26 protein-coding genes are annotated in these 42,616 nt (G+C 32.9%); 14 read left to right on the plus strand and 12 right to left on the minus strand.

Annotation, left to right across the window (positions count from 1 at the left end; all coding sequences use genetic code 11):
* The 4 genes from AWE51_RS27020 to AWE51_RS14595 all read right to left on the minus strand — a co-directional run.
* The coding region (locus tag AWE51_RS27020) for a heparin lyase I family protein (protein WP_066314682.1) at nucleotides 1-1,130 on the minus strand (1,130 nt) is incomplete at its 3' end.
* Nucleotides 1,131-1,210: 80 nt separating this feature from the next.
* A complete protein-coding gene (locus AWE51_RS14585; RefSeq protein ID WP_066314685.1) occupies nucleotides 1,211-5,731 on the minus strand; it encodes a polysaccharide lyase in 4,521 nt (1,506 codons plus the stop codon).
* A 162-nt stretch (nucleotides 5,732-5,893) separates the two neighbouring features.
* Nucleotides 5,894-7,726 carry a polysaccharide lyase gene (locus AWE51_RS14590; protein WP_082832452.1) on the minus strand — a complete coding sequence of 611 codons (1,833 nt, stop codon included), beginning with the start codon at nucleotides 7,724-7,726 and terminating at the stop codon, nucleotides 5,894-5,896.
* A gap of 68 nt (nucleotides 7,727-7,794) precedes the next feature.
* Nucleotides 7,795-11,214: a cellulase family glycosylhydrolase gene (locus AWE51_RS14595; RefSeq protein ID WP_066314690.1), complete on the minus strand. Its 3,420-nt coding sequence runs from the start codon at nucleotides 11,212-11,214 to the stop codon at nucleotides 7,795-7,797.
* A gap of 547 nt (nucleotides 11,215-11,761) precedes the next feature.
* Between AWE51_RS14595 and AWE51_RS14600 the strand changes: the two genes are divergently transcribed.
* Together AWE51_RS14600 and AWE51_RS14605 are read left to right on the plus strand one after the other, a co-directional pair.
* Nucleotides 11,762-15,826 (plus strand): hybrid sensor histidine kinase/response regulator transcription factor, encoded by a 4,065-nt coding sequence (locus AWE51_RS14600; protein ID WP_066314694.1) that lies wholly within the window; start codon nucleotides 11,762-11,764, stop codon nucleotides 15,824-15,826.
* A 197-nt stretch (nucleotides 15,827-16,023) separates the two neighbouring features.
* Nucleotides 16,024-16,644 (plus strand): hypothetical protein, encoded by a 621-nt coding sequence (locus AWE51_RS14605; protein WP_066314697.1) that lies wholly within the window; start codon nucleotides 16,024-16,026, stop codon nucleotides 16,642-16,644.
* Between the two features lie 77 nt (nucleotides 16,645-16,721).
* Here the strand turns inward: AWE51_RS14605 and AWE51_RS14610 are convergent, their stop codons facing one another.
* From AWE51_RS14610 to AWE51_RS14645, 8 genes are read right to left on the minus strand one after another with little or no spacing between them, the layout of a single operon-like run.
* Complete coding sequence (locus AWE51_RS14610) at nucleotides 16,722-18,266, minus strand: alpha-L-fucosidase (RefSeq protein ID WP_066314700.1); 1,545 nt, start codon at nucleotides 18,264-18,266, stop codon at nucleotides 16,722-16,724.
* 26 nt (nucleotides 18,267-18,292) lie between these two features.
* Nucleotides 18,293-19,789 (minus strand): alpha-L-fucosidase, encoded by a 1,497-nt coding sequence (locus AWE51_RS14615; RefSeq protein WP_066314702.1) that lies wholly within the window; start codon nucleotides 19,787-19,789, stop codon nucleotides 18,293-18,295.
* Between the two features lie 20 nt (nucleotides 19,790-19,809).
* Nucleotides 19,810-20,511 (minus strand): L-rhamnose mutarotase, encoded by a 702-nt coding sequence (locus tag AWE51_RS26160; protein ID WP_082832453.1) that lies wholly within the window; start codon nucleotides 20,509-20,511, stop codon nucleotides 19,810-19,812.
* Between the two features lie 15 nt (nucleotides 20,512-20,526).
* Complete coding sequence (locus AWE51_RS14625; RefSeq protein ID WP_066314704.1) at nucleotides 20,527-22,155, minus strand: sodium:solute symporter family transporter; 1,629 nt, start codon at nucleotides 22,153-22,155, stop codon at nucleotides 20,527-20,529.
* A 14-nt stretch (nucleotides 22,156-22,169) separates the two neighbouring features.
* A complete protein-coding gene (locus AWE51_RS14630) occupies nucleotides 22,170-23,189 on the minus strand; it encodes a zinc-binding alcohol dehydrogenase family protein (protein ID WP_066314705.1) in 1,020 nt (339 codons plus the stop codon).
* Nucleotide 23,190: 1 nt separating this feature from the next.
* A complete protein-coding gene (locus tag AWE51_RS14635) occupies nucleotides 23,191-24,129 on the minus strand; it encodes an aldo/keto reductase (RefSeq protein WP_066314706.1) in 939 nt (312 codons plus the stop codon).
* A 3-nt stretch (nucleotides 24,130-24,132) separates the two neighbouring features.
* Nucleotides 24,133-24,894: an SDR family NAD(P)-dependent oxidoreductase gene (locus tag AWE51_RS14640; RefSeq protein WP_066314712.1), complete on the minus strand. Its 762-nt coding sequence runs from the start codon at nucleotides 24,892-24,894 to the stop codon at nucleotides 24,133-24,135.
* A gap of 1 nt (nucleotide 24,895) precedes the next feature.
* Entirely contained in the window at nucleotides 24,896-25,978 is a 1,083-nt protein-coding gene (locus AWE51_RS14645; RefSeq protein ID WP_066314714.1) for a mandelate racemase/muconate lactonizing enzyme family protein, read from the minus strand.
* A 159-nt stretch (nucleotides 25,979-26,137) separates the two neighbouring features.
* Between AWE51_RS14645 and AWE51_RS14650 the strand changes: the two genes are divergently transcribed.
* From AWE51_RS14650 to AWE51_RS14700, 12 genes are all read left to right on the plus strand, one after another.
* On the plus strand, nucleotides 26,138-26,989 hold the full coding sequence (locus tag AWE51_RS14650; protein WP_066314715.1) for an AraC family transcriptional regulator: 852 nt from the start codon (nucleotides 26,138-26,140) through the stop codon (nucleotides 26,987-26,989).
* A gap of 131 nt (nucleotides 26,990-27,120) precedes the next feature.
* Nucleotides 27,121-28,689 carry a protein adenylyltransferase SelO gene (locus AWE51_RS14655; RefSeq protein ID WP_082832454.1) on the plus strand — a complete coding sequence of 523 codons (1,569 nt, stop codon included), beginning with the start codon at nucleotides 27,121-27,123 and terminating at the stop codon, nucleotides 28,687-28,689.
* A 60-nt stretch (nucleotides 28,690-28,749) separates the two neighbouring features.
* Complete coding sequence (locus AWE51_RS14660; RefSeq protein WP_066314719.1) at nucleotides 28,750-29,028, plus strand: peptide methionine sulfoxide reductase; 279 nt, start codon at nucleotides 28,750-28,752, stop codon at nucleotides 29,026-29,028.
* Between the two features lie 23 nt (nucleotides 29,029-29,051).
* Complete coding sequence (gene msrA / locus AWE51_RS14665; protein ID WP_066314721.1) at nucleotides 29,052-29,543, plus strand: peptide-methionine (S)-S-oxide reductase MsrA; 492 nt, start codon at nucleotides 29,052-29,054, stop codon at nucleotides 29,541-29,543.
* Nucleotides 29,544-30,360: 817 nt separating this feature from the next.
* Nucleotides 30,361-30,900: a tetratricopeptide repeat protein gene (locus AWE51_RS14670; protein ID WP_066314723.1), complete on the plus strand. Its 540-nt coding sequence runs from the start codon at nucleotides 30,361-30,363 to the stop codon at nucleotides 30,898-30,900.
* A 592-nt stretch (nucleotides 30,901-31,492) separates the two neighbouring features.
* Nucleotides 31,493-31,732 carry a hypothetical protein gene (locus tag AWE51_RS14675; protein WP_066314725.1) on the plus strand — a complete coding sequence of 80 codons (240 nt, stop codon included), beginning with the start codon at nucleotides 31,493-31,495 and terminating at the stop codon, nucleotides 31,730-31,732.
* Nucleotides 31,733-32,176: 444 nt separating this feature from the next.
* The gene (locus tag AWE51_RS26520) at nucleotides 32,177-32,344 is read left to right on the plus strand and encodes a hypothetical protein (protein WP_157766107.1); all 168 of its coding nucleotides are present in this window, start codon (nucleotides 32,177-32,179) and stop codon (nucleotides 32,342-32,344) included.
* Between the two features lie 106 nt (nucleotides 32,345-32,450).
* The gene (locus AWE51_RS14680) at nucleotides 32,451-34,391 is read left to right on the plus strand and encodes a tetratricopeptide repeat-containing sensor histidine kinase (protein ID WP_157766108.1); all 1,941 of its coding nucleotides are present in this window, start codon (nucleotides 32,451-32,453) and stop codon (nucleotides 34,389-34,391) included.
* Between the two features lie 12 nt (nucleotides 34,392-34,403).
* Entirely contained in the window at nucleotides 34,404-35,072 is a 669-nt protein-coding gene (locus tag AWE51_RS14685) for a response regulator (RefSeq protein WP_066314735.1), read from the plus strand.
* 244 nt (nucleotides 35,073-35,316) lie between these two features.
* A complete protein-coding gene (locus AWE51_RS14690; protein ID WP_066314737.1) occupies nucleotides 35,317-35,904 on the plus strand; it encodes an RNA polymerase sigma factor in 588 nt (195 codons plus the stop codon).
* Between the two features lie 646 nt (nucleotides 35,905-36,550).
* On the plus strand, nucleotides 36,551-39,985 hold the full coding sequence (locus AWE51_RS14695) for a PKD domain-containing protein (protein WP_066314739.1): 3,435 nt from the start codon (nucleotides 36,551-36,553) through the stop codon (nucleotides 39,983-39,985).
* Nucleotides 39,945-42,616, plus strand: a 2,672-nt coding sequence (locus AWE51_RS14700; RefSeq protein WP_157766109.1) for a PKD domain-containing protein, incomplete at its 3' end; no start/stop codon positions are given. The genes AWE51_RS14695 and AWE51_RS14700, both read left to right, overlap by 41 nt.

The raw sequence follows: 42,616 nt of genomic DNA on the forward strand, positions 1-42,616 counted from the left end.
CCCCAAGTGAAGGGAGCATTTACCTCCTGACGAATAAAATCTCCGTCTACATATAATTTTACATTACTAATAGAACCATCATTATCAGATGCATTTACAGTAACTTCGAGTTCATCATAACCTTCGGGTAAACTAATATCTCCTGATGGTGAGGCAAAAGAAATGCTTGGTTTTTGATTGGATCCTCCAGTACCAATTGAAGAAGGACATTGACTCTCAGAAGACTCGGAAACACACCAATCGGCAAATCTAACCTGCTCATCATTTAATCCACTCGTTTTTCCTCTATAAATACCCCATTTAGGTCTATTATAATCTGCCCCGCTTCTCCATAAATCTATATTAGAATTAGAATATGAAAAAACTGTTTGTCCATTAGATATTTTTTTAAGCACTACATTGAGCGCGCCATTATCCCCATGTTTTATCTTTACATAGCCTTCGATCCATTCTCCTTTAAATCTAGATAGTGGCTCTTGTTTTAGATCAACATAAACAGAATTCGGGTTTTTTCTATTATGTACCAACTTAAATTTATCTTTTTGTGCTGATAAAGTTAGTATTGGTGGCTTATCATTACTTCCTCCTTTAGCCTTTAATTGAAAGAAGTGACAAAATCTATTACTAGCTTTATAATTACTTGCTAAGCGAAACTTCCATCTATAGTAGCTCGTAGAATTTCTGGGGTGACGTAAAGTATTGGAACTAGCTCCTGGTCCTCCTTTTATTTCAATGCGCACACGATCATCATTTTTACATCGATCATCATCGTCATCGATATGACTATGAAAAACAAATACATTCTTGTCTAGTTCATTATCAAACCTTTGGGTAATATGAGGTCCAAAACTCTTGTGTTTACAATCTGGATCCTCTATACCAAACCCATCATTTTTTATAACAGAATACCCACTGCCTGAACTGGAAGTAGCAGAACACCTTACTTGTGCATGAAGCATTTGGAAATTTAATGATAAGATTACCAAAGCTAATACACCAAATCTACTGAAAGGCATATTAGAAAATAATTTTTGCCTTCTAATATTTACATTTAATTGCTTCTTATTAGTAGCGAGATATTCTCGCAACCAAAATAACTTTTGATTAAGTCTTGTTTTAAAATTTTTCATTGTGATTAGTTGTTGTTATATGTATCAATTAGTATTAACACATTATGTCTAACAAAACATCCTATTACTAATAGTAAATTCTATTTTTTTACAAATAGGAGTGATTCTTTAAATCGTACAGCCTTTATCAATAAAAAATAAGACCCAGATGGTAATTCTGAAATCTCTAGGATCTCGGTTGTATTTTCTGTATTGACTTCCTTTAAAACTCGTCCATCTAGACTTACTATTTGTAGCTTTTTTAGGCCGGGTAACATTCCAGTAATTGTATATAAAGATGCAAGAACAGGGTTAGGATATCCTTTAATTTGTAATATGTCTTCTACGAGTTTTGAACTATTACAATTAGGCTCAGATGAAGAATTACTAAAGTAGATTGTGAAATTTCGGTTTTTCGAAACCAGTACGAAATTGTTTCCATCTCTTGCAACCCAATAGGCCCCATCTAAACCATTAAAACCGGTATTATTTAATGTAACTTCTGGTTTTGTGTTTTTTAATTGAAAAGACATCGTATTTTTAAAATCCACATACCAATCTGGTGATCCATTATTAGTATTAATTGCGAATTGATACAACCCATTATTTTGTGGTACCCAATTGATTGTGAATTTTCTGAAATTAGAAAGATCGGGCCCATTATCTCCAAGAATATGAACATTAGAGTATGCTACTTTATCCATAGCGGGTATTCCATTATTTGATGGAGTATCAAAATTACAATCAGTCCCATCACCATCTGTGGCTTTTCTTACGGTTAAAATAAAAGACGCTTCTGCAGTACTGGCATCATTATCTGTTGCAACTACTTTAAATATATGATCTCCTGCAGAAAGGTTAGTTACTTCTCCTGGATTTGGAGACCCATCATGTCCCCATTCATAAGGGGCTATATTCTCTTGTCGTATAAAATTGTTATCGATATATAATTTGACATTACTAATAGAACCATCGCTATCTGACGCATTCGCGACTACTTTAAAATCAGAATAGCCTTCTTGAACCGAAATATTTCCTGTAGGAGAAGAAAAGGATACAGCAGGAGGGATGTTTTCATTTGGATTAGTATTGTTTTTAGTGATTAGTATTACCCAATCTTTAGTACCATTATTTGGAGCATTCCCTAAAGATCTGTTACCTCCTCCGCTAATATTTGTTATGGAACCATTTTTCAAACTACCACCATTTCTAGGATCATACCATTGTACTGTAAATTGACCATTTTGTCCATTTAGATTTAAATTGGTAGAACCTCCATTTTTTAGATATACCACATAGGCTTGACCTTGTTTTGCGTAGCAGTAATCACTGGTATTTGAAGACAACGAATTATTATTTCGCATTTGAGTTAATGGAAGATTGGCGATCTCAAAAAACCGAATTGCGTGTCGGCCATAATCCCACCATTTATCTCTACTTCTAAAATCCTGAAGTGACAAGTCTGAATGTGCATTTTGATATCCAAAATACCATTCGTTACCCCATCCACCAGCGAGTAAGGTTGCCCACATGGCATTTTTTCGGCCATCTGTATGAGAATTTGCGGCGTTATTATCTGGTCGAATTGCATATTGTGCATCTCCAGGTTCGTCGCATGCAATAGCCCATTTTTTTCCGGCATTTCTAGAATCATCGATACCTTCTTTTACTTTACTAAAGACATTACTAAAATCAGATTTATTAGTTTGTAATGAAAAACCGGTTAGTTTTGATTGATTGCCTGTGAGGTAATCAGGAAAATCATTTGGGTGTTTATGAATAACAACATGATGACGATAAGGATCATTTTTGAAAAAATATTCTGCCATTGAACGTTCTTGTGTTGGTGATTGGTCTACCGGTTGAGGGCCACCTCCATTCTCTTCTCCTAAGTTCCAGTTAAGTGCTAAATTATGACCAAATCTTGCAATTAGTTCGCGATAATATAATTTACGCTGTGTTCCCGTATTTCCATTGTCAAGTAATATTTCATTTTCGGTCTCCTGAGTTTTAAAATGTGCAAAGATTCCGTTTTGTTGCATATGTTCAATAACAATAGCCCATTGCGCCAGTTTAGAAACATCTATACGCGTGCGTTGATTATTGTTAACGTATGGGTATACATTTTCATCATCTCCATTAATATTCATTGTTAAAAAAGACATTGAATTTAATCCTTCACTAGCGATATAATTTACAGCTCCTATTAACCCTTTTCCCTTACCATTTTTCCAAGTAGGATCGCCATTATTCCAATCCCCGACATGTGGCGCATAATTCTTCCTTCTATTTCCTGCATTGGGGGTATTGTCAAAATCGGTATACGCCAATAAATTCTCAGGAGAATCTGGCCCTTGCTTAATCATATATTCTCCTGTTTCAGCAAATTTCAGGTAATGTTCTCCTACATATTGTAAACGTCCTTTTGCTCTAAAATCTCTACCTGTTTTGTCTGAAGTACTAATCGTAAAAGATCCTGTTTCTCCTTCCATATAGCCTGCAACAGTTCCTCCAGTATTGCTATCGTTTACTGCCACGTTATTTCCTTTTCTAAAGGAGACTTTGTAGTTCCATTTACCAGTTTTATCTGGTGCAAAATGTACTCTCCATTTATTACCATTGGTAGCTGAAGTTTGTGCTGCTTTGCCATCGGTAGCATAATAACCTGGAACTATGTATGAAGGAGAACCACTTTGGTGGGTAAAAGTTACATTTAATCTATAATTTAAAAACGGATTGTTACTAGCAGTTTCAGAGGTATTAGGACCATTAAACGTTAAAGTTACTTTATGCCATTTTTTTAACTCACCTGTTATAGAGGCATTGGTGTTATTTCCACCATTGTCACATTTAGTTTCTTTGGCAGCGGCAAAAGCAGTTGTATTGTTAACAGAGCTATGTCTTAGCAATATTCTATCAACATTCCATTTTATAGATCGTCCAGATAAAGTTAAAGTATAGGTTTTTCCTGCTTTAAATTTGTAAACAGCATTACGTTTATTAGTTTCTCCACCGGCATCTAATTGTTCTGCCCATCCCCAACCTGTTGCAGGACCACCAAAAAATTTGGTGTCTTTTCTTAATAAAGATTCTGGTGCGTCATCATTATGATTATTACCAGAGTTGGGACCTGGATCAAAATCTCCACTCATTTTTACATATCCATCATTATTTTTATCTTGAGGTTGTCCGTCTAAACGTTTTCTAGCTCTAATATATAAACGATAAAATCCTGCCTTATAAATTTTAAAAGTATATGTTAAAGGAGAGCTTGGAGGTCCACCGTTAGAACCATTTCCTGTGAATTCCAGGTGACCAGATCCAGAAAACCCTGGGTTATTCGTTTTTTTCTTCCATAGGCCTAAAGTAGAATTGGTATTTTCGGCTTCCATTACAACAAGACCATCTTTTTCTTCGTAGGTATCACAACTATTATTATCTCCTCCATCAGAAGAATCTGAAACAGAAAAACTTTTTGTAGCTTCGTTTTTGGCTCCGTCATTATCGGTAACGATAACTTTTAGGGTATAATTACCCTCTTGAACATTTGATATAGTATAAGGTGTAAAGTTTTCTCCATCAGTATCGACTAGTGTACCGTTTACAAAAACTTCGTGTTTTACAATAGTTCCATCTGGATCATTAGCATTGATATCCACAGAAATATTAGCGCCTTTAGGGTAGTTGTTATTACTTGGACTTGTAATAGCGATTGAAGGAGGTTGGTTATTTGTATTACCTGTGTCAGAACAGTTTCTCCATACTTTAATATTATCAAAATATACATAATCGGTAGTAGGGGACCACCAAACTTGATCATTTGCTGCCCCTCCTCGATACGTATTCATAATCAACGCATTAATTTTGACGTCTTTTTTTCCAGGAAGTCTATATGTAATATTGGTTTCATTTAATAATAATTTACCGTCAACATACATTTTTAATACTCCATTTTTCTTTCCTAATGTATTAAGTTTAACATATTGTTTTATGGTATACCATTTATCTTTTTTGATATTTCTAATAATGTCGTAATCAACACCACAACGCGTATTTTTTTCTGGAAAATAGGTGTATACTACAAGTTTTGGAGCAGCAGTACCTGCTCTATTTGTTCGCCACATTAAACGACAAGAAAAGCCATTATCAATATTACCTTGATTTGTAGTACATCCTGACGGAATTGCACCAGGGTTATTTTTAGAAGATCCTCCTAGACCAGGAAGTTTACCGCCAGCAGCCCATTTGAAATTTTTATCAAACTTGACTCTGTATTCTAAAATTGCTTCATCTGCATTATCAAAAGAACTATCAAAAAGAAAACCGCCTTTTCTACCACTTGCTGCATTCTTGATATATTCTGCACGTAATTCTCCATTAATTACACGAGTTTTTTGTGGCCAATTGCCACCTATACCTCTAATTTCACTAGAGGTTCTACCAGAAACCCTAGGAAAGTCACTTTTGAGCATTGATAAAGTATATTCTTTATTTTGATTTGCGTATTTGCTAAAGTTTTGATTAATAACCAGTTCATTACTATTACAATTTTGTGCACGGACACTCGAAACTATAATTAATAAAATGATTAAAATCTTTATTTGATTTGAGTTTGTTTTCATGATGAGTTTGTGTTTATACTATTTAGTTTGTGGAGTAGCTATAAATTTTAAAAGCCTATTGTTTAAGTATATTGCATTATTTTACTCACTATACAAATGATTCAAAGTGTTGCTCTTTGCGTTTAAAGTTTATTCTGAATCAATATTTTAAGTTTAAACAGTTTAGTCTTTGATAAACTTTACCTGCTTTACTTCTTGATGAAGAGACCATATTTTTATGAAGTAAATACCCTTATGTAGTGTATTGACAATCATTTTAAGGTTTTCTTGTTTTGATGAAATTGGATTGGAGATAACTCTTTGGCCATGTAATGTATAGATATCTAAACGGTATGCCGAAGAAGGCAAATCTTGAATAAACAATTGATTTTTAACTGGATTGGGATATAATCTAAGATTTTTAGCATTGTTAATCGAGGTTATGCTTTGATGCTTAGCTATCATGCATAAAGGAGGTTGCGATGAATTACTGAAACAAACTAAAGTTTCTTTATTTTGTGATTTCATGATTAGTTCATCGTTTTTCAATGTAACCCAATAAGTATCATCAAGACCATCAAAACCTGTATTGTTGAGAGTTATTTCTGGTTGAGGATTTCTAAGTTGATAATGGGCTGTTTTAGAAAAATCAACATACCAATCGGGATAACCGTTATCTGTAATTAAGGCAAACTTGTATAGAGTATTGTATTTTGCACTCCATTTGATAGATAGATTCACAAAATTACTAAGAAAACTTGCATCTTGAACTCCCATAATGTGAACATAATTATAGTATACATTATCCAATCCTTGTACCCCCTTTGTATCAGGTAAAATGAGTGAGCACGTAGTATTACTTTGTACTGTTAAGGTTAAATACGTTTGATTAGTTTGGCCTTTGTCATTTGTAGCTACAGCTTTAATGCTATATACGCCTGGTATGAGATTGTTTAGTTCATTTGGATTTGGAGATCCAGAATGACCCCATGTATATGGAAATTTTCTTTCTTTTCGTATAAAATTATCATTAACATATAATTTTACATCAGAAATTTTACCTGTAATTGATTTGGCTATAACTTCTAAATCTAATTCATATCCTTCTTGAACAATTATATTATTTTCGGGGTTTTTAAAAGAAACTGAAATAGGATCGTTGTTATCGTCTCCATTGTCATTAATTCTTGTTTTTGAAACAATAAAATCATCAAAATAAGCATATTGATCTTTGGTAGGTTTATAATCATTACTACTTCCTCCAAAAAAAGTAGATAAGTAAATAGTATTAAGTCGAATATCTTCTTCGTTATTTTGACGATAATCTCCATTGTCTGTGATATCTATCGCTAATTCTCCATTAAGCCATCCTCTCATGATTCCGTTGTTTTCACCAGCCGTATTGAGTTTATGATACACTTCAATATGATTCCATTGACCTTTTTTTAATTTCACTTGATCTGGTTGTGGACCTCCGGGTTCGTTATAGGGATCGATTAAACTCCAATTTACAGATGCTTTCCATTCACTCCAGGTTGGTCTTGTTTGGAAGTGATTATAAAACTCTAAAAGTCCATCCCGCCTCCACATTAATCGTAAAGACATATTTCTATCTCGTGTTTGATATGCCAATCCTGGTAATTTGGCACCTGCTCTAAATTCGAAATCCGCAGGAATATAAACACGATAACTAAAATAAAGTTCATCAAACGATTCATAATTCTCCCAATAAACTTTGGTATGCATGCCACTATCATTAGTCTTGACTTTTCCTTTGGGGTATTTAATCTTAAGAACATTCCCTTTATCTTGAAATGAAGAGATTGATACTCGCCCCTCATCTGCACCTTTACAAAAGTTTACTTCAAAGGCTTCTTTAAACTCTTCAGCATTATATAAACCGGTTCTTAAGTGGTCAAAATTATTTTTGTATATCTCGTTTTGTTGGCTAAGCAACGTAGTCGTATATAAAAACCAAACCATCAGGATAAGGTTTCTTTTAGTAAAGAAAATCATTGATTTTATATTTTGATTAAATTTCCAGGAGAAAATATTTTCTCCTGGATTTTAAAATTAAAAGAGTGTTATTTTTTAGAAAAAAGCATGGATGTAAAGTATCCCGAACCTCTTATGATAACCATATATAGACCGGTTTCAAGAGAAGATACATCTACTAATACTTTATTGTCGTTTAAAGGCTTTTTTATAATAGTTTTACCTTGTATATCTGTTATTTGGATTAAAGTTCCGTTTGGGGAGATATTTGATATGGTTAGCATTTCATTCTCAATTGGATTTGGATATAATACCATTCGTGCACTTTTACCATCTAGTATAGACGGAGTATCACGGTTACCTTCACAAGTGGGTACTATGTTAGAATTATTGAAGTAAATACTGAAACTTTTAGTTTTAGAAACCATTACAAAGTTATCTTTGTTTTTTGTAACCCAGTAGTCGCCATCTAAACCTGCAAATCCTGAATTGTTGATCGATATGCTGGGATTGCTAGAGTTAAAATTATGAGTCATAAAATCTCTTAGGTCGGTATAATAATTTGGTATACCATTGCTCGTATTAATCGAAAATTGATATAGTCCGTTTTGGCTAGGGTTCCAGTTAATTCTAAATCTCCTAAAATTGCTTAGATCTGGGCCGTTAGTACCTAGAATATGAACATTAGAATAAGAAGCCTTGTCGAATGCCGGTAAGGAAGAAGAAGTAGGAGTTCCAAAATTACAGCTATTAGGGTTTGGGTTATCCGGATTACCAGAATCGTCAATCTTAGTGATTTTAAACCAATTTATGTTCCAACTCTTACCTGTTGCAACTAACTTTAAAATTTGATTTCCTGCAGATAAATCAACTTTTGTAGTTATAGTTGTCCAATTTTGCCAACCTCCTGTATTTGGGATTGATGTCTTGTCTTTAGAATCATTATTGATCCTAAAATCCACTTCACCACTATCAAATTTACTGGCTACGCGATATTCTATTTTATATTCAGCTGATTCAGGGATTATTATTTTATATTCTAAATAATCACCAACATCTAGCCATCCTACATTTAGACCACCTCCTATATCAGTTGTGGATTGGGTTTGTATACCTTGCATATTGCAATACTCTTCAGCTTCAATTTTTGCAGATATAGCAAGATCAGGTCCATTACATCCTTGAGGTTGTTCATCTTCAACTTTAAAAGTAACAACATTAGAAGTTTTTGTTGCCCCATCATTATCTGTTGCTTTTGCTGTTAAAGAATAATTGCCTTGGACTGCATTGTTAATGGTATATTCAAAAGGGAATGAGGTATCTTGACCAATCTTTTGATCGCCGTTAAAGAATTCGACTTTTTCTACAGATCCATCAGGATCAGAAGTTGAAGTATTAATTTTGATTGTACTTCCGGTTTCAAAAGAAGCTCCTGTACTTGGTGTGGTGATTTTTATGTTTGGAGATTGATTACCTCCTCCTTGACACGGTATGATGTTCCAAGTTGGACATGATTGTATCACAAAATTTGTTGTGCCATCACTAATTGGAAAATCAATGCTATTTGGATTCCTGGTATTATTCCAGATATGAATTTCTGATGGACTACCACCTTTCTTTCGAGCAGTAGGTATTTGATCGGCTTTGGTACCTAGATTAAATGTATTGTCAAAAACGGCATTTCTAAAACCTGTATTATATCCCGTTTTTCGATCTTGAAAATCAATACCACTGGCAAGAACGTTAGAATTATCTCTATTAAATGTATTATTGAAGACAAATGTATACGCTCCTTTAAGGTCTATAAATGCATCTGCACTATTTTCTCCTGAAATTCCCTTAGCAGAAAATGTACAATTTTTAATAATAGTATTTTTTGTACCTTCTTTTACATCTACACCTTCAGCAGTTACATTTGGACCAACTATACAATTATCAATAGTATTATTATTACAATCAGGATTATAAGGATTGTTGTGTTGTTTTCTATCGGATCCGATATAAAGTCCTTCACCAATTCCTGGTTTCTTAATTCCTGTGTTGTATACAGAACATCCTTGGACCAAATTATTACTAGACCCATCTCTTAAATGTATACCTTCTTCACCTATATCATGTACAGATACGTTTACTATTTGACTATTACTAGACCTATCTAGGACGAGACCTTTGGACCCTTCTTTGAGTTCTAGATCTTTAATAATCCAATGATCCCCAAGAATTCTCATAATATAACTATCGTATTTGTTATCGGGACCTTTCAAGACTGGTCTATTTGAAGCATTTTTACCTCTTATTATTATTGGTTTGGAGGCAGTACCATCAGCACTAGAATAAAAACGAGATGCTTTGCCATCATTATCAGGAAGATCTGTTTTTTCTAATGCAGTATAGGTTCCCGGAGCTATTATGATTTCATTTCCTGGTTTTGCATTTTTCATAGCATTAATGATACAATCCACAGTATTACAATTAATAATACCTCCAGAATTAGGTGGATTTCCGTTATCATCAGACCAGTTCTTAATAATATCTTTAATGAAAACTCCAGTGTCTGTTAACTCATTGTTTTTTAATCCATTAATTCCTTTTCCATTTTTAACAATAGAGGCTCCTTCGGGCTTATCACTTACTGCCCAGTTTACGTGACTAATGTTATTTTGTTTAAAAAAAGCCATCCATTTTTGTGTTTCGGCTTTGTCTGTAGCTCCATTTCCATCTGCATTAACAGATCCCCATTCTGTTGCAAATAATGCAATCCCATTATTCATTGCTCTTATGGCTTTATCTCTAAGCCCTTGACTATGAGTTCCTGCGTAAAAATGTAATGTATATGCAGTATTTACATCATTAATAGGATCGTTTGATGCAATATCAACGTCTTGAGACCAAGTTGGTGAACCTACTATGATTAGATTATCGGGGTCTTTTGATCGAATAGCCTTAATTATAGCAGTTGCATAAGATTTAACTTCGGACCAAGATTGGCGTATTGGTTCATTATAGATTTCATAGATGATATTATCTTTATCGCCATACGTTTCTGCCATTTCTTTGAAAAAATCAATAGCTTCATTTTCATAGTTTTCGGCTTCGTGTGTATGCCAATCAATAATAACATAGATTCCCTTTGCAATGGCGGCATCTATAACCTTTTTTATTTTTGTTTTTTGAGCAGAGGGGCTGTCGATATATCCGTTTCCATTATCCCAGCTTTCTTTTACGCCCATCGCAACTCTAATGATAGAACTGTTCCAGTTATCAGATAAGTGAGTTACAGTTTCGGCTGCGTAAAAGTCGGAAGTATCCCCGGCATTACTCCAAAATAAACTATTACCCGCAAGACTAGTTGGAGTATTAGTTTTGTCAACTATGGTATTTCCTTTTACTTGCAATCTTCCATGTTTTTCTACAATAGATTGAGCAGAAATTTGTAATGTTAATAGGAGAAAGATATAAAGCAAATGTTTAGAAAGATTCTTGATTAAAAAAGAATAATTTGTTTTCATTGTCATGATTTAGTGAGTTTGTGTGTTAATTTTTAAATTAATGCATACCAATACAGTATACATCATCATATAATAGATGTTGTTCTTTAAAAAATGATATTACTTTTAAATAATTACACGATAGATCATGAAAGAGGAAACTGGATCTAATCGGTGTTTTACACAATAGTTTGTGTTATAAACGAAATTTTACATACTTTGGGACTCTAACAATTTTCATAAAATGTGTTTTACGTTATTACTTAATTTCTCCCAACTTGACTTAATTTAATACAATCAATTTTTGACTATTAATTACAGGGGTAGTCGTAATCAATTTTCAAGAACAATTTTAGGTATTAAATAAATTCTAAAAGTCCGATTCTAGGGGGGGATAAGTACAAATATTTGGTAATCAGCTGATTAAATTTGTTGATCTTGCGATTTTTGATCTGCTGTTAAGAACTTTTCTTTACATAAAGTACTAGTGCAACTCATAATATTAATATAATAATTTGATAAAATAACGTTATATTTATAGATAACTAATCATGGTCATACCCCAAATATGAAAAGAGCAATTACATCAATTGTATTTCTTATACATTTCTGTGTTTTTTCTCAAGAACATGATTTTAATAACTTTATTCATTTATCTGTATCCGAAGGTTTATCGCAAAGTACAGTAGTCGCTGTTGAACAAGACCAATTTGATCAAATGTGGATTGGTACGCGTGATGGGCTTAATAAATATGATGGAGAAGAAATTACTATTTATCGAAATAACCCTAAGGATAGTACTTCATTAAGTAATAATGATATCCTATCGATAAAGGAAGATAAAGAAGGTTTTATTTGGATAGGGACCTATAACGGACTTAATAAGTTTGATCCTAGAACTGAAAAATTTACTAGGTTTTTATACTCTTCTAAAAAAAACACAATTTCTCATAGGTCTATTAGAGCTATTAAGGAAATGAAAAATAACACCTTATGGTTTGCGACTTCTGATGGTTTGTTTATTTACAATCGTAAAAATGATGAACTAATACATTATGATAAAGATGAAAATACGCCATCTCAACTTAGAAGCGACTTCATAATTGATATCTACCAAGATAAAACTGGTGATATCTGGATTGCTACTTCTTTAGGGCTCCATAAAGTTGTTAATTCAGAAATAGATCATTTAAAGTTTGAAAGATTTGATAGAGAGCAAGGCACTGATTCAAATATCTTCATACAGACTATCAATGAAGATGCAAACGGTAATTTATGGATAGGCACTAAATTTAATGGACTACTTGTTTTTAATACAACAAATAAGCGTTTTGTGTCTTATAATGAATTAAATGATAAGAAAATAAAAAGCACCGATATTCGAAGTCTTAAATATGATAAGGATTCTAACCTTTGGATAGGCACTTATGATGGGGTATTTATAAAAAAAGCCAATAATGAACTGATCAAAATTATTAATCAACCAGGAAATCCAGATAGTTTAAGTAAAAATAGTATTAAAGAAATTTTCATTGATAAAAACGGATCGGTTTGGATCGGAACTTATTATGGCGGTATCAATTTATGGGATATTCATAACAATAATTTTCATGAACTTTATCTCACAAAAGGAGAACAATCTTATCACTTGGGTGTTGTGAGTTCAATTGTTGAAGACAAAAATGGTTCTTTTTTTATAGGTACAGAAGGCAATGGTGTAACCGTTATTCAAAAAAATGGAAAAACGAATAGTGTGCTGACTAATGCTTTGAATAAAAAAGTAAAAAACTCTAACATTAAATCCCTTCTCTTAGACGATCAAACATTATGGATCGGTACTCTAAAAGGAGGAATAAAAGAATTTAATATTGTGACTCAGGAATTTAATGAATCTAGTCATTTAGAGCTTAAAGATATACTATCGAATCAGGGAGTATATGCGATCCAAAAAATTAAAAACCTACTCGTTTTTGGCACCTTCGGAAGAGGGGCAGTCATATATGACCGCATCACAAAAAAAATTAGTTTTATCCAGCCTCGTGTATCTGATATCAATTCTTTGACAAATAGAAGGATTCGTAGCATGTTTTCTGACCAATCAAATAATCTTTGGATAGGAACTGATAAAGGGCTTAATAAAGTGTCCTATAAAGAACTTACCGCTAACACCCCAGTATTAAATCGGTTTCTTTTTGAAGATGATATCGTATATGGTCATAATATTTTATGTATTTACCAAGACCATCAAGGAAGTATTTTTGTAGGGACTAAAGAAAAAGGAATTCAAAAACTTGTTAAAGATAAATTTGAACCATTTAAAATAGGGCTAGTAAATGCAGATATTACAACAGTATACAGTATTGTTGAAGATGATCAAAAATACCTTTGGATAAGTTCTAACCTTGGATTAGTACGTTATGATCCAGTAACAAAAAAGACGATTCTTTACGATCAGGCTCAAGGATTTTGGGGTAACGAGTTCATAAATAATTCATATCTTAAAGGAAGCAATGGTCATTTGTATTTTGGTGGGGTAAAAGGGGTAGCTTTTTTTAATCCCAAAACACTTGGTAAAAGTAATTACAAGTCTAAAGTTGTACTAACTGGTATCACTGTTAACGGAAAAGACCCCAATAAGAACATAGCCTTTATAAATCAAATTACTCTTGAACATGATGAAAACTCATTTTCATTAAATTTTGCGTTACCAAGTTACATAAATACTACAGATAAAAGGTATGCTTATAGACTTAAGGGGTTAAATGATGAATGGAAATTTACAACCAATAACGAGGCAAGTTATACCATTCAAAAACCTGGAGATTATATTTTTGAAGTAAAAAAAGTAAACAACGAAAATGTATTGAAAGAAGCATTTACTAGTATTAATATTAGGGTAAAGGCCGCATTTTGGAAAACAAAATGGGCGTTTTTGATTTATATGATACTAACTATTCTGATTCTACACCAAATATATATTAATATCACAGCCAGAATAACCCTTGCTCATAAGTTAAAGTCAGAACGATTAGAGAACACAAGACAAGAAGAAATTAATACCTCTAAATTAGAATTTTTTACAAATATCTCTCATGATTTTAGAACACCTTTAACTCTTATACTAGCACCGCTACAACAACTTATAGAGCGATACAACGGAAGCAGTGATATGTATACCAAATTGCTTTTAATAGAGCGCAATGCAAAGCAGCTGTTAAAGTTAACAAATCAATTACTTGATTTTAGAGCATTTGAGAATAAGCACTCTAAATTAGAAGCAAGAGAAGATAATTTAGTGCGTTTTCTTGATGGAATTTATAGATCATTTCAAGAATATGCGAAAATTGGTAATTACAAGTATTCATTTGATTCTAGTTCTGAAAGTATTTTAGTTTTTTATGATGAAATTAAATTGGAGAAAGCCTTTTACAATGTACTTTCGAATGCTTTTAAATATACACCTAAAGGGGGAGAAATTGGTGTAAAAATATACGAAACGGACAAAGAAGTGTTTATTGAGATTTCGGATAATGGAGCAGGAGTTGATAATGAGTTTATGAATAAGATTTTTGATAGATATTATGAAATGGCTAGTAAAGTCGAATATCAAAAACATTTTAATCAAGGAAATGGGATAGGTTTACATATCGCCAAAAAAACTTTGGATTTGCATAAAGGTAAAATAGCAGTAAAAAGTGAAAAGAAGAAAGGAACGACATTTATTATTACTCTTAAAAAAGGACGTGATCATTTAACAGAATCCGAAATAATTACTGGAAAGCAGAATAACAAAGATAGTATAGAGTATAAAGATTACAGTAATTTTGTCGAAAACATCGAAAATATTAACCTAAATACATTATCGTTATCTACCAAGAAAACCAAAATTCTTGTTGTAGAAGATAATCATGAATTCAGAAAATTTATAGTAAATCTTTTGGGAGAATTATATAGCGTAGAACAAGCAGAAAATGGATATGCAGGTTTTAAAATGGCATTAAAAGTTTTTCCCGACTTGATAATTAGTGATGTTATAATGCCAAAAATGGAAGGAACAGAGTTTTGTTCCAAAATTAAAAACGACAAAAGAACAAGTCATATTCCTTTTATATTACTCACCTCACGGTCATCTATTGAGCATAAGTTTATTGGCTTAGAATCGGGAGCCGATCGTTATATCGATAAGCCATTTAATATCAAGGAATTTCTTTTAGTCATCAAAAATTTATTAAAGACGACTGAGCACCTAAAAAGTAAATTTATTGAAAATAATGCCAATTTTGAGGATAACAGAATAGATTCTGAAGAAGAGAATATGCAAAGAAAAGCAATAAGAATTGTTGAGAATCATATTGATGATCCATCTTTTGATATACAATATTTTAGTTCAGAATTGGGGCTTAGTAGAACGATGCTGTTCGTTAAAATAAAAGCATGGACTAATCTAACACCAAAAGAATTTATTAATTCTATACGAATGAAAAAAGCTGCCGAATTTTTAGAAATAGGAGGCTTTAGTATTTCTGAGATTGGTTATAAAGTAGGTTTCAAAGACCCAAAATACTTTTCGAAAAGCTTTAAAAAGTATTATAAGAAGACACCATCAGAATATGCAGAGACGTTTTACTCTTAATATCTTTAGTTCTTTCAAGAGAAAAATAGACTTTTATAGATTAGTTTAATGTTGTTTAAATACAAATGTTAATGAAGAGTTGTCTGTGAAAATTGGACTCTTAATTAAACTATTTTGATTGCCATAAAAAATCTCTATGATCTTAGCTTTGAAAACATCTATCGATGTTATAATTTTGTGGTATAAAACCCTAAAATATGAACAAAGTAAACCTACAAAAAAGAATGAAGCTATTCGGCACACTACTAATTTTGATCTTTTGCATACAAATACAAGCGCAAAACGATCAAGTTACTATTGAACCTATGGGAAAAGAGGAGTTTTCAGTTAGAAGCCTTAATGGAATCCCGTATACATTAGTTGTAGAAGAAAGTAACACCGACGGACAGTATCATCTTGGCAGTACGGGCTATCTTACATTTAAACTAGACGATATGATCCAAAAACGAAGTACAGTTAGGATTGTATTAGAAGAAGAAATTCATGCATCTCTAGAAGAAAAACTTGTTAAACAATATAGATCAGATGTAGATTGGATTAAGTCTTTACTCGATATTAAAGAAGATAGTGAATTTAAAGTCTTTCCTTCTCGTCCTATATTTTCTGATGCAGATTTAGAAAAATTAAAAGGACAAGTATTTGAATATGCCGATACAGATAATAAAGAAAAACGCTTTTATGAGTGGATTGAAAAAATAAATTATTCTGTTGGTGCGGTTCGTTATTTTAGAGAGCTGTATGCAGCCTCTAATGGAAAAAATAATGAACAAAGACGTAATTTTTTACCCATAAATATATACGAAGCACTTAATAGATAAAGATAAAATTTACAACAGGTCATACTCAGAACTGTGAGTATGACCTGTTGAATTTAGGTAATTTGTTGAAAATCAAATTATAGTTTTTCTTGTGGTTTGATTTTAAAAACCCAAGTGTGTTCTAAATTAGTTCCTTTAGGAAATTGAATTTCTAAGTGTTTACTAGTTTGTGTAAATGCTATTTTTCCCTTATACCCTAAAAGTTGTATTGATTCAATATTAATGTTAGAAGTATTTAACGTTCTGATTTTAATGTTTTCAGTAGGAGGGATTAGTATAAAGGCATAAAGATTTCCTTTATTGGTCGTAAAACGAATATCTTCCTGAGTAAAATTTTTATTCTTACTTTCAGAAAGGTGCCCCAATTCTGTTTTAGTAGGACCTTCTCCGTAAGTCTTCCAATGTTTAGAACTATAGATTGCTTCACCATTTAGATCTAACCATTTCCCAATTTCTAATAATGTTTTTTGTTGATCGTCAGGAATAATACCGTCTTTTCGTGGACCTATATTTAGTAGTAAACATCCATTTTTACTTACAATATCTACTAAGTCTGCGATTAGCTCTCCGGATGATTTTGGAATCCAGTTTTTGGCGTAGTACCAAGAATTTTTTCCTATAGAAGTATCTGTTTGCCAATATTCTGGACGAATAGAATCTAACTTGCTACGTTCCAGATCTAGCATATGAGTACCGATAGGGTAAGATTCATATTTATAATTTTTAGTTTGAAGTACTACCTTTTTTCCTCTTTTTAAACCAGAGTTGTAATAGTATGCTGCTAGTTTTTTATGATATGGGGCAAATTCTGGTCGATCTAAGAAAAAATCAAACCAAAGAATATCGGGTTGATATTTATCAATAATTTCTTTAGTTCGAGGCCACCAAAAGTTTGCTAGCCACTCTGCACTAGCCGGCTCATCAGGTTTATGAGGAGGGGCATAAATATCTGAAAATTCAGGATTACCTGTGTCAAAATATTCTTGTTGATTGTAAAAGTTCCAATTAAAAGCCAAATGAGAACTTGCTCCATAAATCAAACCTTGCCTTTTAATCTCATCTGTTAATTCTTTAAAAACATCTTTTTTAGGCCCCATATTAACTGAGTTGTATTTGGTTATACTGGACTCATATAAAGCATAACCGTCGTGATGTTCTGCTACGGGAACTACATATTGAGCCCCTGATTTTTTAAATAAATTAACCCAATCTTCTGCATTAAAATTTTCCATGGTCCACATTGGAATAATGTCTTTATATCCAAATGTTTTTTGATCTCCGAACTTTTCTTTGTGATAGGCTACTGCAGGGTGTGGTTTGTTTTTTGTGATTTCACCAGTTTGTGGATTCATAATCCCATTATCCAAATACATCCAACGCGGATACCAATCTGTATGTAATTCGGCAACCGAATTTGGTCCCCAATGAATGAAAATTCCAAATTTAATATCTTTCATCCATTGCGGGATTTCATAATTACTTAAACTTTCCCAATTTTCTTTAAATTCAAATTTTTCCTCTTTAGCAGTTTGATCTTCTGTTTTTGTTTCGATTTTAGCATTATTTTTTGATTGACAAGCTACTAAACCAATAATAAATAATATGTAAATTAATTTTTTCATTTTTTGAACTTTTATCAAAACCGTGATTATGATTTTCTTTGAATTTTGAAGACACAAGCATGCTTACCTTTAAAGTTAGCGGGCATTTCAATTTTTAAGTTATGTTTGTTTTGTTGGTATTTTAACTTTGCATCACTACCCAATAATTCTATAGAAAGTATATCATTTGCATATAATCTACCGTAAGATCCTAATGAATTAATAGTAACCTCTCCTTTAGGTATCCCTAGGCAAATAGCATATAGTGTATTGTCTTTTTGGGTGAACCGAAAGTCTTTGGATGTATAAGATGCATTAGTTTTCTTTTCTGAATAATGACCTGTATTGGGTAAAAATGAAGGCCCTTCTCCGTATACAGACCAAGGCATGGTTTCATAAATCGCTTCACCATTGATTTGTAACCAATCTCCAATTTCATATAGTTCTTTTTTTATAAAATCTGCAAAAGCACCATCAGGTTTCGGAGGAACGTTTAATAAAAGAATTCCATTTTTTGATGTAACATCTACTAATATGTCAATTATCAGATTAGCATCTTTAATTCCCATTCCTTCCTGATACCACCAACTAACGGGTTGACAGATATCAATATCGGTCATCCAGGTATCATATGTCAATTCATCAATGAGTCCATTTTCAAAATTTCGCATTCCAATACCGGGGGGAACATCATGTTCTTTATAAACAAATGCTACTTCTTGATTGTTTTTAAGTGCTGTGTTAAAATAATGACTGATATATTCTCTTTGTCTACTTTCATTAACACCATTAAAATAGATCTCTTTAGAGACAACTTTTCCGTTTTTAAAGGAGTTTATATTATGTGCTCGAACAGTACCTCCAAAAGAAACATCAACCCAAGAAATATCTGGACTGTATTTTGTAACCGCTTCTTTCATTTTCGATAACCAAAGATCTAAATGTTCTTCTGTATATCTGGATTGTTTTTCAATATGATTTTTCCAGGGTATGGCGTCTGTTACATCCTCATCATGAGGTGGTCCGTACAATTCATAAAAGTTTGGATCTTTTCTACCAGGATTATCTCTGTCGATAGCAGCACGATACCAATATCCGGAATGAAAAGACATGATGAATTTCATATTGCGTTTTATGATTTCTTTTTTTAATAATGCAGATATGTCCTTTTTAGGTCCCATATCCACGACATCTAATTTAGTTAGGTCGCTATCCCAATGTACCATCCCGCTTCCGTGCCATGAAACTGGCCCTGCAAATTTGGCTCCTGATTTCTTAAAAAGTTCGGCCCATTCAACAGCATCAAAATTTTCAAACTTAAAATCGCTGATCATCTCATGCTGATATTTGTTTTCATTGCCTTTGATGTATCTCATACTTTCTAAAGAAAAATGAGTGTATATTCCAAATTTGGCATCTTTTAACCATTGTGGTATTTCATGTCGTTGCAATGAAGTCCAAGTTGGTTCATAGGTATCCTGTTTTTTTTGACTATATCCAATAAGTGATATGCAAACCAAGGTTATGCTAAATATTTGTTTCATAATATCTTAAAAAAAGCTTTTTATTTTTGCAAAATCATAGTTTGCCACTTTTCGGTAGCTTTGCTTTGTGGGTCTACTTTTTGAAATTTAGCTACGTATTCTTGCCATTCTGATTCTCGAGGTAGTTTGCTCCATTTTTCTCCATCTTTAGCCATGTCAAAATCTTTTCTTGTATCCATAATCAAGTACGCTTGATACCCATCTAAATAAAGCTCCATATCCTTAATCCCCATTTGTTTCATGTTATTCGTGATTTCTGGCCAGGCTTTTCCAATTCCGTGTACTTGGATATATTCGTCTCTTAATTTCTTATCATTAACTATTTCAAGAGTAAGTACATATCTTTTAGTATCTGTTTGAGTATTTATTAGTTGTCCTTCAGAGGAAGTATACTCTTTTTGTTGGTCCATTTTATAGATTCGCTTTAAAGGCGAGGTACTCGTTAGTATATTATCAATGCCTTTACTTTTTAAAAGCGCTAAAGTTTTAGAGTAATCATAATCAGAAGGAGCATCTATAACTAAGAAGGCTTTTTCTTTAATTTTAAAAACTTGTATAGATAACTCGGTGTCTTTTATATTGCTATTATCTGGTACTGTTTCTGATGGGACAGCAAATGCAAATCTTCTTATCTGATTCTCATCTTTTTTATTATTCGAGCATCCAGTTAGTGTTATCAAAAGAAAGGGGGTGAACAGAATTATTTTTATTATATATTTCATAGACTTTTAATTTTATTACGCTAAAAATTCGATGATACTCCATAGTACAACTAAAACAACCATAATTATAATCCCAATGATTCTATAGTCTGTGGCTGATTTGATTTTGTCTAGGTACGCACTAGCAGAAAAAGTTAGTGCCTTTTGTTGTGTGGTAGGTTCTGGAGTTAATAAGCTTACTGAAACAAATAGGATGCAACAGATTACGAAAGCCCACCATGCTTGCATCATAAAAATAACTCCCCAAGTATCGGTAATTAATTTAGTGCCATTTTCATCTGGAAAATCTAATGTAAACATTAATATACCTATAACAAGGCCTATGGCAAAAGTAATTTTAGCAGCTTCTTTTGTTCCTCTTTTCCAAAAATAACCAAGAATAAATACTGCTGAAATAGATGGAGCAATACTAGAACCAATTGAATTTACAATTGTAATTATGGATCCTCCTTTTGATCCCGCAATAAGAGAAAACAAAATTGCAATAATCATGACTACAAAAGCAGTAATTTTACCTATAGTTACTAATTTTTCATCTGATGTTTCTGGTTTAAGTCTTTTTATAATATCTATAGAAACTAAAGTTGAAGAACTATTAAGTGCTGCTGCAACCGAACTCATTAACGCGGCTAACAATGATGCAATCACTAAACCAACTAATCCTACAGGTAGTAATTTAGATACTAAAATTGAAAATGTTTGTCCTGTACCGGCAGTATTTATTTCGTCTTTAAAAAGCACAAAAGCTAATAGACCAGGTAATAACATGAAGAATACAGGAGCAAGCTTAAGTATTGCAGTAAACATTGGACCAATGCGTGAATCATTTTCTGACTTTGATCCAAGAGCTCTTTGTACGATAGTCTGATCGGTAAACCAATACCAGATTCCTAAAACCGGGTATCCCAAAAAGACCGCGTACCAAGGGATTCCTCCAGTTTGTGCCACTGTTGCATCTGATCTTAACATAGATAAACTACCGGGATTAATTTTTGATTTAAATATTTCAAAATCTGTAATACCAACCTCTGGTAACATCATTAATCCAAATACAGTAATTAAAATACTACCTCCCAATAGCATTACGGACTGAATAGACTCTGTAACCGCTACGGCTTTTAACCCTCCTAAAATTGTATATAATGCAGTTAAAAATGAGATTAATAATACACCCCAAAGTTGATCTAAACCAAAAAACTCTTTCATAATAGTTGCTCCGGCATATAAACTTATCCCTATATGAATTAGTAATGCGGTAAGAATAGCAAAAACCACCATAAAAGTTCTCGAAACTCCATCAAATCTCCTTTCAAAATACTCTGGAATGGTAGCAATTTTATTTCGAAAATAGAAAGGGGCAATAAATGCTCCAAGAAAAACTAAACAAGGAATCGCCATCCATTCAAAAATCCCATCTGATAACCCGGATGTAAACCCAGACTCTGCAAAACCAACGATGTGAACAGTTGATATGTTTGAGGCAAAAAGAGAGGCCCCTACAACACCCCATCCAAGGGATCTACCAGCCAAAAAATAATTATTAGAAGACTGTTTTTTAAAACCTCCTCCAGCCCATATACCTACGATCACGATTCCTATAAGGTAAATCGCAATAATGGATAGATCTATGATAGTAATATTCATGATTATATTGATTTTTAAAACTCTATTATAGCTTTTACTAAATCTCCACCGTATTCATAAAGCTTTTCGAAGGTTTCGGGAACCTCTTCAAATTTGATTCTATGTGTTATGTATGTTTCGGGATTGATTTTTCCGGCTTCAATTAATCGAATGATTCTGCTAAAATCAGAACTTAGAGCCGCTCTGCTGGCCATAAGTGTTAGTTCTTTTTTATGAAAATAAGGATCATTAAAAACAACATCTCCTTGAAAAAGCCCAATAAATACAATAGTTCCTCCTGCTGCCACATACTTAAATGTATTCAACATTGATGTAGGATTTCCCGTTGCATCTAGTACTACTGTAGGCAGGTCACCGTTCAGTATTTGCATGATATCTTTTTCGATATGATCAGATACTAAAATTGTATCATGGATACCAGTAATTTCTTTAGCTTTATTCAGTTTATGGGTATCAATATCCATAACGAGTACTCTTGCTCCTGTAAGCTGCGCAAATTGAATAGTGCCTAATCCAATAGGTCCTGCACCAATTACTAATACTATATCATCGTGTTGTATTCTAGCTCTATCTATTGCATGACATCCAATAGCTAAAGGCTCAATTAGGGCTAATTGGTCATTCGATAACGTATCAGAGGGATGAAGGAATTTGGCAGGTATTTTTAGGTACTCTTGCATACCACCATCAACATGCACACCCAGTACACGCAGATGTTCTCCGCAATTAGTTTTCCCTCTTCTTACGGCCTGACCAATTTCTTCATTATAATAAGGCTCTAAAGAACAATTGTCATTAACTTTTACGTTGCTTACATGTTCTCCTGTAGCTATTACTTTTACAGCTAATTCATGTCCCAGAACTCTTGGATATTCAAAAAAAGGTTGCTTTCCTTTAAACGCATGTAAATCTGTACCACATACACCAATCTTGTTAACCTTAACCAAAACCTCATGTGGCTCTAAAGTCTCAGTTGGCTTTTGTGTTTTATATTTTTCCCAAACACCAGGCGCTTTTAAACGAATTACTTCCATATTATTTTTCTGAAATAGTATTAGTAACTTCCTTGAATATATCTATTGGTAATTTACCTAACTTCCAATCTGATATAGTAGATTGAATTTGTTTTAAAGTTCTTGCTCCCATTACCACTCTATCTGCTTCTTTAATAGAAAATAAATAGCGTTGTGCCATTGTTGCCAGTGGCATATCGTATTTATCTGCAATGGCTTTCACTTTTTTTGCATTCTCCATATCTTTATGAGTAATCCAAACATCATCAACCCCTTCTTTTAAATATTTGTTATACCGATTTCCAAGAAGTGAAAAATGTAGGGCAGAAGCTGCATAATATGCGATTCCTTCATTTTGATAATGTTGAATTTCTTCGTTAAATACAGATAAATTGCAAGCATCCATTTTTAAAAAGCCAGAAACTACATCAAAATATTCTTTCTTAACATACGGCATAAATGTAGCATTAGGGTTTCCTCCAACTCCCAACATTTTAACCAATCCTTGAGATTTAAAACTTAATAAAGCTTGGATTGTTGATTCGATCTCATGTTCAGGAACTAACTGAGGTTCATGAAGAAATAATAAATCTATGGTCTCCAATCCTAATGTTTTAAGACTATTCTCCAGACTTCTTCTCATCCCTTCTTGAGAATAATCCAACTTTACTTCGAATGCATCAGCTCCTTTTAATCTTCCGATTTTTGTACTTACAAATGGCTTCTTCCCTTTCCATTGTCTTAAAGCTTCACCAACATACAATTCTGAATTAGCATATGATGGTGCCGTATCTAATACAGAAATTCCATTTTCAAAGGCATATAAAAGGGCTTCTACAGATTCTGTAGCATCTACTTTCCCCCATACACCTCCTAATCCAGAAGTACCGTATACTAATCTGCTTTCATTATTAAAAGCTTCGCTTAGTTCATGATTATCGATATAGGATGGTTTCTTCATAGATTAAAAATTTACAGTAGCTCCACCATCAACTGGCAGTACGACTCCTGTGATATATCGTGCAGCTTCAGAACTTAAAAAAACAGCAGCATTACCAATATCACTAGTTTGACCAAAGTCATCCATAGCAATACGGTTTACAATTTGCTCTTTTCTCTTTTCGTCTTTATTAATTGCATTTAAGAACATATTAGACTCAATCCAACCTGGTGCAATAGCATTTACACGAACATTATCTTTAGAATATTCTGTAACTAATGCATTTACCATTCCGGTAAGTGCCGTTTTAGAAGTTCCGTATGCGATTACTTTATCTATTCCAAATAAACCAGCCATAGAACCTATCATAATGATAGCTCCTTGTTTTCGAGCTAACATATATTTAGCACATTCACGTGTTAAGGCAAAAACAGACATTACATTTGTTTGTAAAATTCTTTCAAAATCTTCGTCTGTAGTATCTTGTGCCATTGCTTTATGATGTATACCAGCATTGTTTACCAAAATATCTATGGGACCAATTGTAGATTCAATATCAAGTACTAATTCAGGAAGAGCAGCTTTATTCGTGATATCATTTACTCTATAAAAATTACCTTTTCCTAATTCATCAATTGCTTGTTTAAGAATTTGTTCTCTTCGGCCAGTGATAACAACCTTACCTCCGGCTTCTACAATTGCTTTTGCAATACCAAATCCAATGCCTGTGCCACCACCTGTAATAAGTGCTAGTTTGCCTTGTAGCGAAAAAACAGATAATCCCATATTATTTTATTTCCGTTAGTCTATCATCGATAAAGTTAAAACCCCAACCTGGTAAATTATGAGGTTGCGCATACCCGTTTTGTACCTTCATTGGATTGTCTATAAGAGGATCTACCCAATCAAAAGATTCTGCACCAACTCCGTTTGGAATAGTACAAAGCAAGGGTACATCATAATCTTTATAATAGTGAGGTAATACAGGAAGATGAAAACTATCTGCTAATGCAGCACTTTCTCTCCAAGCCTCGACACCTCCGATGCGTAAAATATCTGGCTGCCAAATATCCAACGCATTTCTGGTTACTAATTCTCGAAGTGGTAGGGTATCAAACTCTCTTTCTCCCATAGCTAGTGAAATTCCTGTTTGATTTTTTAAGATTTGATAGGATTGAAAATCCTGATGATTTACAGGTTCTTCAAACCAATTTATATTTAAATCTTTAGCACTATTAGAAAGTTTAATAGCTGAAGGTAAATCCATTCCTTGATTGGCATCCATCATTATATCTACTTTATCGCCAACTGCCTCTCTTACTTTTTTAAGTCTTTCTAAATCTGTTGCTACTTTTGGAGAACCTACTTTAATCTTAACAGCTTTGAAGCCTCGATTAGCATAACCTGTAACCTCTTCAATGAGTTCATCAATAGAGTAGGAGATCCAACCACCACTTCCGTAGATACTTACTTTGTTTTTAGTAACGCCTAATATTTTATGAATAGGCTCACCAAGTGTTTTTCCCCAAGCATCCCACATTGCTATGTTTACAGCTGCTTGAGACCATCTTAGCAATCCTTGATTACCGAAATACTCGAATAAATTCTCTAACTTTTGATGAACTACTCCGGTTTCGTTCGCTTTATAACCTTTTATTACAGAAATTACATCTTTTAACGCTCCAATAATAGCATTAGGAGAATATTGAAATGATAACAAATAGGATTCTCCGATAACTCCATTTTCTAACTGAATTCTCATTACTATAAATGAGATTTCTGTTAATGTATGTGTAGCGTCCGAAATAGGTTTTTTAAGTTCAGAAGATGCTTTAAAAAGTTTTACATCTCTTATTGCCAAATCATCCATATATAGTATTACAAATTTTATTTTATCAAAGATCATTTAATTATTAAGCAAAATGATACAGCATATTGTACTTTTTGTGTACTATATTGACTTTTTATGGTTTTTTAAGTAGGATTATTTAGTATTTAATATATTTATAGGGTAAAAGTAGTAGTATTTATGAAGGCCCAATTAAAAGAAATTACAACCTCGCCGAATAGTTCTTTAAAGATAAAGGTTTTTGAAGACAAAGAATTTAAAGCACAGTGGCATTTTCATCCACAGTACGAACTTACCTATATGATTCAAAGTACAGGTATACGTTATGTTGGAGATTCTATGCATTCTTTTGAAAGGGGAGATTTAGTTTTAGTAGGAAAAAATGTTCCACATTCTTGGAAAACAATAGATTCTAAAAATGAATATGTTAAGTGTGTTATTATACAATGGGATGAAAAACTTCTTCAGGGCTGGCTGGATAAACCTGAATTTACGGAAATAAAATCTATGTTAGAGAAATCCTCTCAAGGACTTTATTTTGACTATCAAACTGCGATTTCTATAGAAAATTTATTCATTTCTATTATCGATGAGCCTCCTTTTAAGCAGTTAGTTAGTTTTTTAAATATTCTTCACGTTTTAGCTACGAAATCAACTACTCAATTACTAGCTGGTCCTGGTTTTGGTAAGGATCTTTCTACTAAAGAAAGTTATCGTGTTAACGTAATTAATAATTATATCAAGGATAATATTCATAATAAACATTCTTTAGAAGAACTTTCGAATAAACTGGCATTAAGTAAAGAAGGCATTTGCAGATTCTTTAAAAAAACATTTGATAAGACTTTTTCTAATTATGTAAATGAATACAAAATAACCTTGGCTAGTAAATTATTGATTGAAACGGACCTATCTGTATCGGAGATAGGCTACAATTCTGGATTTAATAACCTTTCTTTTTTTCATCGACAATTCAATAAATTTAAAAAAATGTCTCCTAAAAACTATCGAGAACAGTTTAAAGGACTCTAAATTAAGTAGTTACTTCTTTGCTTTAAGAAAAAATAAAGATTGTTGCTGCTATGGATAGGATTAAAAATGTAAACACATGATATGTCAAGGAGACTTTTATAAAGCTTAAATTTGTATTATTAAAAAAGTAGATTTTGACATTAAAACTTAATATAAATAATCGTTTTACAAAAGAATTACCTGCAGACCCTGTTTTAACAAATACACGCAGACAGGTTAGAGAGGCATGCTTTTCTTATGTAACACCAAGAACACCATCTCAACCGTCTTTAGTTCATACTTCTCCAGAAATGTTAGAGGCTATCGGATTAAAAGGAAATGAGCAATCAGATTATTTTTTAGAAGTATTTTCTGGTGCTAAAATATTACCAAATACAAAACCATATTCTATGTGTTATGCTGGTCATCAATTTGGTAATTGGGCCGGACAACTGGGAGATGGTAGAGCAATAAATCTCACAGAGATAGCACATAATAATAAATACTGGACATTACAGTTAAAAGGTGCGGGAGAAACCCCGTATTCTCGAACGGCAGACGGATTAGCTGTATTAAGATCTTCTATTAGAGAATATTTATGTAGTGAAGCAATGTATCATCTGGGAGTACCTACCACAAGAGCTTTATCTTTAGTACTTACAGGTGATATGGTATTAAGAGATGTCTTATATGATGGAAATCCTGAATATGAAAAGGGAGCAATCGTTTGCCGCTTAGCAGCATCTTTTTTACGTTTTGGTAATTACGAAATGTTTGCAGCACATCAAGATATACCTACGCTTAAGACTTTAGTGGATTATACGATTACTCATCATTATAGTTATCTGGGCTCACCCTCTAGAGATGTATATATTGCTTTTTTTAAAGAAGTGGTTGCAAAAAGTATGGATATGGTAATTCATTGGCAACGTGTAGGATTTGTTCATGGGGTGATGAATACAGATAATATGTCAATTTTGGGATTAACAATAGATTATGGTCCATATGGCTGGTTAGAAGGATATGATCATAACTGGACTCCTAATACTACAGATAATGCACATAAACGATATAGATATGGCACACAACCACAAGTTGTACTATGGAACTTAATAAAACTTGCTAATGCGATATATCCATTAATCGAATCTGTTGAAATTCTCGAAACTATTTTGAATGCATATCAAAATGATGTTGAAATAGCCTATTTTGAAATGATGAAGTCAAAACTTGGGCTTATAGAAAATGATGAAAACGATAAACTCTTAATCGAAGCACTAGAAAATGTACTACAACTTTCTGAAACTGATATGACTATTTTCTTTAGGTTACTCTCACAATTTAAGTCCAATCAATCACTAGAAGGTATTGATTGTATAAAAGAAGCCTTTTATAATCCTGATGAAATAAAAGAGAGCATTAAAAAAGAGTGGACCGAATGGTTTTTAAAGTATCAAACTCGTCTTAAAAAGGAAAATTTAAATGATAAAGAACGAGCTAATCAAATGAATACCGTGAATCCTAAATATGTGCTTCGCAACTATATGTCTCAATTGGCAATCGATGCGGCAGAAAAAGGAGACTACACAGTGATTAATGAATTATTCGATCTCCTTAAAAAACCTTACGATGAGCAGATATCACATCAAAAATGGTTTGCAAAAAGACCCGAATGGGCAAGACATAAAGTTGGGTGTTCTATGCTGTCTTGTAGTTCCTGATATTTTAAAGTTAGATTATAAAAGTTTCTACGACTATATGAAAGTATAAAAGGGTCTAGAATGGCAAGAAAACTTGTTTATAAAATAATTCATTTATTACCAGAAGGGTATTCTGAAGCAATGTTTGATGGTAAAAGATACGGAATTACCAAATCGAGTTTTAACAATAGTAATTCCTTAAAAATATATGGTGAAGAGTTAGGAGGGAACAATTTTATTAGCCTTAACTATTACCGAACAATTTCAAAAGAAATGCTAAAACCCTGTGAGATGCCAGAAGAAAAAGTCATTCATTTTTTAGAAAATATGGAGGTCATTTCACAATTCAATAAGAAGTAAATAACAATATAAATATTTGAAATATGAGCACTAAAAAAGCATATATAGCAGGTGGATGTTTTTGGGGAATGGAAGACCTTTTTAGAGTACGTCCAGGTATAGTAGATACCGAGGTTGGGTATATTGGAGGTGAAAACGAATTTCCTACGTATCGAAATCATCCAGGACATGCTGAAGGTATAGAGTTAACATATAATCCTGATGAAACTTCTTTTAAACAAATATTAGATTACTTTTTTAGGATTCATAATCCGACTACGATCGATCAACAAGGAAATGATAGAGGGTCAAGTTATCGTTCAGCTATTTTTATTCAAAATGAAGAAGAAAAAGAAATAGCAGAAGCAGTAATCAAGATTGTTGATGATTCTAACAAATGGGAAGGAACTATCGTCACTACTTTAGAACCATTTACAGTTTTTTGGCCTGCAGAACCAGAGCACCAAGATTACCTTGTTAGAATCCCTAATGGGTATACATGTCATTTTGAACGATTTAAAGAAAGTTTCGTTTAATATCTCATTGTAATATTCTAAATAAGAAAGAAAATTTAGTTCTTTAAGTCATACAAAATGAAAAGGAATCAATTTTCAAAAATAAATTTGGTACAAATAGGATAATTGTGTCATATTTGCATCTTAATTAAGGATAAAAAACAAGTTTTAAACCTATGATATTATTTTTAACACATAAAAAGGACGCTGAAGAGCTGTTTTTAAATCACGATTATAGGTAGCAGAACTAGAACAAGATATAAAATCAGAAGCGTCCAAGAAATTGGGCGCTTTTTTTATGATCTTTTTTTAGAAAACTACTTGTATCTAATCAAATACCATTTGAGAGATAAGTTTAAGAGTAACAGTTGATTATAGATTTAGAATATATTCGTAAAAATACGGATAGGGATTGTAGTGACTTTTTTTTAATATAAGTGTTTGATTATCAGTAAAATAATTTTGTTTTTTATTTGTGTAATTCAAAAACTAGATTCATATTTGCACCGCAGTTCGAGAGTTGCCAAAAAATAAACCTTTAATAACCGAAGTATTATGACTTTTATAAAATTATATACGATTACTCCAAAAGGACAAGGTCTTTTTTTGGGTATGCTTCGGGACTTCACTTGTAAATAAGTTTCATTATATATGAAAAGAAGTCCGAAGCCTAACTAAAGTTTCGGATTTTTTTATTTATGCTTAAAAATTTCTGAAACCTAATATCAAACTTGATAAATGATATATTACATATAATCGTAATATATGGGTAAGAATAAAATTAAGTTTTTAAAAGAATAGTATACATGTGACTTTAAGTCATAAAAAGAATAAGAAGATGAACAATTTATTAGATAAGTATTTATTTCAGGCATTAGATGCATATCCATATAGTTTAGAAGAAGCTGTAGAGTGTTTAAATTATGCATTGTCTTATGATGACAAGAATCCGATTGCGTTATGCTTAATGGGGCAGATATATGCAGAAAGCTTAAAAAACTATGAAACAGCAAAAGAGTATTATCAACAAGCATTAAGTGTGGATTTGTATGCTTTAGAGGTTTATCCAAAATATATAGATGTATTATTATGGAATGAAGATTATGAGGAAGCAGATAAATTAATTGATTTTGCATTAACAGTAAAAGGTACAGATAAAGCCGTTTTATATTTAAAAAAAGCAATTCTTTTTGAACAGAAGAAGAAGTATAAAAGCGCACTTGAGTTCCTGAAAATGGCAAAACAAAATGCCTACAACAATCAATTTATTAACGATTTAAAAGAAGAAAAGACAAGAATAAAAGAAAAGATGCCCAATAAAAAGAAGCATAAAACTTCTAAGACATCTTCTAAAAAATCAAAGAAAAAAGTATCATAGGATATTTGTAATTATGGACTGGTGAATTAATTTGGAAATTAATAAAAAATTCCTTACATTATATAGATATATATGAAACAAAATAAAACACATATCGAACCGAGATTCCTGTTAAATCAGTGTGATACTCGATGGGTAATAAAAATATCCATTCGAAGAGGGACGTATATTAGTTATCATCAATTTTTTAAATGATTATATTTAAAAGAACAAGATATACCTAAAAGGCGTCCAAGAAATTGGACGCCTTTTTTAATGATTTTAATTAGACTGAATACAAATGAGTAAATACATAAAAAGTAGTATAATTTTTGGGGAGTAAATATCTGAGACATAAATGATTACAAAATGTCCAGAATTCGTGAAAAAACGAACAGGAATTCTTTTGTTTTATTTGTTTTTAACTACTTGATTTTCAGTAAAATAAATTCAAAATTATTTGTTAATTTCAAGAAAAATATTCATCTTTATATCATAATAATAAAACAATTTATCATCTCTTTTTTTCAACTGCGTAAAAAGAATGCGTAGAACCCTAAGAGATTTGTATAACATTTAATTAATAAGTAACAAACAACTAACAAAATTAACAATGAAGTATCATCAATTTTATAACAAGGATCAGGAAGCTAAAAAGCACCTGTTGGCCGATGCATTCGGAAGCATCCTTGGAGTTGGGTTGCATACTTCGGTTGTTAACCCTCTTCCAAAAATGATATCCATAATACATGGTGTCAAAAAAAAGAAAAGAGCACTTTTATCCCTGTGTGAATACTCTCATGAAACTATACGTAAAAGTTATAGTACTTGTAATAAAGCTTTTATTTCATAAGCCTTTATTAAAGAGATTTACATAAAATTTTAAGTACTCTAACAAAGATGGCACTTTTTGAGTCATCGTAGTTATCAACTAACCAATATTTTCAACATTGATTTGCCTTTATAGGTTACTTTCATGATTTAAGAGCCCATTCTCTTGAAAAATGATACAGCTATAAATGCGTATAGTCCTCAAACATTTATTCTAGATGAATGCTTGAGTATAGACTAGAATTCCAATAGAAAATATTAAAAGCTGATCCACCAAAAAAATCCAATAACAGTGCGCTATTATCCGAAAAGGGGAAAGTAGGGTAGGGCGACTGTACAGGATTTACTTTCCCAAAACGATCAATTATTTCCCATAGGAGTAGGATGTGTATCGCATATCTAACTGGGGTTTAATCCTATGGGCGTACCCCAAATTTAGGAAAACAAAAAAAACAAACAATCAATTATGAAAACTCTAAAATATGTATTACTAGCCGTTCTATTAGGAATCAACCTTATCTCTTGTGAAGCTCCTCCTCTAAATGAAGAGGTTGGCATCGAAGAAGTTGAAGTAGAGGCTTTTTTGACTGAGGATGGTCAAACAAGTGATGAAACCAATCCAGGAGAAAATTAATAAACAATATTTTTTTTATAAAGAGGTTAGCTATCTATTTTTTTTATGGCAACCTCTTTTTTACTTAATTTGATTATTTTAGAGCAAAAAAATGTTGATTGATTTTTTGAAAATCTTTATCTTATTAATTATCCTCTCAACTTTAGGTTGTAATTCAGAAAATGGACTTATAAAAACTGAAGAATTAAAGTTAAATTCAATTCAAAGTAATATTAATATAGCTAAAAGTAAAAAAAAATCAAATAAAGAAATTAAACAACATCTACAAGAAGCATTATCAATATGTAACGAATTATCAAGTAGTAAAAAGAAAATAGAAAAAATATTTCAGATTTCGTATGTCTATTATTCTTTGAAGGATTTTATTAGTTATAGAGAAATGAATGAAAAAGCTTTGAAAGAAGCGATCTATTTTAAGGATTCTATAAATATAGCAAAGTCTTATCAGAACTTAGGGATTTATTACAGATCATCAAAATTAGATATAGCATATCAAAAATTTTATGAAGCTGAAAAAATTTATTCTACTTTAAATAAAGAAGAGTATGATACCGAGAACCTTACTTTTAATCATGGAAAAGTTTTATTAGATATAGCAAGAATTCTACAAAGAACAAGGCATTATATAGAAAGTGAAGCAACAACTATAAAGGCAATAGAACATTTTCATAAGGCAGGAAACCTAAAATATTTACCTATATCTTACACTAATTTAGGTTTCATAGCTAGATACTTTGAACAGTACGATCAAGCCATTAATTATCATAGAGAAGCTATCAAGTTTGCCAAAAATACAGATAAGGAAATATCTCAAACTATTCATTCTTATAACAACATTGGTGTCATATATATAACAATAAAAGAGTATGATAAAGCTAAAGATTATTTTAATAAGGCTTTAGAATTTAAAGAATTTTTAAGTTTGAACCCAGCACGTTATGCAGGATTATTGGATAATTTAGGATACGCAAATTTTTTATCTAACAAAATGGAAAATATTCCAGAGGTTTTTATTAAAACGTTAAATATTAGAGATAGTATTGGAGATAAGAAAGGTATAATTACCAATACATTACGTCTAGCGGAGTATTATGAATCTATTAATGAAGATAGCATAGCCAGAAAATATGCAAAAAGATCGGAAACGGTATCTTTAGAATTAAATAATAATCAAGAACTCTTAAAGTCATATTTAATATTATCAAATATAAATTATAATAATGAAGGCTTAGGTTATACTGATAAATATATTACACTGAATGATAGTTTAATAAGGGAAGAACGTGTTTTTAGAGATAAATTCGCTAGAATACGTTTCGAAACGGATCAAAAAGAACAACAAATTATAGAGGTTCAAAATCAAAACACAATCTATCTTTTAGGGATGTTGCTTTTATTATCTGGGATAGGCTTTGCTATTTACTTTTTTAGACAGCGTACACAACATTTGGCACAACAAAATAAAATGGTGCAGTTTCAGGCCAGTTATGAGACAGAAACACGCATTTCTAAACGTTTACATGACGAACTAGGAAATGATATTTTTCAAGTAATGCTGCAATACCAAAATGATCCTCACGATCCCCAAATTAAAGAAAAACTGAATACCTCATATCTTAAAGCAAGAGACATTTCCAGAGAAAACAATGAGTTTGAAACAGATGAGACATTCTCTGAAGAATTAAACAATATGCTTCATAATTATACTCAAAATGGGATACAATTAATGGCCAGAGGTTTGGATAGAATAGATTGGGATCACATAAGTAAACCCATCAAAATAACAGTGTATAGAGTACTTCAAGAATTGATGACCAATATGCAAAAACACAGTAAAGCCAAGTTGGTGGTTTTAATTTTTTCTAATATCGATAACATATTACGTATCAAGTATTCTGATAATGGAGTCGGAGTTACCAAAGAACATCTTCAATCTAAAAATGGACTCCGAAATACAGAAAAGCGTATTCAAGCTATACAAGGAACACTTATCTTTGAATCCGAAAAAGATAAAGGTTTCAAAGCTGAAATTAAAATCCCTAATTAAAACGCTAGAAAAATGTTTACTAAAGTATTGGTTGCAGAAGACTATGAAATTGCCAATCAAGGAATTATAAGGATACTAAACGATCAAATTGGAATTCATAATATTCAAGAAGCCAAGTATTGTGATGATGCCTACCTTAAATTTCGAAAAGCTTATAATGATAACGATGCTTTCGAATTGTTAATTACAGATCTTTCCTTTAAACAAGACCATAAAGTACAAACAAGAACTTCGGGTATTGAACTTATACAAGATATTAGGAGTATACAACCTGATATTAAAGTGATTGTTTATTCTCAAGAAAACCGACCTGATAAAATTAATATGCTCTTCGAAAAATATCATATTAATGGGTATGTCTGCAAAGGTCAAAATGCTATTAAAGAGCTAATATCCTGTGTTAATGGCGTATATCAAAATCAAAAAATAGTACCGCCAGAGTTGAGTAATAATCCAGATTCTGGTAGTATGATTCATCTTGACGATTTGGATATGTTACTTTTAGAAGAATTATCTTATGGATATACCAAAAAAGAAATTCGGTTAAAATTAATAGAACAAAACATTACACCTAACGGAGAAAGCTCAATAGATAAAAGAGTAAGTAGACTTTTTGACAATTTTAAAGCTAAAAACACTACACATTTAGTTGCAATTGTAAAGGATCTAGGGCTGTTATAGCATTTTAATACACGTATTTATACCATACACCTTATAAAAATGTATTTGGATAAAACATATCTGAAAGATTATTGTATTGGTTTTTTTTTAAGAAAAAATTTAGTTTTTTTTAAAAAAGAATCCAAAATACAGAAATCTGTAAGGACATTTATGTTAGTCGATTTATGTTTGTACCGCGATAGAAAATGAGTGTTAGGAGACGATAAATTTATTCTTAATCAGGAAGAGATACAAACCAACTATAATGAAGCATAGTGATCAAATTATCCTAACTGGAATCATTGATGGAAATGAAAAGATATTAACTCGTTTTTATAGGGAAAATATACGATATGTTCAAGGGTATATCTTGCGCAATTATGGCAATACAGAAGATGTAGAAGATGTTTTTCAAGATGCTTTAGTGGTATTATTTCAAAAAATGAAATCAGGTTTATTAGAAATTCATGTACCACTAAAAACCTATTTTTACGGAATTTGTAAAAACCTATGGAGAAACCGGCTAAGGAAAAAGAAAAGGTTGATTATGGAAAATAATGAAATACTTTATGAAAATCAAAGACATTTAGAAGAAGGAGATAACGATACTATAGTAGCTGATATAGAAAATAATGATAGAGAACATCTATATAGAAAACATTTTCAGAAATTAAGTAATGATAATAGAAAGTTACTACATCTTTTTTTTGAGGGCAAATCAATGAAAGAAATATCAGTACTTACTGGATATACAGAAGCTTATACCAGAAAGAAAAAGTTTTTAGTTAAAAAACAGCTACTAGAAATGATTGAAGAAGATCCAATGTATGAAGAGTTAAGAGCTATCTGTTGATTGAACATTGATAAAAATAAAAGAAGAACTAATAATATAATTGTTGACCTGAATTGTATATTAGTGTAATAAAGATATTATAATATGTCATTATTAGTCAGTAACTTAATAAATAAAGCTCCTCTAATAAAAAGGTTTAATATCAATTAAAAGAATTACATTTCTTAAAATATGAGAATACCTAAAAGATGCATCTGTTGTATAACTGATGCATTTTTATTTGGATAAGTTTCACTTTTTTTGATGAAAAGATTTTATAATAATATAGTACTAGGGTATAAAAGTCTTCATGATATAGTAGTGTGCTTTTCATCGAAAAAAAACACGTTTTATCGTTTTTAGCAAGTTTATTTTCGCCTTTTTTTTCAACCTTCCTTGTCACAAAACCTAGCTTCGTTTAGTCGTTTAGAGGTGAAAAACTAAGTAAATAGACGATATATTTATTAGCCGTAGAAGGTTTATTGTTTTACCGTAGGTGTGTTTGTTAGAGTTATGTTATTTTTAACATAATTGTTTAGTCAAACATCGTCAGAAAAACATACCCCTGTTTTTGTAAGGTTTACGATATCGTAGTTCTTCGGTAATACTTACATTTTTTATCAATTTTTAATAAGGAGCTTTACCTAAGTTATCTGACTGTATTTTTATGACAAAATTTTACTTATTTTCTAAAAATAAAATTTCTAGTTTACCTTTACATCCTCTCTTTAAAGATAGATTAGGATTTTATCTTTTTTTATTGATTTTTTTATCAGCAACTAGTACGGCAATTTCGCAAAGTTGTACTTTAAATGCAGGGTTGCCGCAAACTATTTGTGCCAATGATGTAATGCAACTGGATGGTACAAGCCCAAGTGCTGTTTATGTTAGTGGCCCAATTTGGAGTCAAGTTTCGGGACCTACCGTCATTATAAGTGACCCGACCTTAGATAAACCTATTATTACGGGTTTTATTCCTGGTAATACCTATGAATTTGCTTTTTCTGCTGAATGCCCTAATGGGGATACTCCCTCACAAACTGTAGCCATAACAGTAAACCCAATTACGATTGCAGATGCTGGTAGTGATATTGCTTCATGTCCAGATAGTACAGGATCAATTATTATTAGTGGTAACAGTCCTGGTCCAGGAGAAACAGGTGTATGGTCGATAGTGGGAGCAAACAATGCAAATGTAACTATCAATTTACCAGGGTCGGCATCTACACCAATAACTTTACCAGATACAAATGCAGGAACTTCTACATTAAGGTGGACAATCACAGGTTCGGGGGTAAGCCCTTGTTCTTCTTTTGATGAAATTACTATTACAAATTATGGGGGAGAACTACCCATAAGTGCTGGAAATGATATCACTTTATCGAATTGTTATACCGTAAGCCAGTCTACTAATTTTAATGCTTCTTTTGGTGGTAATAATATTAATGGTCAACAAGGAACATGGACTTTTGTAAGTGGTCCAAGTGATCCAACATCTTCAATAGCCAACATCAATAATGCTAACTCAGGAATTTCTAATTTAATTGAAGGAACGTATACTTTTAGATGGGATGTAGTAGGTCCATGTGCAAGCGGTAGCGATACGGTTAGTATTATTGTACCAGAAGCTACACAAGATGTGACAGATGCAACAATCGACGACGATAATATTCGTTTATGCGATGCTACAGCAACACAAGTTACTTTAGTTGGAACAACACCTGATTTTACAAATGAAACTGTACTTTGGGAGCTTATTTCTGGTCCTGCAGTTACTATAGTAAATCCTACAAACAGTACAACTCAAGTTACTGGCCTATCTAATCCAAATTCATATCAATTTAGATATACTATAACTAATACAGTAACAGGATGTACATCTACTGATACAGGCAGGGTACGCTATAATTCTGGTAGTATTAGTATTACTGTAAATTCGGGTAATGATATTGTAGGTACCTGTGGAGAAACATCAATAGACGTACCATTTAGTTTTGTGAATGGTAATCAAACACAATATAGTATTATAAGCGGTCCTGATGATTCAGCAATCACCTTTCCTACTAATTATCAAACCCAATCGGGAACAAGTGCAACCATAGATGTATTTGATGTTCCGGGTATTTATCGTGTAAATTTTAGAAGAAGAAGAACTGGAGATCAATTAACATCATGTGGGGAAGCCAATGATGCAATAAATATTACGATATCTGCTCCTCCTAGTGGTTCTAATGCTGGTACTTCTCAATCTTTTCTCTGTGGTCAGGTTGATGGAACTCTGGCAGGTAGTTCGGTTGCTTTGGGAGAACAGTCTGTTTGGACTCAAGTATCAGGACCTAATACTGCTACTATTGCAGACATTTATGCACAAACTACCGCTATTTCTGGTATGATACCAGGGACTTATATATTTAGATATACTGTTTCTGCGGGACCCACATGTACTCCTCCTTCTGTTTCAGATACTACTATAGAAGTATCTCCAGTAAGTAATTTCCCGGTTAATGCAGGCGTGGATCAAATAGATATATGTGTTGGCGCACCAGTACAATTGGCAGCAGATCCGGGAACCGCAGCGCAAACTGGCGTTTGGACAGCAGCAGATCCGGGGATATCATTTTCAGATATAAATGATCCTAATGCCATAGCAACTGGATTTTCTTTGGCATCCACTACATATACTTTAACATGGACCTTAGATATTGTAGATAATTCGGGTTGTACATTAGCCCCCGCAAGTGATACCGTAGATATAACTACAAATGCTGATGCATCGCCAACTGCCGCTAATGCAGGTGTTGATCAATGTTTAGCTGGTGGAGTAACAAATGTTTCATTATCAGGTAATGCACCTGATCCGCTAGATGAAGAAGGGTTATGGACAGTTTCACCTAGTGCAGGAGTTACTTTTGCGCCAAATGCAACGCAGTTTGATGCTGTTGCCACCGTTCCTTCTGATGGAGTATATACATTCACTTGGACAATAGGGTATGCAGCACCTCCTACCAATAGCTGTCCTACCACAGCAGATGATGTAGAAATAGTTATAGCAGATGTAAATACATCTGTTAGTGCAGGAACAGATAAGAGTTTATGCTTAGACCCAGTATTATTATCTTTTGATATGGATGCAGATCCTGCACCTGCAGGAGGCACAGGAACCTGGACGTTAGTTTCTGGAGGAAGATTTAGTGTGGATGATGAGAATAGTCCAACGGCAACATTTTCCAATTTGCTGGATGGGACGTATGTTTTTGAATGGGTTATCGATTTTGGAGATTGTCCAGTAACCACCTCAGCAGATCAAGTTACGGTAGAGATAGGTATTCCACCAACAACTGCTAATATACAAGGAGGAGATCAGGTGATTTGCGCAGCTAATAATACTACTATTACTGCAGATGCATTAGTTAATCCAGCTACAGAATCTGGAGTTTGGTCGGTTGTATCTGGGCCTAACACACCAACAATTAATGATCCTAATAATGAAAACATTACTGTTACGGGTTTAACAACAGGAACATATGTTTTTAACTGGACCGTAACAAGTAGTTCTCCTTTATGTCCCACATCTACTGATACTATTAATGTAGATGTATTTGCACCTACTAATGCAGGTGCTGATCAAGATCTATGTGAAGTAAATAGTGTGCTTTTAGAGGCAACATCAGGAACTACAGGTACTTGGACACAGGTAGCAAATGGAGCTCCTGTTTCTACGATTACCCAATCCCCCTCAAATAATAATACAGCAAACGCATCTGTAGTTCCGGGAAATACCTATATTTTTAGATTTACTACGGATTATCCAACGGGACCGCCTAATTGTAATAACTCTAGCGAAGTAACAATAACTGTAAGTTCGGGTCCTAGTGTACCTCCTACAGCTGGTGCAGATCAAGTATTATGTGAGGCAGATACAACAACAGCTACATTAGCAGGTAGTGTACCTCCTGGAGATGTTGGACTAACAGCTGAATGGAGTTTTCTTGCAGAACCTGCAACAAGCGTTGCTAATATTACGACACCAGGAGCAAATAATACCACAGTTACAGGCCTTAGTGAGCCAGGAATATATATTACAATGGAATTTTGCTATTGATAATTGTTCGGATGAAGCAGATATAATGCGTATCGAGGTTTTTGAAGCTCCAACTCCCATAGATGCAGGACCTGATCAGACAAATGCTTGTCAACAAGATGCACAATTAGCCGCTACGGCGCCAACTGTTGGTATAGGTGTATGGTCTTTTGCAAATCCAGGCGATGATCCCTCTTCAGGGGTGATTACTATAGATAGTCCCAATAATCCACAAACCACATTATCCAATGTGCCTGACGATATTGGGAATGATGGTTTAGATGATATATATGTTTTAACATGGACTGTTTCTAATGGAGGACCGTTTCCTTCCCCTCCCTCAGCTTGTGACCCACAATCAGATACGGTGACAGTTACTTTTACAGGAGTACCACCAACTCCAGCAGATGCAGGCCCGGATCAAGATCTTTGTGATGATACACAGACTTTTTTAGATGCGGTAGATATAACGAGTGGTACAGGTACTTGGACACAAACAAGTGGGCCTGCAGGACCAACAATTGCAGCACCTAATAATCCAAATAGTTTAGTTATTGATCTTGTACCTGGTACTTTTGAATTCACTTGGACTGTAGTAGGAGGTGGATGTACATCTGCAGATACAATGGAGGTAGTTATCCAATCTGATCCAATTACAACAAATGCCGGTCCCGATCAAAGCGTTCCCGAATTTACTACCGTGACACTCGGTGCTACAGCGGCACCAGTACCTGCAGTGGGCACATGGTCACAGGTTTCTGGACCAACAACTGCTAATTTTATTGATGCAACAGATCCCACAACACAAGTTACAGGAACAATAGCAGGAACTTATGTTTTCGAATGGACTATAACTAATGGAACATGTGATCCTAGGTCAGATCGAGTTAACATTCAAATAACACCTATTGTAGATTTAGAATTGACTAAGACCGTTTTACCTGCAGCAGCTAAAATAGGAGAGACGGTTACATTCACCGTGGCAATTTTTAATAACACAGCAAGTGGGACTTCTGATGCGAGTGGTGTAGAGGTGGTTGATATTATTCCTACAGGATATAGTTTAGTACCGGGTACAGTTAGTAATTCAGGACTTTATAATGCTGGTAATTTATCTATTACATGGAGTAATATAAATGTACCAAACGGAGCTACTGTAAACCTTACATTTAATGCAACCGTTAATGCAACGGGACCCTATAATAATTCTGCTCAAATTATAGGGAGTAATGAATTTGATCCAGATTCAACTCCAAATAATAATATACCCGCAGAAGATGATCAAGATGAAGCTACGGTGACAATCACTCCAAATGATCCACCTGTTGCAATGGATGATGAGAATTTGGCAAACACATTAGGAAATCCTGTTCCAGTGATAATTCTTAATAATGATACAGATAGTGACGGGACTTTGGATCCTGAAAGTGTAAATTTAGTCCCTTCTATTGGTGCTACAGGTATTGTAACAGATCTTGATGGTGATGTTATTGCATTTACAGTACCAGGAGAGGGATCATGGTCATACGATGATGATACAGGAGAACTTTTGTTTTCTCCAGAACCTGGATTTACGGGAAACCCTACAGATATTACCTATACTGTAAGAGATGATAGTGGAAATACTTCAAATATAGCCTCAGTAAATATTGAATATACATTTACTCCACCTATAGCCAATGATGATACGAATCCAACACCAACACCAATTAATAATAATACAGTACTTAATATAATTAATAATGATGAGTTAGCAGATGGTAATACACCAAATCCATCAGATGTAAATGTAGATTTGGATTTAGATCCATTGAGTCCAGGTATCCAGAACACTTTAAATGTTCCTGGACAAGGGGATTGGACCTATACACTGGGTACAGGAGTTGTTACTTTTGATCCAGAACCTACTTTTACAGGTAACCCTACGCCAATTACTTATGAATTAACGGATTTAGATAATAATCAGACTGATACAGCATTAATAACTATTGTATATCAGCAACCACCTATTGCCAATAATGATGAAAGCCTGGCAAATACCGTTGGAACAACTATCAGTTTGACCATAACTACAAACGATAATGACCCTGATGGATTAATTGATCCAGCTACTGTTAATCTTATTGCTCCAGTAGGAGCGACAGGAGTAGTTACAGATCTTAATGGAGATGTTGTAGAGTTTATTATTTCAGGACAAGGAACATGGAGTTACAACGATACAACTGGATTATTAGATTTTGATCCAGAAGATGGATTTACAGGTAATCCAACAGACATCACTTATACAGTAAGAGATGATGATGGTAATGTATCCAATGTAGCCACCATAAACGTAGAATATACACCAACTCCACCTGTTGCCAATGATGACACAAATCCTATAGCTACGGTTATTGGTTCAAATACAGATATTTCAATTTTAACTAATGATGAGTTAGCAGATGGCAGTACTCCTGGAGTAAGTGATGTTTCTATAGATTTAGATCTTTCAACAGCAGGTATTCAGACAAGTTTAAATGTTCCTGGTCAAGGGGATTGGACCTATGCACCGGGTACAGGAGTTGTTACTTTTGATCCAGAGCCGGCTTTTACGGGTAATCCTACACCGATCACTTATGAATTAACAGATTTAGATAATAATCAGACGGATAC

Origin of the sequence: Aquimarina aggregata (assembly GCF_001632745.1) — a bacterium.
Lineage (GTDB): Bacteria > Bacteroidota > Bacteroidia > Flavobacteriales > Flavobacteriaceae > Aquimarina > Aquimarina aggregata.

Coding starts and splice junctions, on each gene's coding strand:
- AWE51_RS14585 (WP_066314685.1), bottom strand. CDS start 5,731: ATGAAAACAAACTCAAATCAAATAAAGATTTTAATCATTTTATTAATT.
- AWE51_RS14590 (WP_082832452.1), bottom strand. CDS start 7,726: ATGATTTTCTTTACTAAAAGAAACCTTATCCTGATGGTTTGGTTTTTA.
- AWE51_RS14595 (WP_066314690.1), bottom strand. CDS start 11,214: ATGAAAACAAATTATTCTTTTTTAATCAAGAATCTTTCTAAACATTTG.
- AWE51_RS14600 (WP_066314694.1), top strand. CDS start 11,762: ATGAAAAGAGCAATTACATCAATTGTATTTCTTATACATTTCTGTGTT.
- AWE51_RS14605 (WP_066314697.1), top strand. CDS start 16,024: ATGAACAAAGTAAACCTACAAAAAAGAATGAAGCTATTCGGCACACTA.
- AWE51_RS14610 (WP_066314700.1), bottom strand. CDS start 18,266: ATGAAAAAATTAATTTACATATTATTTATTATTGGTTTAGTAGCTTGT.
- AWE51_RS14615 (WP_066314702.1), bottom strand. CDS start 19,789: ATGAAACAAATATTTAGCATAACCTTGGTTTGCATATCACTTATTGGA.
- AWE51_RS26160 (WP_082832453.1), bottom strand. CDS start 20,511: ATGAAATATATAATAAAAATAATTCTGTTCACCCCCTTTCTTTTGATA.
- AWE51_RS14625 (WP_066314704.1), bottom strand. CDS start 22,155: ATGAATATTACTATCATAGATCTATCCATTATTGCGATTTACCTTATA.
- AWE51_RS14630 (WP_066314705.1), bottom strand. CDS start 23,189: ATGGAAGTAATTCGTTTAAAAGCGCCTGGTGTTTGGGAAAAATATAAA.
- AWE51_RS14635 (WP_066314706.1), bottom strand. CDS start 24,129: ATGAAGAAACCATCCTATATCGATAATCATGAACTAAGCGAAGCTTTT.
- AWE51_RS14640 (WP_066314712.1), bottom strand. CDS start 24,894: ATGGGATTATCTGTTTTTTCGCTACAAGGCAAACTAGCACTTATTACA.
- AWE51_RS14645 (WP_066314714.1), bottom strand. CDS start 25,978: ATGGATGATTTGGCAATAAGAGATGTAAAACTTTTTAAAGCATCTTCT.
- AWE51_RS14650 (WP_066314715.1), top strand. CDS start 26,138: ATGAAGGCCCAATTAAAAGAAATTACAACCTCGCCGAATAGTTCTTTA.
- AWE51_RS14660 (WP_066314719.1), top strand. CDS start 28,750: ATGGCAAGAAAACTTGTTTATAAAATAATTCATTTATTACCAGAAGGG.
- msrA (WP_066314721.1), top strand. CDS start 29,052: ATGAGCACTAAAAAAGCATATATAGCAGGTGGATGTTTTTGGGGAATG.
- AWE51_RS14670 (WP_066314723.1), top strand. CDS start 30,361: ATGAACAATTTATTAGATAAGTATTTATTTCAGGCATTAGATGCATAT.
- AWE51_RS14675 (WP_066314725.1), top strand. CDS start 31,493: ATGAAGTATCATCAATTTTATAACAAGGATCAGGAAGCTAAAAAGCAC.
- AWE51_RS26520 (WP_157766107.1), top strand. CDS start 32,177: ATGAAAACTCTAAAATATGTATTACTAGCCGTTCTATTAGGAATCAAC.
- AWE51_RS14685 (WP_066314735.1), top strand. CDS start 34,404: ATGTTTACTAAAGTATTGGTTGCAGAAGACTATGAAATTGCCAATCAA.
- AWE51_RS14690 (WP_066314737.1), top strand. CDS start 35,317: ATGAAGCATAGTGATCAAATTATCCTAACTGGAATCATTGATGGAAAT.
- AWE51_RS14695 (WP_066314739.1), top strand. CDS start 36,551: ATGACAAAATTTTACTTATTTTCTAAAAATAAAATTTCTAGTTTACCT.